The sequence below is a fragment of the Tunturiibacter empetritectus genome, assembly GCF_014201375.1.
Lineage (GTDB): Bacteria > Acidobacteriota > Terriglobia > Terriglobales > Acidobacteriaceae > Edaphobacter > Edaphobacter lichenicola_D.
Genome location: NZ_JACHDZ010000007.1, coordinates 115,344 through 173,014, shown reverse-complemented (window position 1 = coordinate 173,014; position 57,671 = coordinate 115,344). Strand labels below are relative to the sequence as shown.

The following is a 57,671-nucleotide window of genomic DNA, read 5'->3' as shown; positions in this document are numbered from 1 at the left end:
CGCGGGTGAGACGACCCTCACGGTGCATGTTGCGAATGGCCGCGCTAACGTTAGCGGAGTCGCGACGCTAGACGGAAGACCCGCGGTGGGCGCCATGGCCCTGCTGGTTCCGACTACGATTGAGGAGCCTGACTCCATTGGTTTTTTGCGGCAGGACCAGACCAATACAGACGGGAGCTTCGACATTGAGAACGTAATCCCGGGGCAATACATTCTGGTGGTCATCGATCGTGGATGGCAGATCAACTGGGGCGATCGATCGACGCTGCGCCGCTATCTTACGCAAGGGATACCGCTGGAGTTGAAGCCTTCTGCAAGCGTGAAACAGAACGTCATTGCGCAGGCTCCTTGAGGATTGGGAGGTACGCGAGGCATCGGCAGGCTTCAAGTTGTGTTAGATTCAAAAAGGCCCGCAATACTGCGGAGAGATGGCCGAGTGGCTGAAGGCGCACGCTTGGAAAGCGTGTATACCGCAAGGTATCCAGGGTTCGAATCCCTGTCTCTCCGCCATAGACCTTTAGAATCAAATACTTACACAAAATAAAAGAGTTAGAGTGTGCATACAGTGCTTGGGTGGCACCGTAGCTAGGCTCTCCTCACGTTCTACCTAGCTACGGCGGTTCCACCTAACTACGAGTGATCAGGCAGCAATCGTCATCTTGGACATAATCCATTCTGCTATCTGGTATGGGTCTAATCTGATCATCGTTCCCACCTTCAAAGCAGGAATTCTCTTCTCATCTATCAGCTTGTAAATCTCTCGCCTTGAGCATTGCAGAATCGTTGCAAGTTGCGCTGCCGTTATGGCAGTCTCAAATGCTTCGACCATAGCAACGAGTTTGTTCTCACTCCGGACACTACTCGCTTGGATATCAATTCCCTGCTCTGGCCACTCCAGCAAATTGTCATCATCTGCGCAGGCGTGCAGCGTCTGCAACACATTATCCAGTACGGCCTGACCGTCCTGAGCAGCAACCCCCACACGCCGTCTAAGCTGGCGCGGTGTGATGTCTACCCTCACGGCTATCTCGGGTATGCTCAGCCCCTCACAGAGCATCCTCACGATGTTCTGAGTGATTGGGTTCATTTCTCGAAAGAGGCGGTCTCTGGATATAGGAAAGTAATAACCTTCCCGCTGTCTCCTTACTTCCTCCTTTTCAACATCCTCAATTGCATCAGAGTGTTTCTGCTCCTCGACATTAGGCTTTTTATCTACGCCCTTATCCCCTGCGGTGTTTGTGAGATTCACAAACGTGGTCCGGTCCAAGTAGCTTTGGATTTCGGTCAGCATCTCAGGCAAGTGATAGTGGCACCACTGGTAGCCTAACCAATTCTCGATCTTTCCTTGGTGGGCGTATTTGCCACTCTCAATCAGGCTTGTAATCTTGAGCAGGAATTCACCCAAGACATCATCACGGTCCAGATCCAACTCGGCACGATTCGATAGCTTATAAAAGACCTGATTAGAGAACACACCCCGCACGTAGGCAGAGAGTGTCATGTAGAAGCTCTCCTTCTGCCCTACACGGTTCTTGTCGTACAGAACCCATGCTGCATTTAGATCTTTTGCAGCTTTCACCTTGGCGGTATCAATAAGTGCCTTGGGTAGATTTACAGTCGAGACATACTCTCCTGTACGAGGAATAAAGATGGGCTTCACACCCTTTACACCCCCTTCAGTGACCACACACCCTGAAGTGACCTCACGCATACCAGTGGCAGGAAAATTGAAATCAACAGCACCTGAGCCATCTGCCGAAGAGTGAGAGGTATTGCAGGGTAGCCATTCGCTACCGCTCCATATCAAATCAAAGTGGACAGGACCAGTCCATACTCGTTCGATGTTGTCCTTTCCTAATCCTCTCCAGATTTGACCTTTCCAAGGTTCAGGCTTCCAGCCTTCCACAATGGCGACGGCTTCCTCATGTGCTTCTCGGTTTAGGAAGTGATCATTGACGAAGTTGAACGCTAGTACGTGATTTGGGTTTCTACTACTGCCTGAGGGTGACGGCAGAATGTGCCGCACCTGCCCTGCTGTATAGGCTAGGTCTGAGTCAAACTCTTGTTGCAGGCGTTTGCGTGTCTGTCCCTTGCGGGATGTGTCCTCTGGAAAGCTGGTGGTGGGGTCAAAGGTGGGTGTGGCCTCTGTGACGAGGCTGGGGGCGAGAATGCTGGTCATTGTAAATAGGTCTCCGAATAGGTGTGGTCCACGAATGGACAAACAAGGGTCAGGTCTATCCCAAGTGCGGGACAGACAACAAAAACAGGTATGTTTTGGTTCCCATCTTTGTCATGGGCGGACTCTCCCCAGACCGATGTTCAGGCACTGGGCTACGGTTTACCTCTCGCACCGCTTGCGCTTCACCACGTCTGCCATAGTTCCGCGTGGTCTTCGGTTGTCCCGAAGGATGTTTTCTCCGGTGTACGCTGGTTAGATAAATGCCAAAAATACAAACACTTATCCCTCACCCTACGTGTAGGGATGAGTTATTTATACCACCGTTCGCACCAACTGCAACATTTTTTTCAACTATTTTACGGTTAGATGTCCAAAATCCTAAATTTGGGCAGTTACTGCATATAGAGGGGATTGGGAAACTTCTCCTCTAGCCTCAAAGACACCAATCACATGTGCCGGAACTCCTAGCGAAGCAGGAAGGCGTGATGCAACTGTGAAACTCTGATCGGGAAGCAGATGTTGCCAGATACCTTGACGGGTATGCTGGTTGCCAGTTTTGAGCACAGTATGCGCAGAGCTAAAACCCACGACTGATAATCGTGGTGCGAGTCAGTTGTTTGAGGCTGACAAATCCAGTGAGCAATCATTGGCGGCGGGAAACAGGTTACGAGTTTGTTTTAAAGACCTCCTCCAAGCGTCGGAAGGACCAACACCCGGTTGGCAGACAGGGTGCAAACCAAGCTTGGGGATACTCGTCTGCATACTCAAATTTAGAGTTTGTTGGAATGGATAGGGTTAACCTATCTGCGTCTCAAATTATCCAACAACCTGCTAAACACAAAGAGAAACAGCAAAGATCTACAGACAAACGTACCAACTGTTAACAAATTGTATTTAGGAGAACCACCTGGCGAAATTCCTACCAATTGAGCAGCTCGAAATAAATATGCTCTCGGTGTCCAAAATCCTAAATTTTGGCAGTTACTGCACATAGAGGGAACATGCTATATGTTCCCTCCTCCGATAGCAGTGACGGGATGCGGTCTGGTCCACTGCATCCCAACCAAACCCCAGAAAGTAGGCACAAATGAATATCCAAGAAATACAACTTAATGTCGTGCGTGCCTACATTGATTGGGTCCGTGACCTGTATGCGTCATCTTTGAACCTCGTTGAGCGGTATAGGTGTGCTCAAGACGCAAACTAGCTGGGCGAGTTGGTCGATAAAACAGCAGGACTGGCGACGAGCGTTCAAAATGTCGCCGAAAATCGATCATCTGGGCGGCTAGATCACTGAATCGCGCACAACGCCCAGAAAGCTGCTCCAATAAGTCCTCTAAAACAAAGGGATAGTCGATGTTGGGTTTGGGCGAAAAAAGTTTACCCAGTTTTTATTTCTTCATGTTTTTGCGGATGGTTTCGGGGCTGCTCCCCTTTGCTATATCCATCCTGGCAATCTTCTGCGAGTACCAAACGTCGGACATGTTTGGGTGGCTCTTCACCAGTCGGCGATATGCTTTTTGCCAACTCGCGTACTTAGCTTCGGTATCGAGTTTCCGCGCCTCGCGCCGGGCATTATTTGGTGTGTAGCCGTTGCCCGTCGTGGCCGTGGTCACAGGACGCTCTTCTCGCGAGCCGTCACCCGATGTGCTCGCCTCAACTACCCGCGGTTGCTTTGCCAGCGCCAGTGCGGCATCGCCCGCAGCTCTTCTTAGTTTTATTTCGAGATGCAATACGTAGTGCTCAGTAAAGTGCTCAAGCAGTTGCAAACTGGATTCAGCATCTTGTCGGTCCCAAACGGTCGCTGCATTAAATGGCTGGGACAGCGAAGGCTTCATGATGAGGAACTTTGGCGCTTGCCATTTTCTCCAGAAAATACGTTCTTCCAGGTCTTCATTTGGGTCATAGACCTGTTTGTCGCACACTGTTCGAACCCATATCCTTATAACGTGGTTTTTAGATCGAATTAGGTGTTTTGTTTGGGCTTCTGCCCATTCCAGATGAGAAGACCCTAAACGCTTCTCGTTGGCGAGACCAATTTCCATTAATTCCTTAAAGATAAGGAGGACTTGGACGCTTACCCCTTCAAGATAAAGATCGTAAAATCCCTTGAATATCGCTGATGGTGTATCCAATTTGATCGATTCGTGAAATCGCAGGGTTGCAGCAGGGCCTACCCGCGCTTTCATGTGCATGAGGTAATTGAGATATTCCTTGGCTGGATCATCCACTGCTTCGTTGTGGAGAAGCGAATAGGAGAAGACCTGGGTCGTCTGGCCGCAACCCCAGTGGGTATCCTCAAAAGATTTCCTAAGGTGCTTGATTGCAGGGATGAGATCGGCCGGAACATCCTTCTCCCATGGCCCAGTATTCTCATAGAGTTCTTGTCGCGCGTTAGACATCCCTGGTTCTTACTTTACATCGCTGTAATATGCAAAGTGCAAGCGATTTATGGGGAAATGACGCCGCTTTTGTTGGGTTCGAGTCCAGTTCGTTGTACTGGACTGAAACCCCAGATCCCATTGTCGCGTCTGTCGGAGACCGCATGTTTGCAGGGGATGTTCAAGTTCGGTCGTGACAGGCGTAACTCTATCCTGCGTGTGCCGCTCGGACGAGCGCCTTTCGGCAAGCATAGCTGGTCATACGCAGGTGCGGCCTCCCACCCATCCCGAATTACCATGTTTGAAATGCCGTATTGCCTTTGACCCCCGAGGCAAAAGACGGAAGTCTCGCGGAGGCCAGTTCTCAACGGCGATAATAAAAAGTTGTTGACGGCATCAAGATCTTTCAATAGTGTTCCCTCTACAACGAACAACTCGATTCGTTTACATATTCTGCAGAACCTTGGCAATTTCATTTCTCTCAGCAAACAGGTCCAAGTCTGTGTCGCAACTGTGTACGTTCTTGCTGAATTTGGAGATGGATTATGCCTTGGCTTTTGCCCAGGCTTGTAAGCGCCTCGATCTTTCCTGGTTTGAAAAAGATTGCCAATCAGTCTGCGTGACAATCCGGAAATTCTCTCAACCCAAGCACACAACCTATAGCGCTGTGCTGATGGGCATCTTGGCCACCTTTCTTCTCACCGCGCCCTCGCACGGCCAGGTTGCCACAGTCTCAGTCTTCCAAACGAAAACACAGGCAGCTATATCTTCAGGAAAGCCGTTTAGCGGTGTGACCCTCACTGCGAATGCCGACTGGGTGGCCGGATCTACTCATCAGACAGGTACGGCTCAGTTGAAAGCCGGTGCAGATGGATCGGGCTCTCTCCAACTCGACATTGGGGATGCAAGCAGAACTGAAGTCCAAACGAAATCTGATGCCTCTCGCGCTTGCACGTGGACAGATCACGCAGGAACCAGCCACGGCGTCCTCGGTCCCAACTGCTTAGTCGCCATGCCCTGGTTCGCGCCGAGTTTCTTTACGCAGCCGCTTTCCCTGCTGCCTGTACTCCTCGGAACAACCGATGACGGTGAGGTCGTGAAAGACGGTGTAACGCTCCATGAGATCAGCTATCAACTTAATCTACAAGGCGCCGATCCCAAGTCCACGACTCAAATGACCAAGCAAAGCACCGTGGAAGTTTTCTACGACCCTAAGACATTGCTCCCTCACAGCCTCGAATATGCAGTTCATCCCGACAACAATGACCTGCAAGACATTCCAGTGAGAGTCGTCTTCAGCAACTACCAGGCTAGTTCGGGTGTCATGCTGCCATTTCACATAGAGCGCTACCTCAATCGCACTCTTCAACTCACGCTGGACGTCACTACCGCTTCCATTGAATAACTTCACCTTTTGCCGAGGCTAGATATGAACCGCATCCTTCTTGTGCTTTGTGTGATTCTCCTGCTTGTTTGCCCGATGGCATTTGCTCAAAACCTCGGCACTGGACTCTATCCTTTCGGATCTTTCGACTCGCGCGGGTTCGACTCGATCAACCTAGGAAATCTGAATACTCATTTTGAGGTTCCGATAGTAAGCAAGCCAGGAAGAGGTCTATCCTTCGCCTACAGTCTCGTCTATGACGGGCTTATCTGGTCTCCCAGCACGACGACAGGGACTCAAACTTGGGTGGCGGATCCCAACTGGGGCTTTCACGGACAATTGCTTGGTGGCGCTGCTTACAATGGATATTTGACATACAGTTCATTGTCCACGCCTTGCCCGCCAGTAGGGTCACGCAGCATTCAAGGGAATCTGTATACGAATTATGTCTATCACGACCCATACGGAAAAAATCATCGTTTCAACTACTCTCTCAAAAGTTGTCCCCTGACCGACCCGGGAAATGGAACAGTTACGGGAAATGGATCGTCATCGGATGGATCTGGTCTCACATACAATCTCTCCGATTTCAAGGTTCATACCCGCAACGGAACGATCATTAATGCCCCAACCTATTCGGGACCGGGTTCTCCGTCCAATGGCAGCATCACTGATTCCAACGGTAATGTCATCACAAACAACGGAAATGGAACCTTCACAGATACAACTGGCAACACGGCTTTGACTGTTGGCGGATCCGGCACTCCAGCTAGTCCCACAACTTTTACATATCCAGTAGTGGAACAGGCAAACGGCGCTTCAACTGCTGCGGCGACGCTCGCATATAAAGCTTATACAGTTCAAACGAACTTTCAGTGTTCCGGAATCACAGAGTTCGGAGCCACGAGCGTTAATCTTGTCGACCACATCAGTCTGGCGGATGGAAGCACGTACAGCTTCACCTACGAGGCCACTCCCGGCGTGAACGGGGCGTTCACGGGTCGTCTGGCGTCGATCACGCTTCCGACCGGTGGAACGATCACTTACACTTATACGAATGGTTGCAATGGAAGCGGCATCAATTCCGACAGTACGGTTGGCGGCTTGATTCGGACCACGTCCGATGGTGCGAGAACGTACAGTCGCATTGCAATTAATTCCAATGCCACTACGACTAAGGTCCAAGACGAAAAGGGAAATCAATCCTCGTACTCTTTCAGCTACATTGGGCCTGTATTCTACGAAACCCATCGCCAGATCTATCAAGGCAGCGTCGGTGGAGCAGCGCTTCTTGAGCAGTTTACGTGCTACAACGGTGCGACTCCGCCATGTGATGGAGCCGCAATGGCGTTACCTATAACGCAGACCAGCACACTTTTGAACTACAACGGTAGCCTTCAACTGGGAACCACTAACGTCTATGACGCTTCAGGAATGCTAACGTCCTCCACCCTTAAGAATGGCACCAGCACCTTGGAATCCATCACGAACTCATACAACTCGTTGGAAGAACTGAAAGACTCTACTTCAAAAGACCAGAAAGGAACACCGTTCGCGTTCTCCTACTACGGCTATGATGAGGCCACGGCCACAGCGACTTCCGCTATTCCCCAACACGTTGCGGCGTCTGGTACGAGAGGAAATCAAACCTCCGCACACGTCTCCGCAGGAGCAACCTACCTCGTTACCACCACCACCTATTACGACACCGGCGTTCCGATTACAGTCACGACACCCAACGGAACCACCCGGTATGGCTATGAATCCACGCAGACCTTTGCCAACTCAACGACGCTTCCAACTCCGTCCAGTGGAATAGCTTTAGCAACTGCTGCCGGCTTCGATGCGAACTCCGGAGCGGCTCTTTCGTCGACGGACTTGAACACCCAAACGACACAGGCAACTCAATACGACGCCCTCCTTAGACCAACGATCATCACCCCCCCAAGTGCTGCTGGTGGTCAGGTGACGATCAGCTACAGTCCCACCCAGACCGGCGTAAATCAAGCAATGGGCAACGGTCAATCCACCAGCACTCAAACCCTCTTGGACGCTTACGGGAGAAAGAGCCGAGTCGCGGTTTACAACGGTCAATCGTCAAATACCTGGTATCAAACCGATTATTGCTATGACGCGACTGGCTTGCTGCAATTCCAATCTGTGCAATATCAGTCGACCGGATTTGTAGCGCCAAAACAGTGCTCCGGCAATGGAACTTCTTATGTGTATGACGCATTAGGGCGCGTGACGAGCTCCGCCAATTCGGACGGCACATCGTCTACCGACTACCTTGGAAGGGCAGTTCACACGACGGATGTAAACGGCATTCAAAAGATCACGCAGTACGATCTTCTCGGCAGAATCTCAGGTGTTTGCGAGATCACTGCAAAGACTGCGCCCGGTTCTCCAGCGCCCGCTGCCTGCAGCATGGATTACTACGGCGTTGGATATGTAACCAGCTATATGTATAGTCTTGCCAGCCACACTACAACTGTTATCCAAGGAGTGCAGCAAAGGACATTCATCACAGATTCTGCGGGTCGGACGGTGTCTATAACGGAACCGGAACGAGGGATCACGACGTATAGCTACGCCTATAACTCCACCGGTCTTCAGGTGACGCGACAGCGTCCACAGGCCAACCAGATCAACGCTGGCACGTTGACTACGACGACGACACAGTACGATTCCTTGGGCCGCGTTGTGAGCATCTCTTACAATGACTCACTAACGCCCAACAAGACGTACAACTATGACAGTCCTCTCGGTTGGAATTTCACACAATCCAACATCAAAGGACAGATGACCGCTGCAATCGCCACGAACAATACAGCTTCAGCTTTTAGCTATGACAGCATGGGAAGGATGACCGCCATTCAGGCCTGTGAGCCGTCCACTTGCGGAAACGCAAGTGCTTCACGCCCCGGGCGTACCTTCGGCTATGATTTGGTTGGCAACATAACATCCACATTCGACGGTGCGAGTGGAACGATTAGTTACACCCGCTCACCCGCTGGTGAAGTAACGTCGGTCACTAATCAGAGCTACACGGGGACTGGAAATCCGCCAAACTTGGTATCCAATGTGGTGAATGGTCCCTATGGTCCCTCAAGCTACAGCATGGGAAACGGTCTCTGTGCCACTCGTTACTACGACGGATTGGGCCGCAACACTCAAGGGTATGTGTTAAGCGGGGCGAGCCAGCCAGGTTGTACTAATGGCACCCAGGTTTACGGCTTCCTGATGAACTATAAAGGAAGTCAAGCTCCATCAACGTGCGATACCGTGACAAACCCATGTTCTACCTACAGCTACGATGAGTTCAATCGGGTAGCCTCACGCACTCAGGGCACGAACTTCACCTATACTTACGACCTCTACGGCAACCGCACCCAGCAGACCCTCACCCAGGGAGGGCCAGCACCGTCACCATCGTATACAGTCAATGCAGCTAACAACCAGATTCAGCAGGCGGGGTTTGTGTACGATGCGGCAGGAAACCTCACAAATGACACCGTTCATACTTATACCTACGACGCGGAAGGGAATCTTTTGAAAGTCGACGGTGGGTCGTCAGCGTACGTGTATGACGCTCTGAATCGGCGCGTTCGTCAGCAAACGGCCAGCGGGACGTATGAATACCTCTACGACCCGGCAGGGAGGCGCACCTCCCGCTGGAATGTCTCAAACAACTCGGGCGATGAGGGCCGTATCTATTGGGACGGAAAACAGATCGCATTCCGTGCTTATGATGGCACCACCTATTTCGAACATCAGGACTGGATGGGGACTGAACGCGTTCGCACGAACTATCTCGGAGCTGTCGCATCCAGCTATCCCTCGCTTCCTTGGGGGGACGGCTTTACATCCCCGTCAACTCCTCCTTACAGCAATCAAGATACCCTGCAGTATGCGCAACTCGATCACGATTCAGAATCAGGCACCGAGCATGCCCAATTCCGTCAATACTCCTCCACTTGGGGCCGTTGGATGAGCCCCGACCCCTATGACGGAAGCTACTCGATCAATCCGCAGAGCCTCAACCGATATAGCTATGTGTTGAATAATCCGTTGGGTCTCATCGATCCGAGCGGGCAATTATGTAGCGTCGTTGTCGGCGGAATCGAGCAATCGCCGAACACGCCTAGTACAACTGCGCAACAGCAGTTTGCTTCGAGAATAGGAGCCATCCAAGCCTTTCCGTATGCTGGCGGCGGTGTGGTCGGAGGAGCACTCGATGTTTTGGCGCAAGCTAACCTAAATACAAACGCAAGTTACGTTGCTGCCGCTGCGTTTACTGCCGCAGCTCAGAGTGGCCCATTCAACATATTCACGTTCAGCGGTGGGGCTCAAGCTACTATGAACGCACTGAATCTGGTCTCCCCCCAGGTACGGGGTTTGGTCAACAACATTACTATGTTGTCCCCTGGCGTCGCTGCGCCGTCAACGCCGTTAGGAGCCTTTCCCGTTGGAACCGGTAACACTACAGTTCTACTAGGCAATTCCTTTTTAGACAGCATAGCGGCAGGTGGCGCCGCCGGCACCGGTTTCACCGGATGTGGTCACGTTGCTAATTGCGCTTTCACAAACAACAATGCCCTGCTTCACCGTCTAGCGGGGGGCGGGAGTGGTTGTAACACAAAGGCTGTCTTTACGCCTCGAGGAACTCTCGGAGGCACCCAAATTGATTCATCCAACTGGTCTTACGCTTACTTCTTTGTTGGAGGTTTTGCTGACGACGGCGCTACCGTAACCTCCACCGAAGTAGATAATGTACCTTCAAATCCTAACTAGGGCTGACCTGGCAGTGTGCAAGGGAGACAATGGCATGAATAAGCCGAAGGATGTTGTAAGACAGATAATGATCCATACACTTGCGGCTTATCTGGCCATGCTGGCTAGTGTGATATTGACTGGGCTGCTAATTTTAGTTGTTCCCAGCGCAGGGAAATCATCAACGTCTCTAGGCAGAATTCTGGATCCACCATTTTGGGCTCCTCAGCTACTCTGTGGTGTTCTCATGGGTTGGTATTTTAAGAGACGTTTCGAGCTGCCAAATCCCGGCTTCGTCATGTTGATTCCATTGACGCTTCTGCTGTGGAATATCTTTTCTGAGGGTTTAGCGATTCGCCATTACGTTTCCTTGAAAGACGTTTATTTTTCGGCGAACAGTGGTGATACAGAAGGCTTATATAAGCTGTTTTTTACCGCACCGGTTTATACCGCTTTCGCTTACTGGTTGGGATCCTTAGGAGCAAAGCTGGTGAGGCCCTCTCATGCTAATCGTGTATCACTTAGTTAGGCATTGGTAGCGATTCTGAGGACTAGCCGATCACCCCCAGCAGACCCTCACCCAGGGAGGGCCAGCACCATCACCATCGTATACAGTTAATGCGGCTAACAATCAGATTCAAGGGTTCAGCTATGATGCAGCAGGAAACCTCACAAATGACACAGTCCATACTTACACCTACGATGCGGAAGGGAATCTGTTGAAGGTCGACGGTGGATCGTCGGTGTACGTGTATGACGCTTTGAATCGCCGCGTTCGTCAGCAAACGGCCAGCGGGACATATGAATATGTCTATGACCCCGCTGGACGGCGCACCTCCCGCTGGAACGTCGCCTTCAACTCAGGCGATGAGGGGCGCATCTATTGGGACGGAAGACAAATCGCATTCCGTGCTTATGATGGGACCACCTATTTCGAACATCAAGACTGGATGGGGACTGAGCGGGTTCGCACGAACTATACCGGAGTTGTCGCATCCAGCTATCCCTCGCTTCCCTGGGGGGACGGATTTACATCCCCGTCAACTCCTCCTTACAGCAATCAAGATACCCTGCAGTATGCGCAACTCGATCACGATTCGGAATCAGGCACCGAGCACGCCCAGTTCCGTCAATACTCCTCCACTTGGGGCCGATGGATGAGCCCCGACCCCTACGATGGAAGCTATGATGCAACCAATCCACAGAGCTTGAATCGGTATAGCTACGTCCTCAACGGGCCGCTGACCTTCACTGATCCCAGCGGGCTAAGGCAATGCAATGGAACGCCTGCCGACACAGACGGATTTTGTTTCACCAGCCCCCCCTCCCCGGGAGGTACACCACTACCTTGGTATATTGCAGAGTATGGAGGAAATTTCTGCGGCAATATAAATGGCGGCGGTGGACCATGTCAGACATCACCTGCTCTGGCTGCCCCAAATAACGTGAGCTGTGCCGGAAAGACAACCCTCGTAAACGGCAATATTCGTATTCAAGCAAATGCAGCAGGTGTCATTACTGCTGTGGGAATACCGCTGACTGGCGCTTCCGGGTATCAAACCACTACTGATTATGGAGTTAATTTCCAAGTACAGCCATCGACAATCGTGGGAGTGAGCCTCAACCCGAACGGTTCTCTTTCAGTCGGTGTCAATAATCCTATCTTCGTAAGCTCTGCAGGCTCTTTCTTCGGGGGCTATGTATCGTCTCTGACATTCTCGAACGGAGCATTCACGCAAGTTAATGGCTCTGTTTCATTTCTGGGCATTCATGGATCAACATCGACTCCATCGTCCAGGCTTGCAGGCATCCTCAACAGCAACTCTGGGTTGACTAACGCCGCTCAACTCTTACAGAGTGCTGCTCAACTAGCCCAATCCATTGTTGGCTGCAAGGTTGGTGGGTAATGATTAGGAAGCGAAATGCGTGGCTATTGTCTGGCACCGCGATTGTGCTTAGCTTAGTCGCATTCATCGGCTGGCAATGGCATCACTTTGCAACTCGACTACAGTCGATGCCAGTGAGCATTCCAAAAGATTTAGCACTTGACCCATTAGCTTCCGTTGTAGTTGACCCACAACTGCTCGACAGCTTGCACGACGCTCAGGCGGGCTCATCCTTGCCATTGCTACAGCGGTCTGCAGAAACGCCAAGATATTCCAAGGAGAGGGCAGAGTTGGCGTTAACATGGCTGCGTGCAAGCCGCATCTTCAAAGCCACTGATTGGTCGGCTCTCGACGGGAAAATACTGAGCAGCGATACACTGACAGGTATCTCTTCAGAGTCTCGCGTAGATGCATGGAACAAACCATTTTGTGTGCTGGTTGAAGATAAACAGGTCGCTTTCATCAGCAGCGATGGAACTGTCGCTCGCGACTGCAACTCGCTTCGCCATGTAGCTGAGAAAGCAGTGGCAGCATCGCACGATGCAAGGCTAACTAGAGCTGGGAGCCTATTGGTGACAGTTCAAAGCCGATCTGGCGGTGCAACGGCACCTGAGTCTCATTAAGCGTTGGCTGTTTCTACGGTCTTCTTTATCACTACGATGCAAGATACCTTCATCTACGACTGTACGTCACGACAAGTGCATTTGCACGACCAAGCAATTGCCCCAAGTAACGTCAACAAACAGTACCCTCTCTCAACCCATTGCGGTTCAAACGCCAGCCAAGTCATGGGAGCGGTCGAAAGTAATTTCGCAGCATTTGGAAACTACTCAGTAGGGCCGCTAAGCGTCAGCTTTCACCAACCAGCACAAATGGGAGCAGGGTCAGAGATACCAATTACGGTTGGGACGTTTGGGGTCAACCAGAACATGGGCGTCCAAGTTCAATCCATGTCATCGAGCAGGATGACTTTTAACACTCTCCCAGGTGGTCATTTGTTCTTTCCGGGAAGTATTACTTTCTCAGCCTCAGACACAGGCTCAGCCGGAATCAATTTCAATATCAATCTGTCTGGGAACTTCAATGGTCCAATCAACGCAGCCAAATATATTGCTGGCGGGTTTGCGTTTGAGAATGCCCAATGGAATCACTTTTTAGCGAAAGTTCAAGCGTATTGCTCGTTGGTGCCCTAAATGCTTACATCCGGTTTATTGTCGGCGATAGCGCTGATCACCCTAGTCGCATCGAGTGTGATCGGCTTGGTCCTGGGATTCGTCACCTGTCAGGTGTTGAAGGTCTCTTGGAACGCGAAGATGGCCGTAATAGATGCCCTGCTCATGGCGATGATCAGTATTGCAGCGGCCTTTGCGTTCGCCGTTGTCGAGTTGGCTCGCGGTCATCTTGAGCCTAGTCTGACGCCGATTTTGCTCATTGCGGCGGGGAGCGTAGTCCTTCGACATCTCATCCGTTTCGGGCGTCGGTCCGCCCACTAAGCGAGCAGTCGAGGACGCATCGTCTCAGCCGGGCGTGAGAGTCCCTTGCGAACCGGTGCTGCATGGCTCGTGAGAAGGGGTACGCCAGACGTGCGAGTGGGTGTCTTGGACGCGATACCGCTTCGATCAGGTAGGACACGGCTTCGGTCGAGGGATCAAACTCAACGACAAATCGCTCCTGTCCCTGCTCGATGTGCCTGGCCGTGGTTGCGTACGTGAACCCAAACTGGGTGGGGCTGTCCACGGTCTCCACGATGCGGTTGAAGACCACCGACCACAGACAGACCGTGTGAACTTCGACTCCTACCAGTTGCCCCGTCTCGATCTCAGCGCCGGGGTTGAGCACATGAACCCAGCCCAAATCGAACTGCCGCCATCGGCGGAAGCCGTCGCGTGCGGCCTCGAAAGCCTGCAAACCTCTCCCCACGTCAGTACGGGAAAGATCGTGCACAAAGCCCTTGGGTGGTGTTCCATGTGCCCCGTCTGCCAAAGTCAGCAGATGAGGGCTGGAGACCGGAGTCTCAAGAGCGGTGGTCAGAAGCCTCAGCTTCTCGTCTTCGCTCGGCCTGAATAGTCGGAACATACTTCCAGTATCTCTGCTCTCTGGCCTCTGTGGCGATCCGATCAAAGAGCACGCTGCTTCGCATCGGGTTGATAGGGACATACCACCCCGGAACGGGTGCTGTAGAGTAACCGAAAGTTACGCTTCGGGAACTTGCTGAAAACAAGCGGCTAATAGAAAAACTGGGCTTAAAGCGTTACCCTAGAGGCGAGCGCAGGTTGCTGTAGGGGAACCATCTGAGAATCAGTCCCTTAGCCCGCCTCCGGCCCCCTGTTGTCCTTCCGAGCGACGCACGGGCCTCGTGCGGCCATCCTCTCAAATCTCTCCCAGGCGGTGCGCGATGAAGCCGCCGCTCCGTACAAAATCGGTTGGCACCAAGGTTAGCGAAGAGGAGTTCGCTGCGTTGGAGAGTCGTGCCCGAGCGGGAAGCTGACGCTCTCGGAGTGGGTTCGGGCGGAGCTTCTGGAGCCGAGAAGCGACGGCGGGGCGGCGGGAACAGAGGTTCTGTTGGGCGAAGTTCTGGCCCTGCGGACGATCCTGATGCGACCGTCCCGGAGCCAAAGCCGGAACCCTTCCGCCCCACTCCGCGATCGTCAGCCCTCCTCTGGTTCGATCTCCGCCGCCGCTTCAGGGAATACTCGAAAGCATGGCCGAGCCGGAGGCCGGTGTGGACGTGGACGGCGTTCTTCCTGTCGCTTCTGTTCTTCGCCGGGCTGCTGACGCTGGAGTACGAGCAGAGCCGGTTTAGTTGGAGTCGCAGTCTGTCTTCGGATAATCGGCTAGGATGAACGCCTTTGTAATTGCCCCAAAAAACGGCGCTGTGTCAAAGGCTAGGGACGCTTTCCTGGGGGTATGTTTGGGGGTATGTTTCAGTACATCACAGATATGTAATTGATAATAAATTATATACAGTTGGATATGAATCCCTGTCTCGATCTTTTTGACCCTCTTAAGATCAACAAACTATAGCGTAATCCGTACCGCTCAACTCTAGAGTGCTTTTTCTGACTACCTCTGAACCGCCCACTAGGTATGAAAGGTAACGATCAGGAGCAAGATTACGCCGAGGTATGCCATTGGATAGATCCATCTACCGGCGGAGTGCACCATCACCGCCGTAGACCTCCTTCCACGTTTTTGCAGAAGATAGACCGTAAGAATTTCAAAGACACAAAGAAAGCAAAGGGCGAAACTGGCGAGGAAGACTGCATCCAGAAAAGTAACGTAGCCAACTCGCGGAAGGTCGCGTGTAATCGTGAACTCGAAGGCCACCATGGAGAGCAGCATGGTCATCGGAACTTTCAGGAGCCAGTCGAACTGCTCGACGTCGATCCAAAAGACGACCATTGGAACCAGAGTCATCATCGCCAGCGGCACAAATATCTTCCAGAGATAAAAGCCTGCTCGTCGTTTGACAACAAGCTGGAAGACCGCTTCCTGAGCTGGGGGAAGGAAGCGATCAGTGGCCACCTTTTCCGCGGTGTAGCGAAGATCGTTTATTTGCCAGGCAGCGAGCTGAGTATGTTGCTCCGGACTGATGCCCGTCGACGGCAGCGGCTGGGGGGCGAATCGAATCTCAGAGGCGGTTGAAAGAAATGGTTGAAATTCAAACTGAAGGACCTGCTTGTCGAAGGGAAATCTCCTCAAGTCGTAGTCGTTGGAAAGAACCGCGTCGAAGCGTTCGATGTAGGTTACAAAGCCATCTCTGTCGGCCACCAGAGAGTACTGGTTCATCTTGTGAGAGATGGAGTTCGCCGCCTCAATCGCTGGAGCCCAGAGGTCTTCCAGCCGAAACGTGCGAATCAGCGTCTGCTCCGTTCCCTTATCTGCGGCTTGGTCCGCGGGCACGGCAAGGCGCGGATCCTGCCATTTTGCAGTAAGATAGCCACCAACCTCAAAACTCTCACGGGATTCGTCTATCGCTACAAAGTTTGTGATGTAAAGCCCCACCGAAATCTCAATTGGCGTCTTTCCGCCGGTCGGATGTTTGTTAAGATCCACATTGGGCTTTGCTGCCGCTTTCACTGCGGAAGATGCGGGAACGGCAATGGGGGCCATTATCAAAAACATAGCTAGCTTTGCACGGAAGAGACCGCATTGCTTCATGGAGTTGTCCAGGAGGAAAGTGCCCCCCACTGTATCAGAAATCCTGCCGAGAGAGGCGACTCCTATTTCCTTGGTTACGACCGAGGGGCCAATGCCGTTCAATCTAGATGAATTGGGTTGGCCTTATCTACTAGTCGGCAAAGGCTCACTTAGAGCGAGCCTTTCAACTCCTTCTTCCCATACTTCAAAGATCGATAAACCTCGGCTCTCTCCGGCGGAGTGCGGCTATTCTTGTAGTTTTGCGCTACGCTCATTTCTGCCATCGAATATAGATCTCCTTCCTGCATCGACGCTTCGCCGCGCCGCGCCAATACTGCCTGGAAATCGAGGTTGGCCTGAGGCGTCTGACTCAATGCGGTATGCGCCATGCCGCGCAGATACGCAGCGAACAACGCCTGGTCATCGTGTCCGGAAGCATCCAGATTTGGAATAGCCTTCCCCGGTTCATTGATGCCAATTGCCGCTGCAGCCTTCAACTCCGGCGCGTAGTTCTGGGCCACTGCAGTATTTCGCGGAAAATATTGTTGCAGAATAAGAGCGGTCTTTACCGCATACGGTTGATCTCCACAAAGAGCCGCTGCCATCCCCGCGTTAAAGCTTGCAACCGGCCCCTTCGGCAAGCCCTTCCCTTCCTCAACCATCGCGAGCGCGACAGGGCAACTCTCCGCAAGAGCGTGATCAAGCGCACCCTGCGCCAACAAATACGCCTGAGTGCCAGATAGCTCAACCTCGTCGCCGGCTTTCGCAGCCGCACTCCGCCACAGGTCCAGAGCCGCGCCCTTCTTTCCTGTGTTATCCAGATAAAGGCCGTACTCATTCAAGTCTGCGTAAGTCACCTGCGTGCGATTGCCCATCGTTGGTTCGACGAGCGCAGCCTGCAGTTCTTTTTCCTGCTCGGCCACAAGATCTTCCCTCCCGTCCAGATAAGCCGCGGTCAGAACATTGGTACGACTCGCAACGCCAACATGACCAGCCTGTGCTTCCAATTCAAGAACGCTCCCGTACCGATCCATCCCAATCAGATCGCGTTCTGCCTCGATATAAGCCTCTGCATCGAACGGGTTCGACTCATATCCCTGCTGCGCCGCCTGCAAAGCCTCCGGGAAGAGCCGTTGTACTCGCAACGCCAGCGCCAGATCCTTTCGCCCATCAACGCTGAGCGGATACCGCAACACATACTCACGAATCGTCCTGGTAGCCTGAACCAGATCCCCGCTCCCATTCATCTCGAAGCAGAACTTAGCCAGCAACTTCACCGCCTCGCTCGAGTGAACAGCAGCATCGCGTGCGAAACCGGCAGCATTCGCCGACGCCACTTCAGCTTTCTCTTCGCGATAGAGCCACGCAAGACGCATCTGCGCCTGAACAAACTTTGGGTCGAAACGGACAGCCTCCTGATACGCCTTCAACGCATCGGTGACTCGCCCACTCTGCTCCGCCGTCGCACCCGCGAAGTAAGCGTGCAACGCCTCCAGACTTCCCGATGCCTCATCGGCAAATGGAGTATTTCTTCGCAGGTCGGCTTTACTGTCTGCGCTGACCTCTCTCCGCACGGCCAGCGCCAGTCGTCCGATCGCCGCCGGAATCTCTTCCCTGCTTCCAGCAATCTCATCGAGGCTCGCCACTTTGTCATTCGAGTCTGTTCGTAATACGTCGACACTAATCGTGTAGGGCGCCTCCGATCCATTCGACCCATTGATCTCCCCATACAAATAGGCTCGCGCACCAATCTTCTGCGCGACACTCCACACCGGCACCGTCATGTTCGCGCCTGTGTTCTCCGGCTCGATCTGCACCAGGCCCGCGTGATACGCCTCACCACCCAGTACATTCAAAGTCCGCGATTGACGCAATGCAATCTCAAGTCCCTGCATCACCGTTCCATCCAGCGTCTTGTCTCCGGTCTTGTTTTGGATAAGAGTCAGCAGCAAACGATCACTCGGCTTCAGCACCATCGGCCGAAAGAGGCTCATGCCCATCGTGAGAGAGGCTGCCGCCGCGATGCCGAGAACTATCGCCGTTGCGACTACCATTCTCACCCGGGCCCTCTTCCCCTGCTCGGCCACCAACTCTGCCAGCGAGTCCTCTTCAGAGCCCACCCACTCCTCTGCTTTATGTTGCATATCGGCGCCGCGTTCTTCTTCACCGACGGCCAATCCGCCTCGCAACCTTACCGAACCCGGTTCATAAGAGAATGTCTTCGCTGCTGCCGGCGCGCCATAATCAACATGCGGTACGACGGGGTCTTGAGAGGAGTCACCTTGCACGGCAACGCCGTATTCGGAGCGCTGTTGCCACTGCGTATCCACATCGCTACCATGATCTCCCTTCGGCCTGAGTGCAGGACGGGTCCGTTTGTTGCCGTTACTTGCCCCCCTCGTCTGCGCTACCGGGAGCCGACCGCCCGGCGTGTCGCCTTCGCCGCGGTCAGACTTGCGCTTCGGTCCCTTATGCAAAGCCACCGGATCATAAGCGCGAACCAGCGGAACCGCCGACAAAGTCCCCTTATGTAGCCATCCGCCTCGACCCAGCTTCCCCCCGACTCTGGTCAAGGCTTCCTGCAACTCCTGCGTCGTCTGGAATCGTTCGCCCCGACTCTTCGCCATCAGCTTGAGGATGACCCGCTCCAGGTCGCGTGGAATCGATTCATTCCAGTTACGCACCGAGTCCGGCGTATGACTGAGAAGCTGCACAAACATCAGCGCGCTGGTCGTCCCTTCGAACGGCACACGCCGCGTCGCCATCTCATACAACACCACGCCCAGCGAAAACATGTCCGATCGCGTGTCCAGCGACTCGCCCCGCGCCTGCTCCGGCGACATATACGCCACCGTCCCAACCGTCGCCCCCGACAGCGTCATATCCAGCGTCCGCGACTCCCACCCGCCGCGTTCTTCGAGTCCAATCTTCGCTAGTCCGAAGTCCAACACCTTCGCCTGGCTCTTTCCATTTGGCATCTTCACCAGAAAGATATTTGCCGGCTTGATGTCTCGATGCACAATCCCTTTGGTGTGTGCTGCCGCCAGCGCGTCCGATATCTCCAGCGCATAGCGAACGATCTCACCCGGCGAAAGCGCACCGCGTTCGATGCGAGACTTTACCGTCTCGCCCTCCAGCAGCTCCATCACGAGATAAGGAGTGCCGTTCCGTTCGCCAATGTCGAACACCGTACAGATATTTGGGTGATTCAGTGCAGACGCCGCCCGTGCCTCCTGCAGGAAGCGCTCCCGCATTCCGGGCATCTTATAGCTCTCGTGCAGAAGCTTTACCGCAACCTCGCGATGCAGTCGCTCATCCCAGGCGCGAAAGACCAGGCCCATACCTCCGCCGCCCAGTGTGCCCAGGATCTCGTACGGACCGAACCTCTGGCCAGCCTCAGGAATCATTGCCTCGGTTGCCTTCTCTTTTCCCCAGCCTCGATCAGAACCGATATCTTCGCTCAGCGATCACCCTCAACTCTCGCATAGCCCGACAGGGGAATATATCCCCCAAGCGTGGCATGTCGTTCAAGCCACTACCCTCTCCATCAGACGTCGTCGGCACGACCTATAATCAGTCTGTGAACTCCCCCACCCAAATCGAACGTCGCCCATCCAACCAGACCCTCCTGATCGACGCCGACGACACGCTCTGGGAGAACAACATCTACTTCGAGCGCGCCATCACCAGCTTCATCTCCTACCTCGATCACCGCATCCACACCGCCGACGAGGTCCGCAGTCACCTCATCCGAGTCGAGCACGACACCATCCGCATTCACGGCTACGGACTTCACAGCTTCCGCCGATCGCTGGCCGCCTGCTTCGAGCAGCTCAGCGATGCCCCCATGACAGACGAAAAACACCGCCGCATCGAAAGCTTCGCCCAGTCCATCGCCGAGCAGGAGATCGAGCTTCTCCCCAACGTTGCCTCCACGCTCAGCGAACTCGCCACGCGCCATCGTCTCATTCTAGTGACCAAGGGAGACCATGAGGAGCAGACTGGCAAGCTGCATCGCTCTGGCCTCGCCCGTCACTTCTCTGCCGTTGAGGTGCTCTCGGAAAAACACCACCAGGCCTACGAATCCCTCGTCTCCCACCACGCCTGCGACTCGTGCAACACCTGGATGATTGGCAACAGCCCACGTTCGGACGTCAATCCCGCGCTCTCCGCCGGACTGAACGCCATCTTCATCCCGCACGACTTCACCTGGGTCCTGGAGCACGAGGTCGTCAACCCGCCCCCTCCCGGCCGGCAATTACTCGAGCTAGCCAGCTTCGCCGAACTCACCCGTCTCTTCTAGGCAAGCCGTGGGCTCTTGCAATCGCGCATCTCATCGAATAACTTCGCCTGCTTCGCCAGAATCGCAGCCTTTGTCGCCAGGTCAGGCTGCAGGTTCCAATCATGGGCCCCACCCAGCACCACGCCATTCGCCGCGAAAATATATCAGTATCCTCATAGACCGTGGCATAAGTCACCTCCGGCTGAGGCAGCAGAATCGTCAGTTGTCCCCGGACCGGTGTCATCTCCTCGTCGCCGAATAGTGCCTTAGCCCCAGGGCCCGTGCAGTCGAAGTGTAATAGTCTTCGCGTTCATCCGTCAGCATTTGTGTTCGGGCTTACGGTCCGACCAAGGAGAATGAGATGTCCAATCCAAATCAATGCCCCAGCCTGGTGTGTAACTGCCCACTCGCCTGCTGCCCATGGTGCATCGCCTGTGCCTGTAATCCATCCAACTAACTTAATCAAACGCGGCGGCGACGGGTCAGTCCTTACGTCGCCGCCTTCACTAAGGATTCGCCCATGCAGACGCAAGCGATCGCCGACCTCTCCCTCCGGCGAACTCATTTTCTCCACTTCGTCCAGCGCCGCGTCGACTCCCGTGCCACCGCCGAAGACATCATTCAGAGCGCCTACATTCGCGCTCTCGAACACGCCGCATCCTTGAACAAGGAGGAGTCTGCCGTCGCCTGGTTCTACCGCATCCTGCGTAACGCCGTTATCGACTACTACCGCCACCGCGCCGCTGAGGACCGCGCTCTCGAACGGTGGGCCTACGATCTTGCAACCGAGCTTCCCGTCGACCCCCAGACCGAGCAGATCGTTTGTGGCTGTGTCGAACAGGTTCTACCCACCCTCAAATCCTCCTACAGTTCCATCCTCCGCAACGTCGACCTCGACGGCCAGAGCCTTGAAGCCTTCGCCTCCAGCACGGGAATCACCCCCGGCAATGCCGCCGTTCGCATTCATCGAGCACGGCAGGCGCTCAAAAAGCAACTCATCCTCGTCTGCAGAGTCTGCGCCAAACTCGCCTGCGTCGACTGCACCTGCGCCTGACCGCAACTCCCCCACATCACTCTTTTTCCCCAACATTCACACTCCCTCAACCTCCAACAAAATCTCCCTGTATCCTCTATATGGACTACAAAGAAGTTGTGAGAGGTGTATGAGCGAAGGCCGTTGGGTTTTATTGATCGCGAGTGAAGTTGGTGGTACGGATTCAGTCTCAGACCGCGCTATGGAGCGTCTGGTTGAGGCGATCCGTCTCGAAGGATATGAGGTGGTTCGCACCTCCACGCCGGAGGACGGTCTATCTCTGGTCACATCCGACCCGTCCTACAGCGCAATCCTTCTGGACTGGGACCTCGAGGGCGAGAACCAGTTTGCCGAAGGCGCGGCGCTGGCCATCCTGCGCGCCGTTCGCCGCCGCAACAAGAAGATTCCCATCTTCCTCATCGCAGACCGCACCCTTGTCAGCGAACTCCCCCTCGAAGTCGTCAAGCAGGTTCACGAGTACATCCACCTCTTCGGCGACACCCCTGCCTTCATCGCCAACCGCGTCGACTTCGCCGTCGAGCGTTACCACGAGCAGCTCCTCCCGCCCTACTTCCGCGAGCTCAAAAAGTACAACGATCAGGGAGCCTACTCCTGGGACGCGCCTGGCCACATGGGCGGCGTCGCCTACCTCAAGCACCCCGTCGGCATGGAGTTCCACAAGTTCTTCGGCGAAAACATCATGCGTTCGGACCTCGGCATCTCCACCGCGCCGCTAGGCTCCTGGCTCGATCACATCGGGCCTCCCGGCGAATCCGAGCGCAACGCAGCCCGCATCTTCGGCGCCGACTGGACCTTCTACGTCCTCGGCGGCTCCAGCACCTCCAACCAGATCGTCGGCCACGGCGTCATCGCGCAGGACGACATCGTCCTCGCCGACGCCAACTGCCACAAGTCCATCTGCCACTCCCTCACAGTCACCGGCGCGCGCCCCGTCTACATGAAGCCCACGCGCAACGGCTACGGCATGATCGGCCTCGTCCCCCTCAAGCGCTTCAGCCCCGAGTTCATCCGCGGCATCATCGACAAGAGCCCGCTCACCACCGGCGTCGCCAACCAGAACCCCACCTACGCCGTCGTCACCAACTCCACCTACGACGGCCTTTGCTACGACGTGAACCGCGTCGTCACCGAGCTCTCGAAGTCCGTCCCACGCATTCACTTCGACGAGGCCTGGTACGCCTATGCCAAGTTCCACGAGATCTACCAGGGCCGATTCGCGATGGGTGTCCCAGACGACATGCCCGATCGCCCCACCATCTTCGCCGTCCAGTCCACGCACAAGATGCTCGCCGCCTTCTCGATGGGCTCCATGATCCACGTCAAGCTAAGCCCTCGCGCCAATCTCGACTTTGATCAGTTCAACGAGTCCTTCATGATGCACGGCACCACCTCGCCCTTCTACCCGCTGATCGCCAGCCTCGACGTAGCCGCCGCCATGATGGACGAGCCCGCCGGCCCTACCCTGATGAGCGAGACCCTGCAGGACGCCATCAGCTTCCGCAAGGCCATGTCGTCCATCGGCCACCGTCTCCGCGAAGCCGAACAGGGCTGGTTCTTCCGCCTCTATCAACCTGAGTACGTCTTCGATCCGCTCGACGGAAAGACCTACCTCCTCGAAGAAGCCGCCGACGGCCTTCTCACCAACCGCTCCAGCGCCTGGACTCTCAAGGTCGGCGAAGAGTGGCATGGCTATCAGGACGAGGACATCGCCGACGACTACTGCATGCTCGACCCCACCAAGGTCACCATTCTCGCTCCCGGAGTCAACGCCCAGGGCGTCGTCAGCGAGTGGGGCATTCCCGCAGCCATCGTCACCGAGTTCCTCGACGGACGCCGCGTCGAGATCGCCCGCACCGGCGACTACACCGTCCTCGTCCTCTTCTCCGTCGGCACCTCCAAGGGCAAGTGGGGCGCCCTGCTCGAAAACCTCTTCGAGTTCAAACGCCTCTACGACTCCGAAGCCTCCCTCGAAGAGGCCCTGCCCGAACTGGTCTCCCGCTTTCCTCATCGGTATCGCAACGTCAGCCTCAAAGAGCTCTCCGACGAGATGCACGCCGCGATGGTTCAACTCAACCTCTCCGGCCTCGTCAACGATGCCTGCGACGAAGACTTCGACCCTATCCTCACCCCTGCCCAGACCTACCAGAAGCTCCTCCGCCACGAGACGGAAAAGATTCGCTTCTCCGAGATGGCCGGTCGAATCGCTGCGGTCATGCTGGTTCCCTACCCTCCCGGCATCCCAATGTCGATGCCCGGCGAACGTCTCGGCAGCGCCGAGAGCCCCGTCATCAAGCTCATCCTCGCCATGGAAGAGTTTGGCAAGCGCTTCCCCGGCTTCGAGCGCGAGGTCCACGGCATCGAAACCGACGCGGAAGGAAACTACTGGATGCGCGCCGTCATCGAAACCCCCGGCAAGAAGAAAAACGGCAATGGCCACGGAAAACAGCGTCCACCAAACGCCGCCCCGCCGGTCCAGAAGAAGAAGCGCGTTCCTGCAACCTCGCCTATCGTTCCAGGAAGCGGCCTCGCCTCGGAGAGGTAGTTTCATCAAGCATTTATCAACTTAACCCAACGGCCTTTTCTGTTGACAGAAGAGGCCGTTCCCTTTAACGTGCCACCATAGTCGATGACGATTGATCACTGGTTTTGAACTTCTGATTTCCCGTCACCGTACTCCTCCCGCTTACATCACGGCCTGGCATTTTCTGTAGTTTCACCGGTTGAAGCTGGCCTTCTCTTCCAACATGGAACGGCCCTGGTACAACCGGCAATCATTCCGGAAAACAAACCAAGAAAGGTCCTATGATGAAAAAACTTCTACTTGCTCTGATCTCCATTGGGGTGACCTTACCGGCTGTTGCGCAAAACAAGATTGATGATCGCCTTGGCAATTCAGCCGAGGTGTTGAAGCAGATCCTTGCCAGACCCGATGGAATCCCACAAAATCTCCTCGATAAATCCGTGTGTGTGCTCGTGTTTCCCGCCGTCAAAAAGGTAGGAATCGGCTTGGGCGTAACCTATGGCCGTGGCGTCATCGTCTGCCGATCCGGCACGGACATGACCGGTCCGTGGTCTGCTCCTGCGATGTACAAACTCGATGTCGGCAGCTTAGGGGTGCAGCTCGGTGGTTCTTCCACGGACTACGTCCTGCTGGTCGAAACCAAGACCGGAGCTCAGAAGATCCTATCCGGCAAGCTCAAACTTGGTGCTGACGCAACCGCCGTTGCCGGGCCAACCGGAGCGAAGGCGGTCGCTGCCAACGATCCAAACGTCGATATCCTCACCTACTCCAGAGCCAAAGGCGGACTCTTTGCCGGCGTTTCTTTAGGCAGCGCCTCTATGGACAGCGACAACGACGCGAACAAGACGGTATACGGCAAAGACATTACAGCAACTGAGATCGTCCGCGAGGGAGGCGTTACCATAACGCCCGCGGGTAAAGCCCTCGATAACATCCTAAGGAAGGCGTCGCCCACGCGTTCGCAGACCGCCAACTAATCCGCAAAAAAAAAATGACCCAGAGGGGTGGCGTCAACATTCAGCCGACGCCATCCTCCGGGCCTTTGTTTTCGCTTGTCACGCCGCAGCGCCACCGAATGAGCGAACGTCTCCAAACCAGATGAGATAGCAAGAACAAACTCGTCCTGGCATCCTCGCGAGCCCCAAAAACCTTATCCACATCCGCTCCCACTCAACCCGTCGCAGATGCTATACTTACCTTCGGATTGCTTACCGCACCTCGCGCTTCCCAAGCGTCGAGATAAAGCGCGGAGGTGGCGAAATTGGCAGACGCACTAGCTTGAGGTGCTAGCGCCGCAAGGCATAGGGGTTCAAGTCCCCTCCTCCGCACCAATCCAAACTTTTTTCAAGGATTTATTCAGGGTCGACCGAAAGGTTGACCCTTTGCTTTGACTGTCACTCGGCGTTCCAGGCGACGGGAGATAGGACAGTGGGCGCTTACACAGCACCAGATCCGCGAAACACTGCAGGAATCGTCTGAAAGAGAATCTTGATATCCAGCCAGACCGACCACTGATCGATATACCGCATATCCAGAGCCATCCATTCGTCGAATCCGATCGAACTCCGGCCCATAATCTGCCACAGGCACGTAATTCCAGGCTTCACGCTGAACCGTCGTCTATGCCAGTCCTGCGAAAATCCCTCGTAGTCGCGCAGCGGAAGCGGTCGCGGACCCACAAGGCTCATATGTCCAACCAGCACATTGATTAGTTGCGGAATCTCATCAAGACTCGTCTTGCGAAGAAATTTGCCTGCTGGAGTAATCCGCGGATCATTCTTCAGCTTGAATGTCGGCCCCTGCGTCTCATTCAGGTGCTCCACCTGCGACATAAGACGTTCCGCATCCTGCACCATCGTACGAAACTTCAGAATCTCAAACGACCGCTTGCCGTACCCCATCCTGACCTGTCTAAAAAAGACGGGACCCGGATCGGTCAGCTTGATCAACAGCGCGATCATCAGGAAGAGCGGTGCGAGCACCACCAGCAACAGCAGCGAAACCGTGACATCGGTCGCACGTTTGATCATGAACGCCCAGGCATTCCAGGATTCATCGTGCAACGTGATCGTGCCCACGGTCTCACGCATAAAGTCGCTCCGCTTCGACTCATCCTGATCGAAAAAAGTGCCGAGAAACCGGACGGCGATCCCGTGATCGCGGCACGAGGAGATAATGCCAGCAATCTGCTGGTAGAACGAAGCCAGAGGCAGAGCCACAATGACCTCGTCCACAGGCAGTGTTCTCAGCAGTTCAGGAATCGAATCCAGGCCGCCGACTAAAGCTCCCAGTTGAGAGTCAGCCGTCTGCTTACTCCACCATTGATCATCCACGAAACCCTGAACGCAGTATCCCCACTCCGGGTGGTTGGCCAGCTCTCGCACGAAGCTGCTGGCGCGCCGATTGGTGCCCACAATCAGCACATGTCTCCGATTATGCCCACGGGCTCGAAACGTCTGCATCGTCGCGCGAGCCACCAGACGTGTCGTAAGAAATGCCGCGAAGCTCATAATGCCGAAGAGCGCCGCGACCACGGCCAGATCTATTGTGTTGCGCATGGAACGGGATGCGATCAGCCATAGCCAGATACAACTCAACACCGCACACAGCGAGCTGGCAGTGCAGACATCGAGTGCCTCTCTCACAGAGCCCGCCAAGCGACGGGAACGATAAAACCCATTGGACCTGAGCACCACATGCCATCCCAGCGCCAGCACCAGCGTCGCCGCAAAGACCTGGATGGGATAGTGGGTCTCCAGCGAGTTGAAGACATCGAATGGTCGCTGATGAACCGCTGTGATGTAGGAAAGGCCAAGACAGCAAAACAACAGCCCCAGATCGCCGATGGGCGCCAGCTCTAAAATGGTTGTTCGATTGGAAGGTGTCATTGGGGAAGCCCCTTCTGAAAGTGCCTTCTCGCAAGGTTGGTGGAACCGTTGAGCAACAAGTTAAGCCCGAATGTGGCAGGTCCCAGAGTAACCTGTCCCAGCCCCAGCAAGCAATGATGAAAAATACCCGAGAAGCATTTCTCACACGAGACGATGCGATTTTGCAAAACCGTGAATTCTTCTATCGAAACGTCGCCGTCGTGTCTCCGACTTGTCACGAAGACGATACCTGTGGACAAAATAAGAATGGCGTCCACACCGCAACCTGCGGTATAAGGAGACTTGAGCATTTTTCTGGTGCAGCGCGACATCGAGCCTGAGAAAATTCTTATCAACGACACCCGCCCATGCTGGAGGGACTCATCCATAGACGTACCTACAAAATTGCTCCTGCACTTCCACCACCTCTTCCCCATGAGCTCCAAACGGTTCTCTCGGGCAAAGCCAGGATCTGGTGAATATTGTCAAAGGGTTCCTCGAAATCTATTTTCGATATCTAAGATATCGCCACGATCAAGCCAACTCGTTCTCGATTTTGATCGTCCTAATGGGGGGCACACTACCTGTAGAAACCAAGTTTCTATACCAAGGCAAGACGCGAGCGGCCATTCGCCAATCTCGATCTCGCACATAAAAAATAAGACACTGGGAGACCCTATGAGTGATTCGATTCACATTGCAGTCGTCGGTTCCGGCTATGTCGGATTAGTAGCTGCTGTTTGTTTTGCAGAGATGGGTCACAGCGTCGTATGCGTGGACAATGACCAGAAAAAAGTGTCCGCCTTGCAAGCGGGAGAGAGCTTGATTCACGAGAAGTATCTGCCTGAGCTTCTCCAGCGGTATCGCAACGCCAGGGTGCGTTTTACCACTGACCTCTCCGCCGCCACGCGCGAAGCCCAGGCCATCTTCATCGCAGTGGGCACTCCTCAGAGCGAGACAGGAGATGCCGACCTGTCCTACGTCGAAGCCGTCGCCAGTGAGATTGCGCGTTCGATCACCACCTATAAAGTCATCGCCGAAAAGAGCACAGTTCCCGTCTACACCAACGAATGGATCCGCAGGGTCATGGAGCGCAACGGTGTCTCGCGGGAGATGTTCGATGTCGTCTCCAACCCCGAGTTCCTGCGCGAAGGAACGGCCGTCGCCGACTTCCTCCATCCCGATAGAATCGTAGTAGGAACCGATAGCGACCGCGCCGCCGAGATCATGTCGAAGATCTACGAGCCCTTGACCACGGGCAGGTACTACGCCAAGGCAGGAGCGATCGACGGCTCCTGCAATCACGACACTCCACCGCCTCTGCTGCGCACCTCCACCAAGAGCGCCGAGATCATCAAGCATGCCTCCAACGCCTTCCTCGCCCTCAAGATCTCCTTCATCAACGCCGTCTCCAATCTCTGCGAGGCCGCAGACGCCGACGTCGAACAGGTAGCCCAGGGCATGGGCCTCGACAGCCGCATCGGTCCAAGATTTCTGCGGCCCGGCATCGGCTATGGTGGATCCTGCTTCCCGAAGGATGTCGCTGCCTTCCGCTCCGTCGCCGAGCAACTCGGAGTCAACTTTGCTCTCCTCACCGAAGTCGAAAACATCAATGCCGATCAGAAGCGCCGATTTCTCAGCAAGGTCCGTTCCGCGCTCTGGACGCTCCGCGGCAAAAAGCTCGGTGTCCTCGGCCTCGCCTTCAAAGGCGGAACCGACGACATACGCGACTCTCCCGCGATAGATCTGGTCCGAATGTTGATTGAGGAGGGTTGCTCCATCCGCGCCTTCGATCCCGCCGCCATGCAACGCGCGCAACAGATACTCCCTGAGGGACCGGAGATTCAATACGCCTCCGACCCCTACGACGCTTCGAACGATGTAGACGCCCTCCTGATCCTCACGGATTGGTCGGAGTTTGCCCGTCTCGATCTTCAGCGTCTCAGCGCGACAATGCGCTTTCCCATCATCCTCGATGGCCGCAATCTCTATGACCCAGAACTGATGCTGGAAAATGAGATTACTTATTTCAGCGTAGGCAGGCCCACACGACATCACACCGAGGAGCTCGCAGCCGTCGCGTCTCGCTCTCGATAAGGATTTTAGCCAAGTCGTCGTTCCGATGTATTGAAATATCTTGTGCGCGATCCGGTTGGTCTCCCTCAGGCAGCCACCGGGCCTCGCATCTGAAGGAGATCTGAGGGAGATATGAACGCCAAAAGAGTTCTTGTAACAGGAGCAGCAGGCTTTCTCGGTTCACACCTGTGCGACTCCCTGCTGCACGCGGGAAACACCGTCCTCGGCGTCGACAACCTGAGCACAGGCAACTCGGCCAACCTCGCTCACCTGCGCAACGAGTCCCGCTTCGACTTCGAGCGCCGCGATATCTGCCAGCCCTTCGACCCAGGCAAAGTCGACTACATCTTCAACTTCGCCTCCCCCGCAAGCCCTTTGGACTACGCCCGCCTCGGCGTGGAAACCCTGCTTGTCGGCTCGGCCGGAACCATCAACACCCTCGAAATTGCAAAGAAGTATCACGCCGGCTACCTCCACGCCTCTACCTCCGAGTGCTACGGCGACCCCGAGGTTCATCCTCAAACCGAGACCTACTGGGGACACGTCAATCCCATCGGCCCGCGCTCGGTCTACGACGAAGCCAAGAGATTCTCTGAGGCCGCCGTCATGGCCTATCACCGCTATCATCGCGTCAACACCCACCTCGTGCGCATCTTCAATACGTACGGACCACGGTTACAGATCAACGATGGCCGCGTCATCTCCAACCTCATGTCCCAGGCCCTGCGCGGCGAACCGCTCACCATCTACGGCGACGGCATGCAGACCAGAAGCTTCTGCTACGTCTCCGATCTGATCGCAGGCATCCTCGCCCTCGCAGACTCCAGCGAGCATCTTCCCGTCAACATAGGCAATCCCGAGGAGTGGACCATCCTCAGTTGTGCCGAAGAGATCCTCAAGCTCATCGGATCGGACCAGAAGATCGTCTTCAAACCGCTCCCCCAGGACGATCCCACCCGCCGCAGGCCGGACATCAGTAAGGCTATCAGCCTTCTCGGATGGACCCCGAAGATCCAACTGCGTCAGGGACTCGAGATGTCCTTAGCCTACTTCCAGGAGCACGCCGAAACTGGGCTGGTTCAAAACTCGCAGGCCTGAGAAGTTGTTCTCATGCAAAAGCGAGCAGGAAGGCTCTGTGCAAGAGAAAGAACTTAGATCTGTTGTGCGGAAGTAGTGCTCTAGTTCCAATGTTAATTTCTCGAGTAATTGAGTCGCCGTAAGCGACGCTCAATGAGCACTTACCTCAAAATTGAATACAGCAGATCCTGTATTTTTTTCGTCTGGAGATCATTTTGGATACCGAGAAGATCTTCTCAATCGAGCGGCCAACCTCAGTGCTGGAGAGACTCATGAAGCGAGTTACTGAAGAAAGCACCTCCCCGAACGTCATCAAAGTGATTGTGGCAAACCTGCCAATCATGCTCTGCGAACTGTTGCAGAACGCCTTTGAAGCCGTTCCCGACATCCAGATCATTGCCCCGGTCAATGACGTCCAGCATCTCCTCAATGCGGCCAGGCCACTCCCGGTCGACGTCATCCTCCTCGGCTCTTCCCGGATGGAGTCCAGGATAGAGAACACGCACGGCGCCGTCTCCATCCTTCAATCCCTTCCCGAGTTCTACAAAGATGCCCGCGTCGTCGTCCTCACGCAGGATCCAGACTACGCCGAAGTCATCTCCTTATTTCGTGCCGGAGCCAAAGGGATCTTCGGCAGCGCCGACCTGCGCTTTGAGCTCCTCTGCAAGTGCATCCGATGCGTTCACCAGGGGCAGATCTGGGCAAAGAACGAGCTGCTCGCCCACTTGGTCTCCTCCCTCTCGCACCCCAGGTCAACCAATGTCATCGACCGCCACGGCAAGCCTCTGCTCACCACCCGCGAGCAGCAGGTTCTGCACCTTCTCTCGGACGGCCTCAGCAACTCCGAGTTGGCCACCGTCCTTAAGCTCAGCGAACACACGATCAAAAACCACCTCTTTCGCATCTACGACAAGCTCGGCGTATCCAATCGCATGGAGGCGGTCCTCTACGCCCTCACCCCTCGCGACGTGCACCACCCCCCGGTACAAAATCGCCCCACCCATCCCGCATCCTCCAACAAAATCGCAATCATCAAAACCGCCTAGGTCCGCATCCGGCCTTTGTTGTTGAGCGAAGTCGAAGGGGAAGGATCCCGACGAACTCCGTTCTGCCCAAACCGCTCATCCCTTTCCACCAGTCTTTTTCGAGGCCAGCACCGCTGGGACTTCCTAGATACCCGGTGATACACTAGGTTTTAGGTTTAGGTGCGAACGCCGTAAGGCGCGGGGACTCCCACACCGACCCCAAACATTCTCTGGAGACACTCTCCGGCCCCAAGAGGTAGCAAGCAGCTCCGATGGTTATTCTTCTCGTCATCATTCACGTTATCGTCTGTCTCTTTCTCATTGGCGTAGTCCTCCTGCAGCAGGGCAAGTCCGCCGACCTCGCCGGCGCCTTCGGTGGCCAGGGATCGCAGACCGCCTTTGGCCCGCGCGGCGCAGCCAATCTCCTCACCAAACTCACCACCTACTCGGCGATCGTCTTCATGCTCACTTCCATCGGCCTTACCATCCTGCTCTCGCGCGCCAGCGGCGACCACTCCGTCCTCTCCGGCACCGCCCACCCCACCAGCCAGACGACACCCGCCAAGAAGTAGCTCTTAGACCTTCAGAGATGCGCAGGCCTCGGGCTTGCGCATTTTTAGTTCCCAGTCTTGCGCATCTTTTAGTCCCAAAGCTCCCGCTGAAGGCTCAAACACCATGATCCACGAGATTCTCCCCGTCGGTCCGCTGCAATGCAACTGCTCCATCCTCGGAGACGAAACCTCCCACGAGGCCATCGTCGTCGATCCCGGCGATGATATTCCCCGAATCATGGCCCTCTTAGCCGCCCACAACCTCATTGTCAAAAAAATCGTCATCACCCACGCCCACATCGACCACATCGCCGGAGCCCATCGCCTCAAGCAGCTCACCGGAGCCCCCATCCTCTACAACCAGCACGACCTCCCTCTGGTCAAGATGATGGACATTCAAGCAGGCTGGCTCGGCATCCCCACCCCCACCGTCCCCACCCCTGACGACACCCTCGAGGAGGGCAAACTCATCGCCGTCACCGGCCTCACCGGCTCCATCCTCCACACCCCCGGCCACACCGAAGGTAGTGTCTGCCTCTATCTCCCCGCCCAATCTCTCCTCCTCGCCGGAGATACCCTCTTCGCCGGCACCGTAGGCCGCACCGACCTCCCCGGCGGCGACATCCGCAAGCTCCTAGCCTCCATCCACGACCGTCTTCTCACCCTGCCCGACGACGTCACCGTCATCCCCGGGCACGGCTCCATAACCACAATCGGCGAAGAGCGGGACTCTAACCCATTCCTTCAAAGCTAATACAAGCAGATACTTACATAAAATATACAATGTACAGCTTTACACGCATCGCATGAACTAGTAACTACCGTGGTTCCACCCCGTTACCCTCTTGATCCTCGAAATCCCCTCCGCAAACCCCTCCGCCGACCCCAGCAGACTGACCACCAACCGCCCAGTCTCGCTGATGCCGTAGAAGCTCCCCGGATGCACGATCACCCCCGCCTCCCGTAACAACCACCCCGCAACATCGCCCTCACCAAGCCCCTGAGGCAGCCGCAAAATCGCGCTCCATCCCGCCTCCACCCTCAGCACCTCAACCCCACCTCCAACCGCCAGCCCCAGATTCCCCCTCACCCGCTCCAGAATCTGCCCCTGAATCCCCCGCCTGTGTGCCAACCAGACCGGCAGCGCCCGCTGCATCGGCGCGTTCACTGACAGAAAAGTATCCGCAACTACCTCCAACCGCTCCATCGCCCGCCGTCGATCCCCCTCCGGCCCCAGCCCCACGATCCATCCCACCTTCATCTGCGGCAACCCTGCAATCTTGCTCATCCCGCTCAGCACAAACGTCAGCACCGGGTGCGGACCCACAGCAAAGCTCCCCAGCCTCACCCCCTCCTCCAGCGGATAGTCCAGAAACACCTCATCCACAATCAGCGCCAACCCATGCCGCGCACAGATCTCCTCCAGCCGCGCCCGCTCCCCCGCCCCCGTAGTGTGCCCCGTCGGATTATTTGGATGCACCACAACCACAGCCTTGGTCCGCGGCCCAATCCGGCGCTCGAGCTCCGCAAAGTCGATCCACCATCCATAGTCATAGAACAACGGGTAAGGCCTCAGCCGCACATCCTCCAGATCCGCCAGAAAATCGAACAGCGGATAGCTCGGCTGCGCCACCAGCACCTCATCGCCCGCGTCGCACAGCAGCCGAAACAGATACCCATACCCCTCACTCGTACTGGTAGTTAGCACCACGCTGTCCGGATCAACATCCGCCGCATGCCCCCCGTAGTACCCCGCCACCGCCTCTCTTGCAAACCGCATCCCCCGCGGATCCGGATCGTACGTCATAGCCTCTCGACTCGCGAGTGGCGCAAGAACAGCCTCCGCGTCATAATCAAATCCACACACCGTAGGGTTCGACACCGTCAGGTCCACCAGCTCCCGCCCCGCCGCCCGCGCCTCGCGAATCGCAGCCGCGAACCCACTCTCCCCCACATCCCAACCCGTCCGCGCCGAAAACCGATAGCTCACCCTCCCATGCTAATGCGAAGCTACCCTGCGTAAGGGGCGCAAGGACTAAAACAGAATCGTAAAGCAGGGTTAAGAAAGAGTGCGGGCGATGCGCCACACATTATGGGCACATCACCCGCACTTTGAAACGATCGTTATGCTGCTTCAGTCTAGCGTTCGTGAGTCGGCGACCACCTGAGGCCTCCGCCAAACGTCGGCTTGTAGTACTCCCGCTGAATCGGAGAGTTCGTATTTCCCTGATAGAAGCCGAAGACCTCATTGTTCAAGTTCAGCCCGTAAGCCACCGCCGTAAAACCCTTCACCAACTTGTAGGTGCCCTGCAAGTCGGTCTGCAGATGCGCGTACAAGTAGTTGTCCCCGAGCGGCCCATGAATTCCCCCGCCCTGAAAGGAGTTTCCGGTGCCGTCCGCGTTGCCCCCCGTAAAGACTGCAGGACCCGCGGCATTCGTATCGGTGTAGTTATAGGCAAAGATGTTCGCAGCGTTATAGCTCAAGCCCAGCCGCACCGATAAACGCCGTTTGTCATAAGTGGGGCTGATATTCCATGTATGCGGAGCCTGACGCAGCAGATCCGGATGATCCGTCCGGTCGAAGCTGATCGTGCCGTCCGGAAGCGTCGTCTTCGCAGGAAAAGTGACCTGCGAGGCCGAGTATCCATAGTTGGCTGACAAGCCCAGACCATTCAGCAGCCCTGGCAGATAGGTGAAGTGCTGCTGAAACGAGATCTCGAAGCCATACACGTGCGCACTGCCCGCGTTCTGCGGCTGCGTCTGAATCGTTCCATCCGCAAGCGTAGTTTGAACCGGAATGATCGGGTCCGACAGCCGCTTGTAGTACACACCCGCCTGCAACAGCCCTGCATGATCCAGGCTCTGTTCGTAGAGCAGGTCGAAGTTGTCGGCATGCTCTGCCTTCAGATTCGGGTTGCCGATGCTCGAGGTAGTGCGCACCCCTCCCGGCGAGATCGTTGCAAACGAGGTGAGGTCAGAGAAGTCAGGACGCGACAACCCCCGGCCATAGACCGCCCGCAGTCCGATCGTCGGTGTAAAGGAATACCGTACCGCGGCGCTCGGCAGCACATCCAGATACGATCCGTTCGTCGTTGGCTGCACCGTCGTTCCGGTTAGCCCCACCGTGCCCGCATCTTTCTCGCTGGTATTCTCAAACCGCAAGCCAGCCACGATCCGGAACTTCGACAGGTCGATCGTGTTCATCACGTATCCGGCCGACACCTTCTCGATAAAGTTGAAGTTCTGCCCGGTCACGGAAGGATTCAACAACTCACCGTTCGGCTTCAATCGCGTATCCGTCACCTGCGGCGCGGCGTTGATCTTGTCATACGACGCCGTCGGTCCGAAGCTGTAGGTTCCGCTGTAGTAGTTCGAGTCCGTGAACGGTCCAAGGAAGTTCGTCAGCAGAAGCGACGGGTCGCCCGAAGCAGCAAGTGGCATAAAGAAGAACGTTCCGTTGTTCGCGAACTTATGCACATTGCGGAAGCGGCCGCCAAACTCAATGGTGCCTGCATGTCCCCCTGCGTTATAGCTCGTCGCCAGCGAAGCGCCAAAGCCCAGATCGACCTCAGGGTTGTAATAGTTCTCCACCCTCTGCCCGAACCACTCATACTGCGTCGGATCGAAGATGTTCACCCCGCCAGGCGTCGTCAACTTCGGTGTCTTCGGTTTGCTGACGTCAAGCTGGTACTGAATCGCATTCAGGTTCGAGGTCGTCGTCGGATTGAAAGTCGCATCCGAGTAGCCCTCATCGCGCGTCCGTCCAACCGAACTCTCCAGATCCCAGGCAAACAGCGAGCGCCGGATCACATGCCGCCCGCCAAGCTGAAGACTCCCAAGGTCCTGCACAGGACGCCGGATCTCCGCTCCAAAAGAGACTGTGCCCTGCCCGTCCGGAACCCCGTCCGGCGTGAAGAAGGTCGTCGGGTTATAGTCCCAGCGATTGCCGAAGTTGTGAAAAAGAGAGTAGAGCCCCTTCAGATAAATATTCGACGTATCGCTGAACCGATAGTCCACCGTTCCCGCATAGCCCACCCGCGAACGATAGTACTGGTAGTCGCGAATATCATATCCGCCAGGATTTCCCGGCGATCCTAGAATCGGACCCGGCTCCACGTCATTAATTCCGCGCCCATTCCAGTCATACGAGCCCGAGAAGATCACCCCAAGCTTCTTGCCCTCAAGGAACCGCTTGCCCAGCGTTCCATCAAACTGATACACCGGCCGTCCGCCGATGATCGGTGTGTAGCCGCCGGTCGAATCGAGATAGATCGTGGGAGCATCCGACGCGCTCTTGGTCCGTAAATCGACTGAGCCGCCGATCCCATCGCCCGGCATATTCGCCTGCAGCGTCTTGTTGATCTGCACCGACTCCACCAGGTCTGCCGGAATAATATCCAGCTTCACCTGACGCACCGTCTCCGCCGACGCGATGTTCACTCCATCGATCGACGTGTTCGTCAACCGCGGCTCCGTGCCGCGAATCTGCACATACTTGCCCTCGCCTTCGTCGCGCTCCAGCGTCACGCTCGGCAGCCGGCCCAGCGCATCGGCGATATTCGCATTCGGAAGGCTCGTGATCACATCGGCTGGCAGCACGTTGATGATGTTGTCTGCGTTGAACGTCCGGTTGATCGCCTCCAGCTCTCCACCCTGACGATCGGCGTACACCTGAACATTCTGCTGGTTCGCCGCAATCTTCAGAGCACCATCAACCCGCGCCACCTGTCCCGCCACCACCGTCACCGTCTTGGTAAACGTCGAAAAGCCCGAGTAATCCGCAGTCACCGTGTACTTGCCGGAGACAACGCCAAGCAGCGTGTACTGCCCGGTCGAGTCGGTGAATGCGGTCGCGCCACCAGGATCGAGCGACACCTTAACCCCCTGCAGCGCCCCGCCTTGGGCATCCGTGATTGATCCGGTGAGTGTCGTGCGCCCGGCCTGACCCCTTGCGGAACCCGCAAGCGTAACGACAAACAACATGAGAAGCGCAAAGCTGCGTTGAAATGACATAGGGACTCCTTGAAAAAATGCACGTTTGACTGGCCCAGAAACAGGCTTGAGGATGCTCTCAACGACGTATGGGCCTGAAACTTCACACTAGCCGGAACAAGTTAAGAGCCAGTCAACAGAAGGTGAATGTCAGGTCAACCTGTGAGTTATCTCGCCTGCTTTCAACATATCCGCATCAGCAGCACGCATAAATACACACAATAACAACAAAGTCTTAAGCCCCACTTAAGCTTCCGTCCGACAAAGTGCATTTTGCATCTTCACATCGCGAGAATAGCCACCCGCATCTCGCTGCCGTTGCCTTCTCGTTGTCATGCCTGGAGCGAATCCGCGTCTGCTGTTGCGGTCACGAGTTGCACTCGCCGCTGTACTCAATCCGTCATCCCCACGAGCCTGCAGGCAAAGCAAACCCGGTGTTACCCTCACACCATGCCACCCAGCGAGTACTACTACCCCTGCCGATGACACCCATCCATGCAGTCCTCTTCGACTACGGCATGGTCCTCTCCGGCGAACCTGACTCCACCGCCTGGACCCGCCTCCTCACCATCACCGGCCTCAGCGAAGAACTCCTCCACCGCGAGTACTGGGCGCACCGCCACGCCTACGACCGCGGCGACCTCAACGCCCAATCCTTCTGGCACACCGTCGCCGCAGGCGCTGGCATCGTCATCACGCCCACGCAGCTAGCCCAGCTCATCGCCGCCGACACGGACCTCTGGTCCACCCTCAACCCTCCCATGCTCGCCTGGGTCGACCAGCTCCAGCGCGCCGGCATCCGCACCGGCATCCTCTCCAACATGCCCGACGCCATGGAGGCAGGCCTCCGCGCCCGACACGCATGGATCGAATCCTTCGACCATCACACCTGGTCCCACGCCGTCAATCGTGCCAAGCCCGAGCCCGAGATCTATCAACACGCCGCCGCGGGCCTTCAGACACCTCCCGAACACATCCTCTTCATCGACGACAAGGAAGAAAACATCACCGCAGCGCTCGCCGCCGGCATGCAGGCCATCCAGTACTCCAGCCACTCAGCATTCGAGCGCGAGATGAAAGCCCGAGGCCTCGACTACCTCCTACAACTTGAGCGGCATACGGACTCCCAAAACGGGAAGCTATAGTACCTCGGTAACGTATCGTCGAGATTTCTCCACTCAAACAGCCCCAACGCAAGGAATATTTAAGGTCAGGCTGCACCAGCGTACCGCCCGCAGCCAACAAATATGAAGACACCGCTCTCTCTCCGACGTGTACGTGCCGGTCTCTGCGGCGTCATCGCTCTCTTCCTTCTCGCTTCTCTACCCTTGCCCCCCCAAATCGAAGCCAAGATCGAAGCTCAGACCGCCACACCGACCACAGGTCCGCAGCAACTCCTCTTCACCGGCCTCCTCGGCTCCTCAAACTCCGATCCCGCCAACCCGCACTACGCCCAGTTCAACGCCATCCAATCCGACGCCTCCGGCAACCTCTACCTCCTGCTCGACCAGGGCGACGGCATCCGCCTCCTCAAAACCGATCCCACCGCGACCAACATCCTCGCTCAAGCTCATCTCGGCTCAAGCGGCGACATCGGCCTCGCCATGGCACTCGACCCCTCGGGCAACCTCTACCTCACCGGCACCACAATCTCCGGCACTCTCTCGACCACCTCCGGCGCAGCCTTTCCCAGCGCTACTCCAAACGCGAACGACACGTCCATTAATTCGTACATCGGCAAATTCGACCAAAACTTGAATGTGCTCTTCGTCACCTACGCCGGAAGCCCCCGCACCGCAGCCTCCGCCATCGCCGCAACCGCCGACGCCGTCTTCCTCACCGGTAGCATCTTCGGCTCCGCGCTTCCCGTCACACCCTCCGGCATCATCCAGTCCCCAGCCTCCGGCTCGCTGCAAAACGGCTTCGTAGAAAAGTTCAACACCACCGGAACCACCCTCCTCTACGCCACCTACCTCAGCGGCCAAAACGGCAACACCGCCCCTGCCGCCATCGCAGCCGACGCCAACGACAACGCCTACATCGCCGGCTACACCACCTCCACCGGCTACCCCACCCTCGCGGCCATCATTCCCGACCTCCTCTCCGCCACCTCCGGCTTCCTCACCAAGCTCACCCCCTCAGGCGACGGCATCGTCTTCTCCACCTTCATTCCCGGCCCGGGCATCTCGTCGCTCGTCATCGCTCCTTCGCCGCAGGACCCCACCACCCAAAATCTCCTCCTCACCGGCTCCATCGCCCCCGGCCAGTTCCCCATCGCCACCGTCTCCTACCCCCTAGTCAACACCAACTACCAGACCCTCCTCCGTCTCTCCCTCGACGGGAGCACCCTGCTCACCTCCGACCTCCTCGCCCCCGGCACCCAATCCTCCGTCGTACCCGCACCCTCCGGCGCAGCGTGGGTCTCCGCAACCGGCAGCAATCCCGCCTGGCTCCTCCCCCTCACTCCGCTCTCCGACATCGGCAACAGCTACGCCCTCCGCCTCACGCAGCAGGACACCATCGACCAGACCATCCGCTTCGGCGGCCTGCCCATCACCGTCGGCGCCTTCGCCAGCGCTCCAGTCACCCTCACCGGCCTCACCGTTGACTCCACCGGCCAACCCACCTTCGCTGGTAGCGTCTCACCCACCGCCAGTGCCAGCCTCCTCGCCACCGAAACCTACGACCTGTCTCTAGTCAGCAGCCCGACCCCGGCACTCCCCTCCACCCTCCGCTCTGCCACGCTCCCCGCAGGCTCCTGCACGAACAGTAGCCTCTGCTCCGGCTCCGCCGCCTACCTCGCAAAACTAAACCCCGTCACCGCCGCAGCCAGCCTTGCCCTCTCCACCGACGACTCCCCCAACCTCACCCTCCGCAACCTCGGCAGCCTCGCCGCCACCAACCTCCAACTCACCGCAACCAACTTCACCCTCGCCACCAACTGCCCCACCACCCTTGCCCCCGGTGCCGAGTGCAGCATAGCCCTCACCAGCACCGGTAGCAACCCCGGCACCGTCACCGCGCAAGCCAGCAACGCCACCGCACAAACAGCCACCCTACCGGCCACCAGCACTGCGCCAAATCCAATCGTCTTCTCCCCTATAGAACTAGACTTCGGCATCCAGACCGCCTCCAGCCCAGCCACAACGCGCACCGTCACCATCAGCAATCTCAGCCAGCAACCCCAGACCTTCCCCTCCTACACAGGCATCTTCAATACGGTTCCCCCGCAGTACACCTTCACGCAGCAGTCCACCGACTGCTCCCCTGCCACATCGCCCAACAACTACACCCTTCCTCCCAGCGGAACCTGCCACCTCACCATCGCCCTCAACACCCCTGCCACCGCCACCGGAAGCTTCATCAACGCCTACTCGACCATCGCCTCCCGCAACCTCCTCCTCACCGCCTACACCCAACCCACCGACCTCAACCTCTCCGCCATGGAGATCGACTTCGGCACCCAGTTCGGCACGCCCTCCGGCGTCGGCGGCAAGCCCGGCACACGTCTTCCCCGCTACCTTTATCTCTCCAACAACTCCTCCAACGCCGTCACCCACACCCCAGTTGCTCTCGCGTCACCCTTCACCCTCACCAACCGCTGCCCCTCCACGCTCAACCCCCACACCGTCTGCCAGCTCGAGATCAACTACCAATCCCCCGTCGCCCCCTCAGCCGACTCCACCACCCTCACTCTCGATGAAGGCCTCACCGTCCTCATCACCGGCACCACCAAACCCCAACCCACCGGCATCGGCCAATCCGCCAACCCCAACCTCACCTTCACCCCCGCCACCATCACCTTCCCCAACGCCGTGCCCGTCACAACCACCTCCAGCACCACCCAGACCGTCACCATCGGCAACATCGGCCCCGTCGCCTTCCCCCTCGCCCTCACCCTCACCGGTGACTTCACCGACGCCACCAACTGCCCCGGCACCCTCGCCGGCAACGCCACCTGCACCGTCGTCCTCACCTTCGCCCCCTCGCAACCTGGCACCCGCCAGGGCCTCCTCTCCGTCACCGCCGGAAGCTCCTCCCCCGCCTACGTCACCCTCAACGGTACCGGCTCCGCCATCGTCACCGCGCCAAACAACACCCTCGTCTTCGGCAGCGTCCCCGTTGGCCAGCCCGCCGTCCAGTGGTACAAGATCACCTCCCCCTTCACCACCCTCACCGCCACCACCACCGCACCGGACTTCAAAGCCATCCTCGTCGAAGACATCGGCTTCGGCCACGGCCAACCCCCCACCTCCGCCTTCGTCTCCTCCTTCACCGGCTCCTGCGCCAACTGCTGGCTCGGAGTGCAGTTCACCCCCTCAGCCCCCGGCTCCCAGACCGCCGCCGTCACCCTCTCCTCCTCCGCCTCCGGCACCCCATCCCCCCTCACCCTCACCGGCACCGGCATCGCCCTCTCCGGCGTCCTCCTCAGCCCCACCACGCAGGACTTCGGCACCGTCCCCGTCAACAGCACCAGCGCCCCCACCCTCTTCACCGTCACCAACCTCACCACCATCCCCGTCTCCCTCACAGCACCCACGCTCACCGGAAACTTCGCCGTAAGCAATCTCCCCACCGGCGGCTCCCCCTGCAGCGGTCTCCTCGCTCCCAACGCCTCCTGCTTCTTCAACGTCTTCTTCGCCCCCACCGCCACCGGCAGCCGCACCGGCACCCTCACAGTAGAGGCCTCCTCCGGCCCCATCACCGCCACCCTGACCGGCTTCGCCTCACCTGACCCCGGCCTCGCCCTCAACCCCACCGCCCTCATCTACAACAACGTCCCCGGCCCCACCGCCACCCAGCAAAATATCCTCCTCACCAACACCGGCGCCGCCACCCTCCAGATCGGCACCCCCACCAACGCCACCACCAGCTTCACCTCCGTCAGCAACTGCACCACCCTCCCCCCCGCGGCCGCCTGCACCATCACCGTCACCTTCCTCCCCACCACCGCCACCGTCACAGACACCCTCCAGATCCCCGTCACCAGTTCCGCCACCGGCCTCGCCACCTACGCCGTCCCACTCTCTGGCGCCTACACCACCGAGAGCGCCGGCCTCCAGATCCTCCCCGCCCAGGCCAACTTCGCCGCCACACCCACTACCACCCTTGGCGGAACCCGCCAGTTCACCATCACCAACCTCACCGCCAAATCCCTCGCCCTCAACATCGCCCTCCCCCGCCAGTTCCTCCTCAACGGCCCCGCCTGCGCCGCCCTCGCCCCCAACGCCTCCTGCAACTTCAACGTCACCTTCCTCCCCCTCACCAACGGTGACATTACGGGCACCCTCTTCGCCCAGGGCACCCCCACCGACGGCTCCGCCACCCTCAACGGCCTCGGCTACGTCGAAGGCTTCGGCATCGGCCCCGCCACCCTCAAGATCTCCGGCAACATCATCCCCGGCCAGACCGTCCTCGACTTTGGCCAGGTCTCCTCCGGCCAAACCGCCACCCAGACCGTCACTCTCACCAACACCGGCACCACACCCCTCACCATCCGCCGACTCACCAGTCAGTGGCCCTTCCTTATCACCTCCACCCTCTGCGGCGCCACCCTGCCCCCCACCGTAAGCTGCACCGCCACCCTCACCTACACCCCCCTCAACCAGACCGCCACCAGCCCCGGCCCCGCCACACCCGACTCCGGCACCCTCCTCATCGAAAGCGACGCCCTCACCGGCCCCGACCTCCTCACCCTCACCGGCCAAGCCGCCCCCATCACCGTAGCCGCGCCCAGCAACACCGCCCCCCTGGTCTCCTACGCCCTCTCCCAAAGCTCCCTCACCTTCCCCGCCACCCAGGTAGGCGACCAGAGCGACACCCAGACCGTCACCCTGGCCAACACCGGCACCACCACCATCAACATCAAGGGCTTTCGGCCCATGCCGGACTTCACCGTTCAGAGCAACTGCATCGGCGCCGCGCTCGTCCCCTCCACCAGCTGCGTCCTCAACATCAGCTTCACCCCTCAGGCAAGCTTCCCCAACTCCGTCTCGAACCGCATCTCCGCCCTCGAGATCAACTCCGACTCCAGCACCGCTCTCGAATTCATCTCCCTCTTCGGCGTCGCCAATCCATCTCCCCTCAACTTCTCTCCCTTCACCCTCAACTTCGGCAGCGTCCAGATCGGTACGTCCGCGACCCTCCCCGTCCAGATCACCAACATCACCACCGCCCCCATCGCCATCCAGACCATCTCCGCCATCGGCCCCTACACCGCCACCGGCGACTGCCCCACCGAAGGCAACACCCTCGCCCCCTCCACCAGCTGCACCGAACGGGTCACCTTCACCCCCACCACCACCGCGACCATCGGCGGATTGCTCTCCATCCGCTCCTCCGCCTCGACCCTGCCCATCGAATACCCCCTCACCGGAAGAGGCATCCAGTCCCACCTCCAGGCCGTCCCCTCGACCCTCAACTTCGGCAGCATCGCCCTCGGAGCCTCCGGCGCCCAGACCATCACCCTCACCAACACCGGCACCGCCCCCATCACCAACCTCGCCCTCACCATCACCGGCGACTACGCCATCTCCGTCCCCTGCGCCTCCACGCTCTACCCCGGCATCGCCTGCCAGATCACCGTCACCTTCGCCCCCACCGCCCTTGGCTCGCGCACCGGCGCCATCACCTCCACCGACCCCAACACCGGCCTCGAAAACCTCAACGTCCCCCTCACCGGCAACGGAGTCTCGAGCGGCGCCTTCACCCTCACCGTCAACGGAGGCCCCTCCGCCACCCTCACCATCCCCAGCCAGCACGCCGCCAACTACACCCTCCAGCTAACTCCCCAATCCGGCTTCGCGGGCACCGTCATCCTCAACTGCACCCCCGTCAACCCCGGCGCCTGGGCCACCTGCTCTCTGCTCCCCTCCAGCATCACCCTCAACGGAGCCGCCCAAAACTCCATCGCCAACCTCAACACCGTAGCCGAGTACATCCCGCCCACCACCGCGCAAAGCAACGCCCGCAGCCGCACCCTCCTCTGCCTCCTCCCCATTCCCCTCCTCTTCTTCTGGAACGCGAAGGCCCGCGCCAAAACCGGCACTAAAAACCGCAGCCCACAAAAGGAGCCCCTCCCCCGCCTGCTCCTGCTTGCGATCCTCTTCGCAATCCCCACCCTCTGGATCTCCGGCTGCGGCAGAAGCGGAACCGACCCCAACCTCCGCTTTACCCCACCCGGCACCTACCAGTATCAAGTCACCGCCAGCTCCACCACCGGCGTCCAGCTAAGCCAGACCGTAATCCTAAACCTCATCGTCACCGCCCACTAGCCCGCAGACAAACCCTCTCGTTCCACTGCCCTATGTCAGCCAGAGCACATAGGAGTACACTAGAAAATGTCCCACGTTCGCGAGCTTCGGTTCTTTGCGCGCTCTTGGAAGGAAAACGATGGCGCCTGCGAAGCTTTTACTAGTCGACGACGACGAGATGATTCGGATAACTCTCAGCATCATTCTGAGGAAACACGGCTTTGACGTAACCGTCGCCTCAACCGTGACCGAAGCTCTCAAGCACATCAGCTCCGAGCTCTTCGACGTCCTTCTCAGCGACCTTCATATGCCCGGTGCGGGAGACGGCCTCACTGTCGTCAGCGCCATGCGTCATGCCAACCCAAAAGCCGTCACCATCCTGCTCAGTTCGTTCCCCCATATGGACGCCGCGGCCCAGGCGATCCTGCTCCAGACCGACGAGATTCTCGTCAAGCCAATGGACGTAAACATGCTGGTGGATGCCATCAAACAGCGGCTCGCCGCCGGCCCCACTCGTGCCCGCATCGTCGAAAGTGTCGCCACCATTCTCGAACGCTCCGCCGACAGTACCATCAGCGACTGGTACGAACTCGTACAAAAAGAAGAGCTGTTGATGACAATTCCAATGACGTTCCAACTACGCTCCGGCCATCTCCCTCAGGTCTTTCAGGATCTCGTCCTGCGTCTCCGTTCCTCAAAGGTCCTTGGCAGCAAAGAGCTCCTCTCGACAGCAGCCGCAGAGCACGGTACCGCCCGTCGCAAACAGGGCTATACCGCTGCCATGATGGTCGAGGAGTCGCGCATCCTCCAGGTCAGCGTCTTCAACACCCTACAGAAAAACCTCGCGAACATTGACTTCAGCGTAGTGCTGATCGGAGTCATGACCATCGCCGACGAGATCGATTCACAACTAGGTCAGGCGATGAAGAGTTACCTCGCTGAATCAATCGTCGACGCGCTTCCCGCGTAGGCCACCCGGTCGTTACGGCTCTCCCTCGGAGCCCCCATCGCCACCAGCAACACCGCCCCCGCATACAGCAACGTATCCCAAACGTAGTTCGCGCCCTCCAACACCGCCGCCGCCCCAGACGAGCTCAGCAGAATCGGCAGATAAAGAAACAGCGTAAGCAGAGTCATCACCAAACCCACCGCCGTCGCCCCGGTGCGGCAATATCTCCGAATCAATATCGCCACTCCGCCCCCAATACAAACGAGCCCCGTCAGTAACGCCCACACATGAGGCCCCGGCACCCACGGCGGCGTCAACTTACTCAAAGGCACCCCCGGCGCAAACTGCGGATACAGTATCTGCTCCACGCCATACACCATCAACACAGCAGCAACAATCACCCGCCCAATCCACACCAATGCATTCTCCGCACGATCCCCTGACTCTCGAATCCCCGACCCACTCCCCAAAGATCCCACAAGCGCCAGCGCTCCCGCACCAAAACTAAGATCCCGGAACGCCACATTCCAGATGATCCTGTCGTGCACCTGCGCCACCGCATTCGGCACATGGATCATCAGCACAAATAGAAGAAACATGATCGCAAGCAGCGTCGCAGTCGAACGAACACGTATCCCAAGCGCCAGACTAAAAGCCGCAGCAATCAACGCAACGCCTACGAAGTACACCCAGAACAAACGCACCGGCATCCACACAGGAACAGCCCCAATGATCACCCGACCGAGGGCCAGATGCTCCACCCCAAAGGCCGCCAACGGTGCCGCAAACAACACTCTCGCAGCAGCAACAAGCTTGTCCAGCCCCGCAGCCGCCCGCAACTCTCTTCTCGCAGCAACCAACCCAATAACAAGAACGACTACTCCCGCAGCACATATCCAGGCATTAGAACTCGGCGGCACAAACACCTCTTCCCTATCCAAATTTCAGAGCACTATCGAATCTTCTTCCAAAGCAGATCTTCGTTGTTCCTGCGATCGATCATCATGTCCACATGCCCCGAAGCATCCCGATGAAACAGCCGACGCCCCTCCACTCCCGCGCGAAAAAACATATCCGGAGACTCGGGCAAAAGTTGATAAGGCTTTCCCGAGTTACGCTGCGCATACAGCTCACCACCCTGCCGCGTCACCGTGGCCACATTTCCAGGAGCCAACTCATAAACACCCACATAGTCGTTCAGCATCGCCTCCGCAACCGCTCCTGCAGCCGGGTCTTCGTAGTACCGCAACGTCTGGCTCGCAACAATCTGCCACGCCTGATTCCGATACAACCAAGTATCCGTCGAGTGATAGCGAGCATGCAGCTCCCGCCCAAACACCGTCTCCACCTCGTCGCAGTCGTAACTCAGCACCGCAACATTCGCCGCAAACCGCGACTTCGGATGCACCACCAGAATCGTACCGCTATAGCCCGCAGGCAACGGCTGCAAATCTTCCATCAACGCAGGCTTATCCATCGCCCTGCCCTTCTCGTCGAAGAACATCGCATCGTCCGCCACATACCTCTTCCATGGCGCCTGATTCCCAGGGCCAACTGCATCGTATAGTTCCTGCGTTCGCTGAACCAGCTCCACCTCTGTAATCTTCGCTATATCCACTCCACGTGCCGCCGGGCACACGCAGACAGCCACGGCCAACGAAGCAATCAGACCTCGCTTCATGTCACTCTCCTTCAGACAACACCCATCCAACTCTGGTTGATAAGTACGCCGCCCAAAGCTCAGAGTTCCCTCTGCAAATAGATCGACCTACTGGCCGTAAAGCCGATACCGACTCCAGTACGTCCCGTTACTCCAATCGATCCGGGTCCCATCCCTGCTTATCGTCCCGGAGATCCTCGTCCCCTGCCAGTTCGTCGTCACACTCCACTTGCCGTCGAACGATCCAGTCGCCCTGTCCCCATTCTCGTTCTGCAGAGTCAGATTTCCCCGTCGCTGCTGAATCGAGCACTGCAACGATCGATTACCATTCGGATACCAGTTTCCATTCAGGTTGGGCGTTCGATACCGGCCACCGCCACCGCCTCCGTAACATCTGGCCCAAAACGTCCCATTCGACCAGTTGATCTGCCGGCCGTCTCCACTGAGCGTACCCGTCACAAACTGCCACTCCGGCGCGACAATCTGATTATTCCCCTGCAGATTCCCAATCGAGGTGCTTCCACTCTCATTCGTCAGATTCAGCATCGGCCCATTGCTGCTGATCGAAGCCTGCTTCGAAGGATCGCCCTGCGCGCACCACGCCCCCAGAAACCCCGCCGACCCCTGCTGGTTATTCCTTCGCTCCTGATCCTGCTGTTGCTGCCTCTGCTGCGGCACATCCGTCGGCGGCCCCTGCGGAATCTGCGAGTCCGACGGCATCGGCGGCATGCTCGGCGGCGGCGGCGGCCCCTGCGGAATCTGAGGCACCTGCGGCGGCGCGGGCATCAGCTGAGCCATCCCAACAGCAGAGAAGACAATGCCAATCAGCAACCCATACAAAGCTGCTCTCTCAAAGCGAACTGGACTCATCACGGCTCTCCTCCTTGCTCGAAGGCGTAGCCATTATCCTCCCGAATCGCACTCCGGCAAATCAGAACCTGCAAGGCTGTCTGTCACCGCGCTTCAGGTTGACAGGCAGTCCAAAACTATTCGCGCCCCGGCCACTCACTTCGGACGAATAGCCATCCTCGGTAGCGAGAGCAGCTTCCCCGCCAGCATCGACAGCCGCTGAATAGGCTCTGCCAGCTCCTCCGCCAGCGTCTTCGCGTCCAGAGGGGGCTCGCCCGCACCCGCCAGATAAACAATATTCGTAATGCTCTGCAACGGATTGTTGATCCGGTGTGCAAGCTCATTGGCCATTCCCGCAGCCGCGGCATGGATGGCCTGCTCCATTAGCAGCTTCTGCTGCCGCTGCTGTCTCACCCCCATCGCTGCGAAGTTCGCCAGCATCTGCATCATGCGAAGATCGTTCCCATCAAACGCCTCGCCCCGGCCATGCGCCATGATCCAGATCGTTCCGCGCGTCTCCTCCACCTCCCACGGCAGCAGAATGCCATCGGTCACCGTAGGCGCCTCAATCCCCATCAGGTCGAAGAACCGCTGCGTCACGCGAAACAGTTGTGGTCGCCCGCGCTCCAGGCAGATCCCACACGCACTTGGACTTCGCGGTAGCGTCGCATTCAGAAAACCCGCATACTCCCCCGCCGTCGCCACCCACTCATAGAACTCCGCGTCGGTCTTATTCTCGCGCTCGATGCTGATCCCCGAGCTGTCAGCGCCGCACAGCTCCACTGCCGCATTCACCAGCTCCTGCAGAATCGTGTCAGGGCTCTCCAAAAAGGCACGCGCCAGCCGATGCATCCCCTCCATCTGCATCGCAACATCGCGCTCATGCAGCCGTCTGCTCCCAAACGAAGCGTCCTCGAAGAGGTCGACTACCTCTAGACCAGTGTCCACTGCCGTCGAAGTAAACGCGCTCATCTCAAACCCTTCCTGTCCCAGTGGGCCCATATGTCAGATATCAGACATAATCACAACCATATTAATCAGTTCGCTCGAAACCTGAGCACCAATCATACTGTTTGGGAAGGTAGTGGAGATAGTACTCCACATCCCACAAAAAAACTTACGAAAAAATCTTCCCCAGCGTGGCGTATTTTCGGGAGCTAACAATCACGCAGCAAAATCACCACATCCTCCACGCATTCCACCACATCTTCACCACCAAAACACCACGTCCAAAACATGCTTTTTCCCAAACCACCCCTCAAAAACGCCCATAAAGCGCAGTTTCCCTCAGCCCGCCGCGCCGTCATTTTTTTCTGGAAAACCTACCGCCGAACCGTCTCGATCGACACCGGAACCTGCTCCACAATCTCGATCCCGAACCCTTGCAGCGCCGGCACATGCGTCGGTGTATTGGTCAGAAGCCGAATCTTGTGAATCCCCAGATCCGACAGAATCTGCCCGCCTAGCCCCACCTGCCGCAGCGTTCTATGCGCCCGGTCCTCGCTTCCCTCCCGAGCCCGCTGCTCCCGATGCAGCACAATCCGCGCCGGCGTAACTCCCCTGTCCACGCCGAAACCCGCGCTCCCATTGTGCAGATACACCAGAGCCCCCTTGCCAGCCTGCGCAATCATCTTCAAGGACTCCTCCACCACCGCCCTGCAATCGCACAGCGTCGTAGCAAAAACATCCCCCGCCAGGCAGTGCGTATGCACCCGCACCGGCACCGGCTCCTTGCCACTCACATCGCCAAACACCAGCGCAATATGCGACTCCCCACCATCCACCTCGCTCTCATAGGCGATCATGCGAAACTCCCCATGCGCCGTAGGCATCACCGACTCCGCCACCCGATGGATGTACCGCTCATTCTGTAACCGGTAACGGATCAAATCCGCCACCGTCACCATCTTCAGCCCATGCTCCGCGCAGAACTTCACCAGGTCCGGCACCCGCGCCATCGTGCCGTCGTCGTTCATAATCTCGCAGATCACCCCAGCAGTCACCAGCCCAGCCATCCGCGCCAGATCCACCGAAGCCTCCGTCTGCCCTGCCCGCACCAGCACGCCACCCTTGCGCGCCCGCAGCGGAAACACATGCCCCGGCCGCGCCAGATCATGCGCCGTAGACCGAGGATCGATCGCCACCTTGATCGTATGCGCCCTGTCCGCAGCCGAGATCCCCGTCGTCACACCCTCGCGCGCCTCGATGCTCTCCGTAAACGCAGTCCCGAACCGCGACGTATTCTCCTGTGTCATCGGCCCGAGCCGCAGATAGTCCGCACGCTCCTCAGTGAGCGTCAGGCAGATCAACCCGCGGCCATACTTCGCCATAAAGTTGATCGCCTCCGGCGTGACAAACTCCGCAGCCAGCGTCAGGTCGCCCTCGTTCTCGCGGTCCTCGTCATCCACCACGATCACCATCCGGCCCGCCTTGATCTCCGCTACCGCCTCCGCCACGTCAGCAAACATAGTCCCCGCCTTCCACCTGCAACTCTTTCGACGCATCCCATCTTACGTCCGTCGCAAAAAAGAAACGCCACCCGCAACGGGCAGCGTCCTCTTTTTACAATCGAATGACAAAATTCAAACAAACACTTACAGCGTGGACTCGATCTCGAATCCCCATGCCTCAAGCAGAGCCTCAGGAATGTACTTCGAGTTCTTGTTTCTGCGGGCCCACTCACGAAGCCGGGTCGAGCGAATGTACTGGTCGGGCGTGAGCTTGAACTCCTTCACAACCTGCTCGAACGATGTTACCGTTGGAACAACCGGCCCGATCGGCTCAGGCTTGCCCCAGTTGGGATTTCCACGACGCTTTGCCATATCTTTTTCAGTACCTCTTCAATATTTGATTCCGCACTTCGCGTTAGAAGCTCTGGAAATAAACGCAACCTTCATTCTAAGGCATTTACACGGCAAAAGCAAGCCTGCCGCATGCATTCGCCATGCCAAAACCCCTGTCTCTCAAAGGGTTAGCGCTGCTGAGCCAACCCATAAAACTTCGCCAGATCGGCCTTCATCTCCTTCAACGCATCCACATTCAGATAGACCATGTGTCCCGCCGGATAGTAACCAAACTGCACGTTATTTACCAGTTTCTCCGGCAGATCCATATGACTCAGGTCGTACTCCGTTGAAAAAAACGGCGTAGCCAGGTCAAAGTAGCCGTTCGCTGAAAACACCCGAAGCTTAGGATTCTTCCGCATCGCATCCGCCAGATCCACCGCAACATCAGGCGCAGTCTGCTCCCCCGCCCTCCCGGGTCCTGCGCCCGGAGCCTTGTGCTTGAAGTCCCAGCCCTCATTCAGTCCAGGCCCCGAGGTGTAGTAAGGCTCCTGGCTAAAATACTTCAGCTCCTTCTGAACGTACTCATGAAACGCCCCGACATACACCCCGCTGATCCCCGTGTCCGAAGGGTCATAACCCGGATTCTCCCCCGCCGAATCCGGATCCCATCCCATAAACCGTGCATCGTACCGGCCCAAAGTCCGCTGGTCCTCGCGCAGCAACTCCTTGCGAAACCGTGTCGCCGAAACATGTAGCTTCGCCTCCTTCACATACTCCACGCTCAGCCCCGTAATCGCTGCGATCTTCACCGCCATCGCATCGAACTCCGCCGCCGGCAACTTGTCCCCCTGCTGCAACGCCTCCGCATAAGGCCCCCGCGCAAACACTCTCGCCTGCTCCACCCAATCAGCCAGACTCAGCGTCGTCTTCACCTTCTTATAGTGATAAGCGATCGCAGCGAACGAAGGCATATACCCGATCGCCTCATAGTCCAACCCAGGACTACGCCGGTTGTAGTTCAAAATCGACGACAGCAGAGTCACACCATTGAACTCGATCCCATCGTTCTCGAGCGCGCTTACCAGCCCCGCCGACCGCGTCGTCCCATACGACTCTCCAAACAAAAACTTGGGAGAGTTCCATCGCTGATTCGCCGTAATGTACCGAACGATAAACTTCTTGAACGCCGTAATATCCTGATCGGTCCCAGCGAAGTCCTTCACCATCCCCTTCCCCACGGCACGCGAATACCCCGTCAGAGGCGCATCGATAAATACCAGGTCGCTCTTGTCCAGCAGGCTGTACTGATTCTGCACCCACTCAAACGGCGCAGGTCCCGTAGCCTCCGGACTCTGCGTCACCACGCGTATCGGCCCAAACGATCCCATATGCAGCCAGATCGTCGCCGCACCCGGCCCACCGTTATAGAAAAAAGTCACCGGCCGGCTCTTCGCCTCCACCCCATCCTCCGTGTAGGCCACATAGAAGATGCTCCCATTCGCTTTATCCTGATCGTCCCGTATCAGCAGATTTCCCGCGGTCGCAGTGTAGTGAACCAACCGCCCGCCCGCAGCCCACTCATGCTTGGTCACCGAACTCGTCTCTGCAGGAATAGGCACACTCGCCTCTTCCTTCTTCGCGTCCGCATCACCCGCAGCCTTCGCCTTGCTCTCCGGCGTCTGCGAAAGCGCAGGCACCGATATCAACACCATCCCCAATACAACAGCGCATGGTATTCGAGATACCAGCAAAAACTTCGAAGCCTCAGCCTGAGTCAACTCACGTCTCCGGGTGCGCTATCAATCTGCACGGTCCAAAAATAAATTGCAGCTTTGCGGACGCGATCATCATACCTTCTCGACCGCCCTCACAAAGCTGCAATTCTTCCTGCACGGAGCTAATACTTCGGTGTTATTACGCCGTATCAAGATGAAACGGCGTAGTGTATCTCTCCACCGGATACCCCTTCGCCTTCCACGCATCCAGCCCGCCCTTCAAAAATTTGATCTTCGTAAAGTTCAGCGCCAAAGCTCTCTCAAGGATCATCCGGCTCGTGCTCTGGCTCACGCAGGTGCAGTAGATCACCGAGTCCTTTTCCTTAGGAATCAGCGTAGCCTGCTCCAGCACCTCCTTCGGCGGGATCCTCTTCGCTCCAGGAATAATCTCCGAGTGCGCCAGCAGGTCAAGCGGCTGACGAACATCGAACAGCAGAATCTCCGAATTCTTTTCGAGCAGATCGTAAAGCGCATCCGCTTCGATGCTGTGCTCCTCCAATTCACGCCTCCGCCGCAGTTGCCTGATCCGTAGGAAGCCGAACAACAGAACGAAGAACCCAACCACGCAAATCGCAATCAGATACATACTGCCTCCTCCACCGCGCCCTTTAGTATTATCTGATCATTTCGTTGCCGCAAAAGATGCGGGAAATTCCAGCCGGGCCTTTACCCCAACAGCTCCTCCAGAGAACCGCATCTATCTCCATCAACCCGCACAGGCCGACAGCTTCTCTTTCACCAGAGAAAGTGCGTGGCTGGCAGCAGATGCGAAGGCCCCCGCCGTCGCAGGGTCAGACACAGCCTTCGACTCCCAGTTGATCGTCACGCAGAAGTACACCCACCGTTCGTCAAACAACATCGCCCCCGGTGCGCAAAGTGCGTGAAACCCCGGAACGTCGATACTTCCACCCTTCACAAACGCGCTGACTCCCAAGGGTAGCGGCAGCAGCCAGATCGCGTCCCCCAACGAAAGAATCCTGCGAAACTCATTCAGCGTCTCTTTATTTTTGAAGAATCTCCCCTGCATAGCTCGCGAGTAGTACGACACAAAATCATCGGCAGAACAAGCCATCGTCTGCACATCGTTCATCGGCAGGTTCACCATCGATGCATTCGCCGCCGCTCCCAACTCCTCCCAGCTAAAACTCTTGTAGTCCTTAGCCCCCAGCAGATATCCGAAGAGCGACCGCGTGCTCTCAGGGATCATGCAGCTCTTCAATCCCACCGAAGCAACAAACTCCCGAACCCTCTCCGGGCCAACATGCTTCAAACACATATCTGTTCCCGTGTTGTCGCTATGCATGATCATGGCCTCCAGCGCAGTCCTCTCCGAGACCTTCCCGATCAGGTTCGGCGGGTTGAACATCGCGCTGTCTAACGTCCACACACTTGCATCCAGACTCAGCTGTTGAGACTTCAACGTCTGCACCACCTCCGGCGCGTCCGCCTGCCGCAACGCCTCACACAGAATGAAAGTTTTAATCGCGCTCCCCGCAAACAACGTCTTCGCAGAGTTCGACTCCACCAGAAACTCCGGCTTCCCATTCGCCGCCGGAGCATAGATCTTAACCGCCACCTCTCCCGGAAGCCCTTTGAACAAAGAGAGAATCGCATCCGGCGAAGTCTTATCCTCCACAGCCATCGCAGGCCGCGCCAGTTGCATCGTCCCGACCGCCGCTGCACTCTTCACCAGAAACTCCCGCCGCGAATTCAACATAATCCTCCTTCCCACTCGCACCGCGAGTGCCTATCTGGATCTGAAAATTTGACAACATTTGGATTCGGGATACATGGTACTCTCTCTCTGATTTCGGACCACAAATTATGGCCGCTACAAAGCTCAGCGTCATATCCTTCCTCATCGGACTCACGATTCCAACCATCTTCGCGAACCCAGCCTCGGCCCTCTCGCAACAAGCTCCACCCGCCGCATCGTCCGCGCAGAGCAAGAAACCGGACCCACAAGCAAATCCCAAACAGCCGCTCCCCAATCCAGACTTCTTCGGCATTTATCACGCTGGAGACGGAGTTGCGCCTCCGAAGCTCATCTTCTCCGTCGAGCCAGAGTTCTCCGAGAAGGCGAGAAAGAAAAAAATTCATGGCAACTGCGTTGTCTCTCTAATCGTCCGCACCGACGGCACCACTACCGATATACACGTTGCGAAGTCGATCGCTGATACCGTGCCCATGAAGGAACGAGAAGCAGCCCTCACCCTCGATGAAAATGCTGTCAGAGTCGTACCACAGTATCGGTTCACTCCCGCAACCTACCGCGGTACACCTGTTCCGTATCGGATGACGGTCGAAGTTAACTTCATGATTTTCTAGCTCCTTCTCACGAACCTGTAACTCCATTTCAGGACTCAAGCTGTCCACCTCGAGTTCCTCACAAGTCACTTCGCCCTCACGCGAAGATTATGCGAAACTCGATCTAGCTGATGAACCTTACCTCCCTGCTCCACAAAACCTTCGGCCACGAATCCTTCCGTGCCAATCAAGAAGCCGTCTGCCGAGCCGCCACCGACGGTCGTGACGTCCTTCTCGTCATGCCCACCGGAGCAGGAAAATCCCTCTGTTACCAGCTTCCCGCCATCGCCCGCGGGGGCACCGCCCTCGTCATCTCCCCCCTCATCGCCCTCATGGACGACCAGGCCACTAAGCTCACCGCCGCCGGCCTCCGCGTCGCCCGTATCCACTCCGGCCTCTCCCGCGACGAAGCCCGTCAAGCCTGCCGCGACTACCTCGACGGCACCCTTCAGTTCCTCTTCATCGCACCCGAGCGCATGCGCGTCCCCAACTTCCCCGAGATGCTCGCCCGCCGCAAGCCATCCCTCATCGCAATAGACGAGGCCCACTGCATCTCCGCCTGGGGCCACGACTTTCGCCCCGACTACCGCACCCTCGGCGACTTCCTCCCTGCCCTTCGCCCTGCCCCCGTCATCGCCCTCACCGCCACAGCCACGCCCACCGTTCAACGCGACATCATCACTCAACTCAAACTCACCCAACCCGACCTCTTCATCCACGGCTTCCGCCGCCACAACCTCGCCATCGAAGTCGTCGAACTCTCCAAGCCCCGCCGCAACGACTTCACCGCCAATCTCCTCAAAGAAAAATCCAACCGTCCCGCCATCGTCTACGCACCCTCGCGCAAAGCCGCCGAAGAACTCGCCTCCACACTAGGCGGATCTGCCGCCGCCTACCACGCAGGCCTCGACCCTGCCACACGCGAGCGCGTCCAACGCCACTTTCTCTCAGGCAACCTCGAAGTAGTCGTCGCCACCATCGCCTTCGGCATGGGCATCGACAAAGCCGACGTCCGCACCGTTGTCCACACCGCACTCCCCGGCTCCGTCGAGCAGTACTACCAGGAGATAGGCCGCGCCGGACGCGATGGCCAGCCTTCGAGAACCGTGCTCCTCCACTCCTTTGCCGACCGCAAGATGCACGACTTCTTCCTTGAGCGCGACTACCCCGCCATCACCGATCTCACCCGCGTCGCCGCCCTCCTCTCCGACGACTACCAGATGCCCGACCTCCTCCGCCAACGCCTAAAAATGGATGCCGAGACCTTCGACAAAGCCGTCGAAAAGCTCATCGCTCAGGGCGCAGCCAACATCGACATGGCCGGGAACGTCCGCGCCGCCGAAGACGCTCCCCGCAGCGCCGCCTGGCGCAAAGGCTACGACGACCAGATCAACTTCCGCCGCTCCCAGATCGACCGCATGGTCCAGTTCGCCGAATCCGCCCAGTGCCGCATGGCCGCCCTCATCCAACACTTCGGCGACACCGCCGACGGCCTCCGTCCCTGCGGCCACTGCGACTTCTGCTCACCGCAGAGCGCAACCGCCCAAACCTTCCGCCCGCCCACCGCAGAAGAAGAGCGTCAACTCCGCGCCATCGTCTGCGCACTCGACGGACAGACCCGTGCCACCGGAAAACTCCACACCGAACTCTCCACCGGCCCCTTACGCAACACGCCGGCCGCCGACCGCAAAGTCTTCGACACTCTCCTCGATGCCCTCACCCGCTCCGGTCTCATCACACTCAACACCGACCAGTGGACCAACCCCGAAGGCAACGTAATCACCTACAAAAAAGCCTCACTCACCCACGAAGGCCGCACCCTCACCGGCCCCCTGCCACCCGACCTCCTCCTCAAAGAGACCACCGCATCCATTACCTCCTCGTCCCGCACCCGCTTCCGCAGCGGCAAAAGCAACGTCCCCAACACCGGCCCCCGCCCTCGCAAAACCTCCCTCAAAGCCGGACGCGACCAAACCACCGCAACCTACACCCCGGCGCAAAAAATCCTCGAGTCTAACCTCCGCGACTGGCGCAAAGCCGAAGCCGCCAAAACCGGCAAACCGGCCTTCATGGTCTTCTCCGACGCTGTCCTCAACGCGATAGTCCTCACTCGCCCCACCACCCTTCCATCACTCTTGCAACTCCCAGGAATCGGCCCACGCATCGCCGACACACACGGCGCCACAATCATCGCTCTCTGCCGCTCCGAAGCAGCCACTAAAGCGGCTACAGACAGCGGCATCCTTGATTCCTCCAATCCCCGCAGCTCGTCTGCTGTTCTTGTCCCTCACTCCTTCAAAGAATCGTCATCTCGACCGAACCCTGAGCGAGCGAAGCGAGTCGAAGGGGGAGTGGAGAGCCCCCCGCATTTTGTTTTGAGCGGCACAACCTCTACCGCCACCGAAACCTTCCATCGCCAACGCACCACCCCAGAACCCACCGACTCCCTCACGCCCAAGCAGCAGCAACTCGACGAGCGCCTCCGCGAGTGGCGCAAATCCGAGTCCGAACGCCTCGGCCTCCCTCTCTTCTTCGTTCTCGCCTCCACCACCCTCCGCAACATCGTCCTCGCTCACCCCCAAAACCTCACGCAGTTAAAATCCGTCCATGGTCTCGGCCTCGACAAGATCGAAAAGTTCGGCCCCGGAATCCTCTCTGTCTGCACGACCTGAAAATACTGGAAAAAATAACCGGACTCTGCCGTCACATATTGTGCTCTATGGCACCCTGTCTTAAGCCGCGAAAGCCGTCGCACGGAGGCGCCAATGTCATCAACAACCACAGTAAGACGCATCAGCCCCATGCTCGCCGTCGCCGACATGGATGAGACTCTCGCGTTCTACCGCGACGTCCTCGGCTTCACCCTCACCATGCACTCCCCTGAGTACTCCATCGTCGAACGAG

Annotated in this window: 42 protein-coding genes and 2 tRNA genes (2 of these 44 cut by a window edge); 26 read left to right on the top strand and 18 right to left on the bottom strand. The window is 57.4% G+C overall.

From position 1 onward, the window contains the following. Both HDF10_RS18510 and HDF10_RS18505 read left to right on the top strand, forming a co-directional pair. Window positions 1-352, top strand: partial view of a carboxypeptidase-like regulatory domain-containing protein gene (locus HDF10_RS18510; protein ID WP_183816053.1) — the 3' end only. 1,427 nt of this gene lie to the left of the window's left edge; only the last 352 of its 1,779 coding nucleotides appear in the window; its start codon lies off the left edge, out of view; its stop codon occupies window positions 350-352. Window positions 353-422: 70 nt separating this feature from the next. Beyond that, window positions 423-510, top strand: a tRNA-Ser gene (locus HDF10_RS18505). Between the two features lie 130 nt (window positions 511-640). Here HDF10_RS18505 and HDF10_RS18500 read toward each other — a convergent pair. Next, window positions 641-2,179, bottom strand: a complete 1,539-nt coding sequence (locus tag HDF10_RS18500; protein WP_183816051.1) for a helix-turn-helix domain-containing protein — start codon at window positions 2,177-2,179, stop codon at window positions 641-643. A 1,391-nt stretch (window positions 2,180-3,570) separates the two neighbouring features. After that, window positions 3,571-4,581 (bottom strand): hypothetical protein, encoded by a 1,011-nt coding sequence (locus HDF10_RS18495; protein WP_183816049.1) that lies wholly within the window; start codon window positions 4,579-4,581, stop codon window positions 3,571-3,573. A 517-nt stretch (window positions 4,582-5,098) separates the two neighbouring features. Here HDF10_RS18495 and HDF10_RS18490 point away from each other — a divergent pair. The 7 genes from HDF10_RS18490 to HDF10_RS18460 all read left to right on the top strand — a co-directional run bounded on the left by HDF10_RS18490 (window position 5,099) and on the right by HDF10_RS18460 (window position 14,096). After that, window positions 5,099-5,965 (top strand): hypothetical protein, encoded by an 867-nt coding sequence (locus HDF10_RS18490; RefSeq protein WP_183816047.1) that lies wholly within the window; start codon window positions 5,099-5,101, stop codon window positions 5,963-5,965. Between the two features lie 24 nt (window positions 5,966-5,989). Then, a complete protein-coding gene (locus tag HDF10_RS18485; RefSeq protein WP_183816045.1) occupies window positions 5,990-10,738 on the top strand; it encodes an RHS repeat domain-containing protein in 4,749 nt (1,582 codons plus the stop codon). Between the two features lie 34 nt (window positions 10,739-10,772). Further along, window positions 10,773-11,246, top strand: a complete 474-nt coding sequence (locus HDF10_RS18480) for a hypothetical protein (protein ID WP_183816044.1) — start codon at window positions 10,773-10,775, stop codon at window positions 11,244-11,246. A gap of 190 nt (window positions 11,247-11,436) precedes the next feature. Further along, window positions 11,437-12,624 carry an RHS repeat protein gene (locus HDF10_RS18475; protein ID WP_183816042.1) on the top strand — a complete coding sequence of 396 codons (1,188 nt, stop codon included), beginning with the start codon at window positions 11,437-11,439 and terminating at the stop codon, window positions 12,622-12,624. 26 nt (window positions 12,625-12,650) lie between these two features. Next, window positions 12,651-13,226 carry a hypothetical protein gene (locus tag HDF10_RS18470; protein WP_183816040.1) on the top strand — a complete coding sequence of 192 codons (576 nt, stop codon included), beginning with the start codon at window positions 12,651-12,653 and terminating at the stop codon, window positions 13,224-13,226. 3 nt (window positions 13,227-13,229) lie between these two features. Further along, window positions 13,230-13,796, top strand: coding sequence for a hypothetical protein (locus HDF10_RS18465; protein ID WP_183816038.1), 567 nt, complete (start codon window positions 13,230-13,232; stop codon window positions 13,794-13,796). Then, window positions 13,797-14,096: a hypothetical protein gene (locus tag HDF10_RS18460; RefSeq protein WP_183816036.1), complete on the top strand. Its 300-nt coding sequence runs from the start codon at window positions 13,797-13,799 to the stop codon at window positions 14,094-14,096. Here the strand turns inward: HDF10_RS18460 and HDF10_RS18455 are convergent. After that, entirely contained in the window at window positions 14,065-14,679 is a 615-nt protein-coding gene (locus HDF10_RS18455; RefSeq protein ID WP_183816034.1) for a DUF1990 domain-containing protein, read from the bottom strand. The genes HDF10_RS18460 and HDF10_RS18455 overlap by 32 nt on opposite strands. A gap of 392 nt (window positions 14,680-15,071) precedes the next feature. On the opposite strand from HDF10_RS18455, the gene HDF10_RS18450 reads away from it, so the two are divergent. Further along, window positions 15,072-15,446, top strand: coding sequence for a hypothetical protein (locus tag HDF10_RS18450; RefSeq protein ID WP_183816033.1), 375 nt, complete (start codon window positions 15,072-15,074; stop codon window positions 15,444-15,446). A gap of 238 nt (window positions 15,447-15,684) precedes the next feature. Here the strand turns inward: HDF10_RS18450 and HDF10_RS18445 are convergent, their stop codons facing one another. Beyond that, the gene (locus tag HDF10_RS18445) at window positions 15,685-16,659 is read right to left on the bottom strand and encodes a ligand-gated ion channel (protein ID WP_221271868.1); all 975 of its coding nucleotides are present in this window, start codon (window positions 16,657-16,659) and stop codon (window positions 15,685-15,687) included. Between the two features lie 254 nt (window positions 16,660-16,913). After that, window positions 16,914-20,150, bottom strand: coding sequence for a serine/threonine-protein kinase (locus tag HDF10_RS18440; RefSeq protein ID WP_183816029.1), 3,237 nt, complete (start codon window positions 20,148-20,150; stop codon window positions 16,914-16,916). An 8-nt stretch (window positions 20,151-20,158) separates the two neighbouring features. On the opposite strand from HDF10_RS18440, the gene HDF10_RS18435 reads away from it, so the two are divergent. The 5 genes from HDF10_RS18435 to HDF10_RS18415 all read left to right on the top strand — a co-directional run bounded on the left by HDF10_RS18435 (window position 20,159) and on the right by HDF10_RS18415 (window position 25,931). Next, complete coding sequence (locus tag HDF10_RS18435; protein ID WP_260177991.1) at window positions 20,159-21,046, top strand: HAD family hydrolase; 888 nt, start codon at window positions 20,159-20,161, stop codon at window positions 21,044-21,046. A 499-nt stretch (window positions 21,047-21,545) separates the two neighbouring features. After that, complete coding sequence (locus HDF10_RS18430) at window positions 21,546-22,079, top strand: sigma-70 family RNA polymerase sigma factor (RefSeq protein ID WP_183816026.1); 534 nt, start codon at window positions 21,546-21,548, stop codon at window positions 22,077-22,079. Between the two features lie 109 nt (window positions 22,080-22,188). Beyond that, a complete protein-coding gene (locus tag HDF10_RS18425; RefSeq protein WP_183816024.1) occupies window positions 22,189-24,621 on the top strand; it encodes an Orn/Lys/Arg family decarboxylase in 2,433 nt (810 codons plus the stop codon). Window positions 24,622-24,881: 260 nt separating this feature from the next. After that, window positions 24,882-25,577, top strand: a complete 696-nt coding sequence (locus HDF10_RS18420; protein ID WP_260177990.1) for a lipid-binding SYLF domain-containing protein — start codon at window positions 24,882-24,884, stop codon at window positions 25,575-25,577. Between the two features lie 269 nt (window positions 25,578-25,846). Further along, window positions 25,847-25,931 (top strand) — tRNA-Leu (locus HDF10_RS18415). Between the two features lie 105 nt (window positions 25,932-26,036). On the opposite strand, the gene HDF10_RS18410 is transcribed toward HDF10_RS18415, so the two are convergent. Further along, window positions 26,037-27,488 carry a sugar transferase gene (locus HDF10_RS18410; RefSeq protein ID WP_183816022.1) on the bottom strand — a complete coding sequence of 484 codons (1,452 nt, stop codon included), beginning with the start codon at window positions 27,486-27,488 and terminating at the stop codon, window positions 26,037-26,039. Further along, the gene (locus HDF10_RS18405; RefSeq protein WP_183816020.1) at window positions 27,485-27,856 is read right to left on the bottom strand and encodes a hypothetical protein; all 372 of its coding nucleotides are present in this window, start codon (window positions 27,854-27,856) and stop codon (window positions 27,485-27,487) included. The genes HDF10_RS18410 and HDF10_RS18405 overlap by 4 nt, the downstream gene beginning before the upstream one ends. A gap of 289 nt (window positions 27,857-28,145) precedes the next feature. Here HDF10_RS18405 and HDF10_RS18400 point away from each other — a divergent pair, with 289 nt between their 5' ends. The 5 genes from HDF10_RS18400 to HDF10_RS18380 all read left to right on the top strand — a co-directional run bounded on the left by HDF10_RS18400 (window position 28,146) and on the right by HDF10_RS18380 (window position 32,950). Continuing rightward, window positions 28,146-29,564: a UDP-glucose dehydrogenase family protein gene (locus tag HDF10_RS18400; protein ID WP_183816018.1), complete on the top strand. Its 1,419-nt coding sequence runs from the start codon at window positions 28,146-28,148 to the stop codon at window positions 29,562-29,564. Between the two features lie 111 nt (window positions 29,565-29,675). After that, window positions 29,676-30,641, top strand: coding sequence for a UDP-glucuronic acid decarboxylase family protein (locus HDF10_RS18395; RefSeq protein ID WP_183816016.1), 966 nt, complete (start codon window positions 29,676-29,678; stop codon window positions 30,639-30,641). A gap of 251 nt (window positions 30,642-30,892) precedes the next feature. Then, window positions 30,893-31,666 carry a response regulator transcription factor gene (locus HDF10_RS18390; protein WP_183816014.1) on the top strand — a complete coding sequence of 258 codons (774 nt, stop codon included), beginning with the start codon at window positions 30,893-30,895 and terminating at the stop codon, window positions 31,664-31,666. A 251-nt stretch (window positions 31,667-31,917) separates the two neighbouring features. Then, entirely contained in the window at window positions 31,918-32,217 is a 300-nt protein-coding gene (secG, locus tag HDF10_RS18385; RefSeq protein ID WP_179583052.1) for a preprotein translocase subunit SecG, read from the top strand. A 103-nt stretch (window positions 32,218-32,320) separates the two neighbouring features. Then, window positions 32,321-32,950, top strand: a complete 630-nt coding sequence (locus HDF10_RS18380; protein WP_183816012.1) for an MBL fold metallo-hydrolase — start codon at window positions 32,321-32,323, stop codon at window positions 32,948-32,950. 57 nt (window positions 32,951-33,007) lie between these two features. Here the strand turns inward: HDF10_RS18380 and HDF10_RS18375 are convergent, their stop codons facing one another. Continuing rightward, the gene (locus HDF10_RS18375) at window positions 33,008-34,186 is read right to left on the bottom strand and encodes a pyridoxal phosphate-dependent aminotransferase (protein WP_183816010.1); all 1,179 of its coding nucleotides are present in this window, start codon (window positions 34,184-34,186) and stop codon (window positions 33,008-33,010) included. 149 nt (window positions 34,187-34,335) lie between these two features. Then, on the bottom strand, window positions 34,336-37,209 hold the full coding sequence (locus HDF10_RS18370) for a TonB-dependent receptor (RefSeq protein ID WP_183816008.1): 2,874 nt from the start codon (window positions 37,207-37,209) through the stop codon (window positions 34,336-34,338). Window positions 37,210-37,622: 413 nt separating this feature from the next. Here HDF10_RS18370 and HDF10_RS18365 point away from each other — a divergent pair, with 413 nt between their 5' ends. From HDF10_RS18365 to HDF10_RS18355, 3 genes are all read left to right on the top strand, one after another. After that, a complete protein-coding gene (locus HDF10_RS18365; protein ID WP_311732817.1) occupies window positions 37,623-38,333 on the top strand; it encodes an HAD family hydrolase in 711 nt (236 codons plus the stop codon). Between the two features lie 102 nt (window positions 38,334-38,435). Continuing rightward, on the top strand, window positions 38,436-44,462 hold the full coding sequence (locus HDF10_RS21245) for a choice-of-anchor D domain-containing protein (RefSeq protein WP_183816006.1): 6,027 nt from the start codon (window positions 38,436-38,438) through the stop codon (window positions 44,460-44,462). A 118-nt stretch (window positions 44,463-44,580) separates the two neighbouring features. Next, the gene (locus HDF10_RS18355; protein WP_183816004.1) at window positions 44,581-45,411 is read left to right on the top strand and encodes a response regulator; all 831 of its coding nucleotides are present in this window, start codon (window positions 44,581-44,583) and stop codon (window positions 45,409-45,411) included. Here HDF10_RS18355 and HDF10_RS18350 read toward each other — a convergent pair. The 9 genes from HDF10_RS18350 to HDF10_RS18310 form a co-directional block, all read right to left on the bottom strand. After that, window positions 45,372-46,310, bottom strand: coding sequence for a DoxX family membrane protein (locus tag HDF10_RS18350; protein WP_183816002.1), 939 nt, complete (start codon window positions 46,308-46,310; stop codon window positions 45,372-45,374). The genes HDF10_RS18355 and HDF10_RS18350 overlap by 40 nt on opposite strands. 32 nt (window positions 46,311-46,342) lie before the next feature. Next, on the bottom strand, window positions 46,343-47,071 hold the full coding sequence (locus HDF10_RS18345; RefSeq protein WP_183816000.1) for a DUF4440 domain-containing protein: 729 nt from the start codon (window positions 47,069-47,071) through the stop codon (window positions 46,343-46,345). A gap of 87 nt (window positions 47,072-47,158) precedes the next feature. Further along, complete coding sequence (locus tag HDF10_RS18340) at window positions 47,159-47,920, bottom strand: hypothetical protein (protein WP_183815998.1); 762 nt, start codon at window positions 47,918-47,920, stop codon at window positions 47,159-47,161. Between the two features lie 135 nt (window positions 47,921-48,055). Further along, window positions 48,056-48,871: a GAF domain-containing protein gene (locus HDF10_RS18335; protein ID WP_183815996.1), complete on the bottom strand. Its 816-nt coding sequence runs from the start codon at window positions 48,869-48,871 to the stop codon at window positions 48,056-48,058. A gap of 350 nt (window positions 48,872-49,221) precedes the next feature. After that, window positions 49,222-50,367, bottom strand: coding sequence for a 3,4-dihydroxy-2-butanone-4-phosphate synthase (ribB, locus tag HDF10_RS18330; protein WP_183815994.1), 1,146 nt, complete (start codon window positions 50,365-50,367; stop codon window positions 49,222-49,224). Between the two features lie 126 nt (window positions 50,368-50,493). After that, entirely contained in the window at window positions 50,494-50,721 is a 228-nt protein-coding gene (locus HDF10_RS18325; protein ID WP_020713518.1) for a hypothetical protein, read from the bottom strand. 149 nt (window positions 50,722-50,870) lie between these two features. Continuing rightward, on the bottom strand, window positions 50,871-52,463 hold the full coding sequence (locus HDF10_RS18320; RefSeq protein WP_260177989.1) for a S10 family peptidase: 1,593 nt from the start codon (window positions 52,461-52,463) through the stop codon (window positions 50,871-50,873). Between the two features lie 136 nt (window positions 52,464-52,599). After that, complete coding sequence (locus HDF10_RS18315) at window positions 52,600-53,046, bottom strand: rhodanese-like domain-containing protein (RefSeq protein WP_183815992.1); 447 nt, start codon at window positions 53,044-53,046, stop codon at window positions 52,600-52,602. A gap of 120 nt (window positions 53,047-53,166) precedes the next feature. Further along, window positions 53,167-54,177 carry a serine hydrolase gene (locus tag HDF10_RS18310; RefSeq protein WP_183815990.1) on the bottom strand — a complete coding sequence of 337 codons (1,011 nt, stop codon included), beginning with the start codon at window positions 54,175-54,177 and terminating at the stop codon, window positions 53,167-53,169. 107 nt (window positions 54,178-54,284) lie between these two features. On the opposite strand from HDF10_RS18310, the gene HDF10_RS18305 reads away from it, so the two are divergent. The 3 genes from HDF10_RS18305 to HDF10_RS18295 all read left to right on the top strand — a co-directional run. Next, entirely contained in the window at window positions 54,285-54,788 is a 504-nt protein-coding gene (locus HDF10_RS18305) for an energy transducer TonB (protein ID WP_183815988.1), read from the top strand. Between the two features lie 110 nt (window positions 54,789-54,898). Further along, on the top strand, window positions 54,899-57,439 hold the full coding sequence (locus HDF10_RS18300) for a RecQ family ATP-dependent DNA helicase (protein ID WP_183815986.1): 2,541 nt from the start codon (window positions 54,899-54,901) through the stop codon (window positions 57,437-57,439). A gap of 93 nt (window positions 57,440-57,532) precedes the next feature. After that, window positions 57,533-57,671, top strand: the 5' portion of a protein-coding gene (locus HDF10_RS18295) for a VOC family protein (RefSeq protein WP_183815984.1). 239 nt of this gene lie beyond the right edge of the window; 139 of the gene's 378 nt are visible here — the first part of the coding sequence; the start codon lies at window positions 57,533-57,535; the stop codon falls past the right edge of the window.

What these genes read in the sequence shown, in the direction of transcription:
- HDF10_RS18500 (WP_183816051.1), bottom strand. Translation starts at nt 2,179, where the DNA reads ATGACCAGCATTCTCGCCCCCAGCCTCGTCACAGAGGCCACACCCACC.
- HDF10_RS18495 (WP_183816049.1), bottom strand. Translation starts at nt 4,581, where the DNA reads ATGTCTAACGCGCGACAAGAACTCTATGAGAATACTGGGCCATGGGAG.
- HDF10_RS18490 (WP_183816047.1), top strand. Translation starts at nt 5,099, where the DNA reads ATGGATTATGCCTTGGCTTTTGCCCAGGCTTGTAAGCGCCTCGATCTT.
- HDF10_RS18485 (WP_183816045.1), top strand. Translation starts at nt 5,990, where the DNA reads ATGAACCGCATCCTTCTTGTGCTTTGTGTGATTCTCCTGCTTGTTTGC.
- HDF10_RS18480 (WP_183816044.1), top strand. Translation starts at nt 10,773, where the DNA reads ATGAATAAGCCGAAGGATGTTGTAAGACAGATAATGATCCATACACTT.
- HDF10_RS18460 (WP_183816036.1), top strand. Translation starts at nt 13,797, where the DNA reads ATGCTTACATCCGGTTTATTGTCGGCGATAGCGCTGATCACCCTAGTC.
- HDF10_RS18455 (WP_183816034.1), bottom strand. Translation starts at nt 14,679, where the DNA reads ATGTTCCGACTATTCAGGCCGAGCGAAGACGAGAAGCTGAGGCTTCTG.
- HDF10_RS18440 (WP_183816029.1), bottom strand. Translation starts at nt 20,150, where the DNA reads ATGATTCCTGAGGCTGGCCAGAGGTTCGGTCCGTACGAGATCCTGGGC.
- HDF10_RS18430 (WP_183816026.1), top strand. Translation starts at nt 21,546, where the DNA reads ATGCAGACGCAAGCGATCGCCGACCTCTCCCTCCGGCGAACTCATTTT.
- HDF10_RS18425 (WP_183816024.1), top strand. Translation starts at nt 22,189, where the DNA reads ATGAGCGAAGGCCGTTGGGTTTTATTGATCGCGAGTGAAGTTGGTGGT.
- HDF10_RS18420 (WP_260177990.1), top strand. Translation starts at nt 24,882, where the DNA reads ATGATGAAAAAACTTCTACTTGCTCTGATCTCCATTGGGGTGACCTTA.
- HDF10_RS18410 (WP_183816022.1), bottom strand. Translation starts at nt 27,488, where the DNA reads ATGACACCTTCCAATCGAACAACCATTTTAGAGCTGGCGCCCATCGGC.
- HDF10_RS18405 (WP_183816020.1), bottom strand. Translation starts at nt 27,856, where the DNA reads ATGGATGAGTCCCTCCAGCATGGGCGGGTGTCGTTGATAAGAATTTTC.
- HDF10_RS18400 (WP_183816018.1), top strand. Translation starts at nt 28,146, where the DNA reads ATGAGTGATTCGATTCACATTGCAGTCGTCGGTTCCGGCTATGTCGGA.
- HDF10_RS18395 (WP_183816016.1), top strand. Translation starts at nt 29,676, where the DNA reads ATGAACGCCAAAAGAGTTCTTGTAACAGGAGCAGCAGGCTTTCTCGGT.
- HDF10_RS18390 (WP_183816014.1), top strand. Translation starts at nt 30,893, where the DNA reads ATGAAGCGAGTTACTGAAGAAAGCACCTCCCCGAACGTCATCAAAGTG.
- secG (WP_179583052.1), top strand. Translation starts at nt 31,918, where the DNA reads ATGGTTATTCTTCTCGTCATCATTCACGTTATCGTCTGTCTCTTTCTC.
- HDF10_RS18380 (WP_183816012.1), top strand. Translation starts at nt 32,321, where the DNA reads ATGATCCACGAGATTCTCCCCGTCGGTCCGCTGCAATGCAACTGCTCC.
- HDF10_RS18370 (WP_183816008.1), bottom strand. Translation starts at nt 37,209, where the DNA reads ATGTCATTTCAACGCAGCTTTGCGCTTCTCATGTTGTTTGTCGTTACG.
- HDF10_RS21245 (WP_183816006.1), top strand. Translation starts at nt 38,436, where the DNA reads ATGAAGACACCGCTCTCTCTCCGACGTGTACGTGCCGGTCTCTGCGGC.
- HDF10_RS18355 (WP_183816004.1), top strand. Translation starts at nt 44,581, where the DNA reads ATGGCGCCTGCGAAGCTTTTACTAGTCGACGACGACGAGATGATTCGG.
- HDF10_RS18345 (WP_183816000.1), bottom strand. Translation starts at nt 47,071, where the DNA reads ATGAAGCGAGGTCTGATTGCTTCGTTGGCCGTGGCTGTCTGCGTGTGC.
- HDF10_RS18340 (WP_183815998.1), bottom strand. Translation starts at nt 47,920, where the DNA reads ATGAGTCCAGTTCGCTTTGAGAGAGCAGCTTTGTATGGGTTGCTGATT.
- HDF10_RS18335 (WP_183815996.1), bottom strand. Translation starts at nt 48,871, where the DNA reads ATGAGCGCGTTTACTTCGACGGCAGTGGACACTGGTCTAGAGGTAGTC.
- ribB (WP_183815994.1), bottom strand. Translation starts at nt 50,367, where the DNA reads ATGTTTGCTGACGTGGCGGAGGCGGTAGCGGAGATCAAGGCGGGCCGG.
- HDF10_RS18325 (WP_020713518.1), bottom strand. Translation starts at nt 50,721, where the DNA reads ATGGCAAAGCGTCGTGGAAATCCCAACTGGGGCAAGCCTGAGCCGATC.
- HDF10_RS18315 (WP_183815992.1), bottom strand. Translation starts at nt 53,046, where the DNA reads ATGTATCTGATTGCGATTTGCGTGGTTGGGTTCTTCGTTCTGTTGTTC.
- HDF10_RS18310 (WP_183815990.1), bottom strand. Translation starts at nt 54,177, where the DNA reads ATGTTGAATTCGCGGCGGGAGTTTCTGGTGAAGAGTGCAGCGGCGGTC.
- HDF10_RS18305 (WP_183815988.1), top strand. Translation starts at nt 54,285, where the DNA reads ATGGCCGCTACAAAGCTCAGCGTCATATCCTTCCTCATCGGACTCACG.
- HDF10_RS18300 (WP_183815986.1), top strand. Translation starts at nt 54,899, where the DNA reads ATGAACCTTACCTCCCTGCTCCACAAAACCTTCGGCCACGAATCCTTC.